The organism is Vibrio pomeroyi (assembly GCA_041879425.1).
Classification (GTDB): Bacteria; Pseudomonadota; Gammaproteobacteria; order Enterobacterales; family Vibrionaceae; genus Vibrio; species Vibrio pomeroyi_A.
In genome coordinates this window covers 2883574-2941244 of sequence record CP090854.1, presented here as the reverse complement: position 1 = coordinate 2941244, position 57671 = coordinate 2883574, and the positions used below count along the sequence as shown (strand labels likewise).

The 57671-nt window shown below is 44.3% G+C and carries 46 protein-coding genes (1 of these 46 running past the window's edge); 29 read left to right on the top strand and 17 right to left on the bottom strand.

The features are described from left to right. Positions 1-183, bottom strand: the 5' portion of a protein-coding gene (locus tag L0992_12835) for a VF530 family protein (protein ID XGB66600.1). It extends 30 nt beyond the left edge of the window; the window shows 183 of its 213 coding nt (coding positions 1-183); its start codon is at positions 181-183; its stop codon lies off the left edge, out of view. Between the two features lie 45 nt (positions 184-228). After that, on the bottom strand, positions 229-1179 hold the full coding sequence (locus L0992_12830; GenBank protein ID XGB66599.1) for a LysR substrate-binding domain-containing protein: 951 nt from the start codon (positions 1177-1179) through the stop codon (positions 229-231). 103 nt (positions 1180-1282) lie between these two features. Between L0992_12830 and L0992_12825 the strand changes: the two genes are divergently transcribed. Beyond that, positions 1283-1489 carry a DUF1127 domain-containing protein gene (locus L0992_12825; protein ID XGB66598.1) on the top strand — a complete coding sequence of 69 codons (207 nt, stop codon included), beginning with the start codon at positions 1283-1285 and terminating at the stop codon, positions 1487-1489. Positions 1490-1608: 119 nt separating this feature from the next. Here L0992_12825 and L0992_12820 read toward each other — a convergent pair whose 3' ends face one another. From L0992_12820 to L0992_12810, 3 genes are all read right to left on the bottom strand, one after another. Continuing rightward, positions 1609-2514, bottom strand: a complete 906-nt coding sequence (locus tag L0992_12820) for a LysR substrate-binding domain-containing protein (protein XGB66597.1) — start codon at positions 2512-2514, stop codon at positions 1609-1611. Positions 2515-2852: 338 nt separating this feature from the next. Continuing rightward, positions 2853-4541, bottom strand: a complete 1689-nt coding sequence (locus L0992_12815) for an AMP-binding protein (GenBank protein ID XGB66596.1) — start codon at positions 4539-4541, stop codon at positions 2853-2855. An 83-nt stretch (positions 4542-4624) separates the two neighbouring features. Beyond that, positions 4625-5368, bottom strand: coding sequence for an AraC family transcriptional regulator (locus L0992_12810; protein ID XGB66595.1), 744 nt, complete (start codon positions 5366-5368; stop codon positions 4625-4627). A 194-nt stretch (positions 5369-5562) separates the two neighbouring features. Between L0992_12810 and L0992_12805 the strand changes: the two genes are divergently transcribed. The 17 genes from L0992_12805 to L0992_12725 all read left to right on the top strand — a co-directional run bounded on the left by L0992_12805 (position 5563) and on the right by L0992_12725 (position 21618). Continuing rightward, on the top strand, positions 5563-5736 hold the full coding sequence (locus L0992_12805; protein ID XGB66594.1) for a Flp family type IVb pilin: 174 nt from the start codon (positions 5563-5565) through the stop codon (positions 5734-5736). Positions 5737-5909: 173 nt separating this feature from the next. Beyond that, a complete protein-coding gene (locus L0992_12800) occupies positions 5910-6440 on the top strand; it encodes an A24 family peptidase (protein XGB66593.1) in 531 nt (176 codons plus the stop codon). A 37-nt stretch (positions 6441-6477) separates the two neighbouring features. Then, positions 6478-7827 (top strand): AAA family ATPase, encoded by a 1350-nt coding sequence (locus L0992_12795; protein ID XGB66592.1) that lies wholly within the window; start codon positions 6478-6480, stop codon positions 7825-7827. Beyond that, the gene (cpaB, locus tag L0992_12790) at positions 7820-8569 is read left to right on the top strand and encodes a Flp pilus assembly protein CpaB (GenBank protein ID XGB66591.1); all 750 of its coding nucleotides are present in this window, start codon (positions 7820-7822) and stop codon (positions 8567-8569) included. The genes L0992_12795 and cpaB overlap by 8 nt, the downstream gene beginning before the upstream one ends. 8 nt (positions 8570-8577) lie before the next feature. Next, complete coding sequence (locus L0992_12785; protein ID XGB66590.1) at positions 8578-10032, top strand: type II and III secretion system protein family protein; 1455 nt, start codon at positions 8578-8580, stop codon at positions 10030-10032. Then, on the top strand, positions 10022-10294 hold the full coding sequence (locus L0992_12780) for a hypothetical protein (protein XGB66589.1): 273 nt from the start codon (positions 10022-10024) through the stop codon (positions 10292-10294). The genes L0992_12785 and L0992_12780 overlap by 11 nt, the downstream gene beginning before the upstream one ends. A 16-nt stretch (positions 10295-10310) precedes the next feature. Then, complete coding sequence (locus L0992_12775) at positions 10311-11579, top strand: Tad domain-containing protein (GenBank protein ID XGB66588.1); 1269 nt, start codon at positions 10311-10313, stop codon at positions 11577-11579. Positions 11580-11581: 2 nt separating this feature from the next. Beyond that, on the top strand, positions 11582-12010 hold the full coding sequence (locus tag L0992_12770) for a pilus assembly protein (GenBank protein ID XGB66587.1): 429 nt from the start codon (positions 11582-11584) through the stop codon (positions 12008-12010). After that, a complete protein-coding gene (locus tag L0992_12765; GenBank protein XGB66586.1) occupies positions 12010-12504 on the top strand; it encodes a pilus assembly protein in 495 nt (164 codons plus the stop codon). Before L0992_12770 ends, L0992_12765 begins: the two co-directional genes overlap by 1 nt. Positions 12505-12520: 16 nt before the next feature. Further along, entirely contained in the window at positions 12521-13735 is a 1215-nt protein-coding gene (locus L0992_12760) for an AAA family ATPase (protein ID XGB66585.1), read from the top strand. 33 nt (positions 13736-13768) lie between these two features. Continuing rightward, positions 13769-15220 carry a CpaF family protein gene (locus L0992_12755; GenBank protein XGB66584.1) on the top strand — a complete coding sequence of 484 codons (1452 nt, stop codon included), beginning with the start codon at positions 13769-13771 and terminating at the stop codon, positions 15218-15220. A gap of 9 nt (positions 15221-15229) precedes the next feature. Then, complete coding sequence (locus L0992_12750; protein ID XGB66583.1) at positions 15230-16195, top strand: type II secretion system F family protein; 966 nt, start codon at positions 15230-15232, stop codon at positions 16193-16195. Between the two features lie 3 nt (positions 16196-16198). Continuing rightward, on the top strand, positions 16199-17170 hold the full coding sequence (locus L0992_12745; GenBank protein ID XGB66582.1) for a type II secretion system F family protein: 972 nt from the start codon (positions 16199-16201) through the stop codon (positions 17168-17170). After that, positions 17167-18171: a tetratricopeptide repeat protein gene (locus L0992_12740; GenBank protein ID XGB66581.1), complete on the top strand. Its 1005-nt coding sequence runs from the start codon at positions 17167-17169 to the stop codon at positions 18169-18171. The genes L0992_12745 and L0992_12740 overlap by 4 nt, the downstream gene beginning before the upstream one ends. Positions 18172-18205: 34 nt before the next feature. Beyond that, positions 18206-19969, top strand: a complete 1764-nt coding sequence (locus tag L0992_12735; protein XGB66580.1) for a hypothetical protein — start codon at positions 18206-18208, stop codon at positions 19967-19969. Continuing rightward, complete coding sequence (locus L0992_12730) at positions 19966-20895, top strand: glycosyltransferase family 2 protein (GenBank protein XGB66579.1); 930 nt, start codon at positions 19966-19968, stop codon at positions 20893-20895. Before L0992_12735 ends, L0992_12730 begins: the two co-directional genes overlap by 4 nt. A 9-nt stretch (positions 20896-20904) precedes the next feature. After that, positions 20905-21618 (top strand): class I SAM-dependent methyltransferase, encoded by a 714-nt coding sequence (locus L0992_12725; GenBank protein XGB66578.1) that lies wholly within the window; start codon positions 20905-20907, stop codon positions 21616-21618. Positions 21619-21693: 75 nt separating this feature from the next. Here L0992_12725 and chrA read toward each other — a convergent pair whose 3' ends face one another. After that, positions 21694-22842, bottom strand: coding sequence for a chromate efflux transporter (gene chrA, locus L0992_12720; protein XGB66577.1), 1149 nt, complete (start codon positions 22840-22842; stop codon positions 21694-21696). Positions 22843-22943: 101 nt separating this feature from the next. On the opposite strand from chrA, the gene L0992_12715 reads away from it, so the two are divergent. Further along, positions 22944-23870 (top strand): LysR family transcriptional regulator, encoded by a 927-nt coding sequence (locus L0992_12715; GenBank protein ID XGB66576.1) that lies wholly within the window; start codon positions 22944-22946, stop codon positions 23868-23870. A 234-nt stretch (positions 23871-24104) separates the two neighbouring features. Here the strand turns inward: L0992_12715 and L0992_12710 are convergent, their stop codons facing one another. Continuing rightward, positions 24105-25178, bottom strand: a complete 1074-nt coding sequence (locus tag L0992_12710) for a substrate-binding domain-containing protein (GenBank protein ID XGB66575.1) — start codon at positions 25176-25178, stop codon at positions 24105-24107. Positions 25179-25426: 248 nt separating this feature from the next. On the opposite strand from L0992_12710, the gene L0992_12705 reads away from it, so the two are divergent. Both L0992_12705 and L0992_12700 read left to right on the top strand, forming a co-directional pair. Further along, on the top strand, positions 25427-27550 hold the full coding sequence (locus L0992_12705) for an alpha-galactosidase (GenBank protein ID XGB66574.1): 2124 nt from the start codon (positions 25427-25429) through the stop codon (positions 27548-27550). Between the two features lie 102 nt (positions 27551-27652). Continuing rightward, positions 27653-29350 (top strand): solute:sodium symporter family transporter, encoded by a 1698-nt coding sequence (locus L0992_12700; protein ID XGB66573.1) that lies wholly within the window; start codon positions 27653-27655, stop codon positions 29348-29350. A gap of 191 nt (positions 29351-29541) precedes the next feature. On the opposite strand, the gene L0992_12695 is transcribed toward L0992_12700, so the two are convergent. From L0992_12695 to ugpC, 3 genes are all read right to left on the bottom strand, one after another. Continuing rightward, positions 29542-29844 (bottom strand): DUF1330 domain-containing protein, encoded by a 303-nt coding sequence (locus tag L0992_12695; protein XGB66572.1) that lies wholly within the window; start codon positions 29842-29844, stop codon positions 29542-29544. A gap of 382 nt (positions 29845-30226) precedes the next feature. Next, a complete protein-coding gene (locus tag L0992_12690; GenBank protein XGB66571.1) occupies positions 30227-31567 on the bottom strand; it encodes an MATE family efflux transporter in 1341 nt (446 codons plus the stop codon). 277 nt (positions 31568-31844) lie between these two features. Next, entirely contained in the window at positions 31845-32927 is a 1083-nt protein-coding gene (gene ugpC / locus L0992_12685; GenBank protein XGB66570.1) for a sn-glycerol-3-phosphate ABC transporter ATP-binding protein UgpC, read from the bottom strand. 296 nt (positions 32928-33223) lie between these two features. Between ugpC and L0992_12680 the strand changes: the two genes are divergently transcribed. The 4 genes from L0992_12680 (at position 33224) to L0992_12665 (ending at position 39700) form a co-directional block, all read left to right on the top strand. Continuing rightward, complete coding sequence (locus tag L0992_12680; GenBank protein XGB66569.1) at positions 33224-34144, top strand: sugar ABC transporter permease; 921 nt, start codon at positions 33224-33226, stop codon at positions 34142-34144. Continuing rightward, positions 34144-34995, top strand: a complete 852-nt coding sequence (locus L0992_12675) for a carbohydrate ABC transporter permease (protein XGB66568.1) — start codon at positions 34144-34146, stop codon at positions 34993-34995. Before L0992_12680 ends, L0992_12675 begins: the two co-directional genes overlap by 1 nt. 176 nt (positions 34996-35171) lie before the next feature. Next, positions 35172-36398, top strand: coding sequence for an extracellular solute-binding protein (locus tag L0992_12670; protein XGB66567.1), 1227 nt, complete (start codon positions 35172-35174; stop codon positions 36396-36398). Positions 36399-36559: 161 nt separating this feature from the next. Continuing rightward, the gene (locus L0992_12665; GenBank protein ID XGB66566.1) at positions 36560-39700 is read left to right on the top strand and encodes a beta-galactosidase; all 3141 of its coding nucleotides are present in this window, start codon (positions 36560-36562) and stop codon (positions 39698-39700) included. A 203-nt stretch (positions 39701-39903) separates the two neighbouring features. Here the strand turns inward: L0992_12665 and ygjK are convergent, their stop codons facing one another. The 7 genes from ygjK to ebgR form a co-directional block, all read right to left on the bottom strand. Beyond that, positions 39904-42285, bottom strand: a complete 2382-nt coding sequence (gene ygjK / locus L0992_12660; protein XGB66565.1) for an alpha-glucosidase — start codon at positions 42283-42285, stop codon at positions 39904-39906. A 15-nt stretch (positions 42286-42300) separates the two neighbouring features. Then, positions 42301-43365, bottom strand: coding sequence for a hypothetical protein (locus L0992_12655; protein XGB66564.1), 1065 nt, complete (start codon positions 43363-43365; stop codon positions 42301-42303). A gap of 407 nt (positions 43366-43772) precedes the next feature. Continuing rightward, the gene (locus L0992_12650; GenBank protein XGB66563.1) at positions 43773-45206 is read right to left on the bottom strand and encodes an amino acid permease; all 1434 of its coding nucleotides are present in this window, start codon (positions 45204-45206) and stop codon (positions 43773-43775) included. Between the two features lie 575 nt (positions 45207-45781). Continuing rightward, a complete protein-coding gene (locus L0992_12645; GenBank protein ID XGB66562.1) occupies positions 45782-47206 on the bottom strand; it encodes an amino acid permease in 1425 nt (474 codons plus the stop codon). Between the two features lie 140 nt (positions 47207-47346). Further along, positions 47347-47799 (bottom strand): beta-galactosidase subunit beta, encoded by a 453-nt coding sequence (locus L0992_12640; GenBank protein ID XGB66561.1) that lies wholly within the window; start codon positions 47797-47799, stop codon positions 47347-47349. Positions 47800-47802: 3 nt separating this feature from the next. Beyond that, positions 47803-50919: a beta-galactosidase subunit alpha gene (gene ebgA / locus L0992_12635; protein XGB66560.1), complete on the bottom strand. Its 3117-nt coding sequence runs from the start codon at positions 50917-50919 to the stop codon at positions 47803-47805. A 321-nt stretch (positions 50920-51240) separates the two neighbouring features. Further along, positions 51241-52224, bottom strand: a complete 984-nt coding sequence (gene ebgR, locus L0992_12630) for a transcriptional regulator EbgR (protein ID XGB66559.1) — start codon at positions 52222-52224, stop codon at positions 51241-51243. 393 nt (positions 52225-52617) lie between these two features. Here ebgR and galE point away from each other — a divergent pair, with 393 nt between their 5' ends. The 4 genes from galE (at position 52618) to galM (ending at position 57450) form a co-directional block, all read left to right on the top strand. Next, complete coding sequence (galE, locus tag L0992_12625) at positions 52618-53628, top strand: UDP-glucose 4-epimerase GalE (GenBank protein ID XGB68732.1); 1011 nt, start codon at positions 52618-52620, stop codon at positions 53626-53628. Between the two features lie 228 nt (positions 53629-53856). Beyond that, positions 53857-54909, top strand: coding sequence for a UDP-glucose--hexose-1-phosphate uridylyltransferase (locus L0992_12620; protein ID XGB66558.1), 1053 nt, complete (start codon positions 53857-53859; stop codon positions 54907-54909). Positions 54910-55097: 188 nt separating this feature from the next. Next, on the top strand, positions 55098-56258 hold the full coding sequence (gene galK / locus L0992_12615; GenBank protein XGB66557.1) for a galactokinase: 1161 nt from the start codon (positions 55098-55100) through the stop codon (positions 56256-56258). Between the two features lie 112 nt (positions 56259-56370). Further along, the gene (gene galM, locus L0992_12610) at positions 56371-57450 is read left to right on the top strand and encodes a galactose-1-epimerase (GenBank protein ID XGB66556.1); all 1080 of its coding nucleotides are present in this window, start codon (positions 56371-56373) and stop codon (positions 57448-57450) included. The last annotated feature ends 221 nt before the right edge of the window (positions 57451-57671 follow it).

The following is a 57671-nucleotide window of genomic DNA, read 5'->3' as shown; positions in this document are numbered from 1 at the left end:
TACTTTAGTACGAGCCCAGTCTGTTTTACGCAAAAACTTTAAGCTAGATTTAATGCTCGGGTCTTTTTTGAAACAGTTGATGTTCACCATGTAACTCAACTCTTCCCAACCGTAATGCTCAACCAATTCAGTCAGTAGCTTCTGCAATGTGATACCGTGAAGTGGGTTATTTTCTTGTGTCATGAGATGTTCTCGCCATTTATTTGAGCCCAGTATATCAGTTTCGCTTTATGAATTATCAGACCATTTAAGCTCGTAATCTGTCTCGATAATAGAAAGCTCTTCTCGACCTTTATTTCCAAATAACTGAACCTGACTTTGCATCCAAGCTTCAAAGCGTTTGATTTTCTCGCGATGAAAGTATCCAGCAGGCGCACATAGGAAGTAATTGTATTTGGGCTTAAGTGCGATGTTACCTATCCGTACCAGCTTCTTTTCCTGCAAATACCGATAAACCAAGCTGTGCTTAACCAGTGCGACACCTTGAACGGATAGCGCACCTTCCAAAACAAAATGCGAACCATCAAATTGCAGTGATGAGCGTCCTGCTTTCGCTCCCACAACATCTAACCATAGATTCCAATCCATATCAGGCCAGCGGTCTTCTATTAGCTCTGCTTTGTGTAGATCGTCGATGTCATAAATACCATGCTTCTCTTGGTAGATGGGGTGGCAGACAGGGTAAACCACTTCGTCCATTAACCAACGCGATTCAATGTTTGGATAATTACCATGACCATATCGAACGCAGACATCGACATTAGAATCTTCAAACGTCACGAGCTTGTTGGTCGGTTCAATCAACATGGATAGATCTGGGTGACGATCGCGAAAGTCACCAATTCTAGGCACCAACCAGTGTTGGGCAAATGATGGCACGGTTGAAATAGACAGTTGAGTAGGGTTTGGATCTTGGTTAATTCGTCTCACACCATCTTGAATGTGGGCAAAGCCTTTCTTAGCTTGCAGGTAAAGCACCTCACCTTCGTGAGTGAGTACTATTTTTCGGTGCTGGCGAATAAACAGGTCTGCGCCTAACCATTCTTCAAGTTGGCGAATTTGTTGGCTGACTGCTGCAGCCGTAACAAATAGCTTTTCTGCTGCGAGCTTAAAACTGCCAGTTTCAGCCGCGGTATAAAAATAATAGATCCCTTGGAATGGTGGGGTTCGTTCTCTCACATTAGTTTTCCTTAACTGAATGCCAGTATCTATCGTTTGTCGCTAATGTGTTGTTGGTCGATTATTGACCATAAGAAAGCAGAGCGTCAATAGGAGAACGATTATGAACACGATAACCGCGACATCAAATACTCATCATTCATTCTTATCACTGTTATCAGGTAAGAAATTCTATTCTAAATTTAGGACTTATCTTCAGAATCGTAGAACGAGAAAACACCTAGCTGAGCTATCGGATCATTTACTTGAAGATGTTGGTATTACCCGAGGCCAGGCTAATGAAGAGATGAGAAAATATTTTTGGGAATAACTAAACTTCACGCACGTAACTCTTTCAATATAAAAGGAGTTACGTGAACGCGGAGTGTGATAAGTAATGCTGAGTTATCTTTGCAAAGCCAAAGCCAAAGCCAAAGCCAAATCTAAAGTTTAGCTCTTAGGTATTTCAGACACTTCTTCATGCAACCACTCAGTAAATGCCTCTATACGCTCTTTTCTCGGCGAACTAGGGTCAAAACATAAGTTCACCTGAACACCAGGTGTCATGCCAATATCAAAGGGCTTCACTAGCAAGCCGCGTTCAATGAAGTCACCAGCTAAGCTGTCTGTTGCCAAGCAAACCCCATGTCCCGCCATGACCGTGGTTAACCCCATATCAAAGGTGCCTACTTCCATCCACTGAATGGTGCTGCTTTGAGTCGATATGTTTGCTTGCTTAAACCATTCCTCCCAAGGGAAACAACCGCTATCAAACTGAATCAGCCAACATTTGAGGAGTTGTTCAGGTGATGTGAAGTTCAAAGAGTTTGCGAGTTCAGGAGAACAAAAAGGGTAAACCGGTTCGTTGATTAGCATCTCAAGAGTCAAGCCTTCTTCAACGCATAGATCTTCGCCTTGCCGAATAGCGACATCAATTTCACCATGCTTTAGGTTAGGAGTGTCACATCCTGTCAGGATCTTGATTGGTATCTCGGGATGTTTGACTGAGAACTTCCAAAGCCTCGGCAACAACCAACGTGAAGCAAAAGAAGGGGGACTTCTAACAACAAGCAGCCCTTGAATAGGTTCTGATTGGATCTTGTTTAACCCCAGCAGAACCTCTTGAAATCCATCAGAGACATGTTTAAAAAGTGTGTGCCCTTCATGCGTCAAAGTCATTGCTCGCCCCTTACGAATAAAGAGCTTACATCCAACCTGTTCTTCTAACTGTCGAATCTTCTGGCTGACGGCTGCCTGAGTGACGAACAGCTCTTCAGCAGCTTTGCTGTAATTACTCAAGCGAGCCGCAACTTCAAAGTAACGGAGACCTGAAAGGTGACGCAGTCTATTGTCCATAATCTCAGCTTATAGTTCTTGTTAATAATGGTTGTTCGATTATCGAACAGGTTGTTTTCATAATAGCGATAAATAAACAGGGAATACAGGAGAGAGAACATGAAAGCAATAACCTGTTGGGTCGGAAGGTTTGTTACTCAGGTACTTAAAATCAATGATAATACTAAGGTGAGGAAGGCGACTAAATCTAGAAAAGTTATCTGCTCGAAATCGTTAAGTCATCGAATGAGAAAGGATATCGGCTTAGATTTCGAGAGTAGTGATGCTGCGGATTATACTAAATACTTATAATTTGAGCTTACAAAAAAGGAGCCATAATGGCTCCCTCTCAATTTTGATTATTCTTCCCAAACCACTAGTTTGTCTTTCGGCCAGTTATGACCAACTTCGTGGTATTTTTGCTCAAGGATATGTCGTTTGATCTTAAGAGTCGGAGTTAACACGCCATTCTCAATACTCCACGGTTCCTTAATCATCAATACGCCTTTGATCTTCTCGTGTGAAGCGAGTTGTTCGTTCATTTTTTCGATAACACGCTTGGTCGTTTTCTCATAACGAGCTCGGTCAAAATTAGGGAAGTCGTGTGGAACGACAAGCAGAATAGGGCCTGGTAAGCCTAAGCCTATCAAACACATCATTTCTACGCGGCTGTATTCAAAGAGTTTGTTCTCGATCGGAACGGGAGCAACAAACTTACCTTTCGCGGTTTTAAAGGTATCCTTTTTACGTCCACGAATTGTTAGGTAGCCTTCGCTGTCGATATCCCCGATATCTCCTGTATGGAGCCAACCTTCAGAGTTAAAAGACTCTTGGGTCGCAATATCATTCTTGTAGTAACCAGAGAATAAGCCTTTGCCTCGAACTAGAATCTCTTCGTCTTCAGCTATCTTGAGTTCAATCCCTGGGCCAGCATTACCGACCGTACCAATTTTATCGGCTCTGAATGGGTAATTGAGCGTGCTGTAGGCGAAAGACTCTGTCATGCCCCAAGCCTCGGTAATGTGTAAACCAACGCTTTCGTACCATGCGAGCAGAGCGGGTGATACTGGCGCTGAGCCACAGCCGAGAACACGCGCTTGGTCTAACCCTAAACCATCAGCAAGCTTCTTCTTAATGATGTTGTTGATAAACGGAATCTTAAGTAAGAAGTTCAGTTTTTTCTGTGGCAACTTGTCTTGGATTCGCTGCTGGAACAGAGTCCATAAACGAGGTACTGAAATAAACAAGGTTGGACGATGCATTTTTACATCATCAATAAAGGTGTCTAAAGACTCAGGGAAAGCAGTAACCACACCTCCCATCACTGAAGAACCGAAGATGTAAACTCGCTCTGTAATGTGGGCAAGTGGGAGGTAAGAAAATAGACGATCATCTTTTTGGATACCGATATGATCGATTAGCCTCTGAACTGACCACGTAAAGGCGCCATAGGTCAGCATTGCGCCTTTCGGCAACCCAGAGGTACCAGATGTATACACAAGCGACATCAGCTTATCGTCGTGGTGCTGAGGTCGTTTAGTGGATGGTTCATGTGTATCGATGAGCTGCTCGAATGTGTGTTGGCACTTCGCCGCACTATCGTAAGGTAGTGAGATACTGACCAAGGTCGGATTGTCATCAAGTACTTGTTGAGTCGCCTTAGGATCGTCAAGCTTACCAGCGATCACAATCTTACTTTCACTGTGTTCAATACAGTACTGAATGGTGTCTGCACCCGCTGTTGGAAAGATTGGGACGCTGACAAAATCTCCTAACATCATGGCAAGATCACAGATAAACCACTCTGCACAGTTTTTTGAAACGAGAGCAACTCGATCGCCTGGTTGGGCTCCGAGTCCTTCTAATGCTGACGCCAGTTTGAGCGCTTTGTCTGCCACTTCTTTATAAGTGAATTCAACAAATTGGCGGTTAATTATTTGTTTTAGATAGACTTCATCTGGGCGTTCTTCTGCCCATTTTAAAATCATGTCATTGGGTGTAGGGAGAGCTGTTGCTTGTTCTTGGCTAAACTCGTTAGGCTGAATCATTGTCTAACTCCATGTTTTTCGCTAAGTTATTTTTGTTAAAATCATGTTAAATGTACCATGATTTTTTCTTTTAGGGAGTAAAATTAGCGTTTTCTGTTATCCGTGCAGGCTCGTCTGTAACTTGCGGGCGTTACTCCGGTCCTTTTCTTAAAGATTCTTGAAAAATACGACACATCCTTGTATCCACATTGATAAGAAATGACAGCGATTTTTGATTCGGTATCGGCTTCGATTAACTTCTTGGCTAATAAGATTCGTTTATCGCACACAAAGTCTCTAAAGCTTACTCCAAAGTGTAGATGAAACTTCTTAGAAAAGTAGGTGGTTGAACAATGGCATTTTTCAGCGATCTCTGTTTCTCTTATCTCTTTGTTGATGTTGTCCATAACAAAGTTAACGACTTCAGAGGTAAACAACTTTGCAGGTAGTTGATTATTGTTGTTGGTATCTCGGTCGAGATCGAAGTGAGGATCGAAGATATGTTGCGTTTTGGTCTTGAGTTCTTCGAATGTACTGGTCAGATGTTTACTGTTTGTTTCGATAATAAAGAATATATTCTTATGATTTCGAACGATATTAGGTAACGGTTTTGAGCAAATAATAACTATTCTTTTATTTAGGTTCTCACAAATAGCCAAAGCCATTGTAAGTAGTTGAAGTTTATCTGGCTTATTCAATATAAAAAACACTAACCTTACATCTAAGTTACTGATTATAGAAATATCTTGTCCAAAATTTTCAATAGGAAAGTAGTGGCTTATTTTATTGATAATAACAGCGTTAAAATCACTATTATTATCTGACAATAAAGGTGTTACTACTTTCATATAAATACCAACTCTATTTCATATTCAATTGTAAGTTTAAAAATAGATAAATTACCATGTGTAATAATTAGATTAGAAGCACCACAAAAAAGTGCAAGTGAATGGCAAAAAAATCCTAACCGAATGTGTGACTCACCTCTAGATTTACTTTACAGGTATACAAAGCCTGATACGTAAATCAAGGAGAGGTTATCATGGATAAGTTTTTGAATAATTGTAAAGAATTCATGAAAGATGAAGAAGGGTTGACTGTTATCGAGTACGTAATCGGTGCAGCATTATTGGTATTAGGCTTAACAACTGTATTTTCTGGCCTTGGTAATACTCTGGCAAATAAATTGAATGCTATTGTTGCCAACGTAGGTTAGTGGTTGAAGCTATGAGCAATAATAAACTGAGACGGCAATCGGGGTTAACTACGGTCGAATATGTGATTGGCGCTGCCTCGCTTGTCCTTGCTGTTGGGTTAGTTTTCTCTGGGATGGCAACAGCCTTACTTAGTAAATTCCAGAGCATTATATCGAGTGTATAAATAGAACATATGATTAATGAGCCTTCTGCTTTTTGGGCGCTACTAATTGCAATCTCGGTATACGATGTTGAAAAGCATCGTATACCCAATAAAATATTGATACTTCTTTTGTTTGTGTATTTTTTGTCAATGTTTGATAGCAATTATACGTTGGACTTTTTCTTGTCTTCATTAGCAGGGGTTGTCGTACTTTTTGGGTTTGCTTTGCTTTTGTATTTTATGAGAGCGATGTCTGCAGGTGATGTGAAGTTATTGGGTGTTGTGGGATTGTATCTTGGGTGGGGACAAATACTTGATGCATCGTACTTTATTTTACTTGCTTCCGGGATGATCGGAACTTTTTATTTGCTGTATAACTATGCAAACTCGAGTAGTGTCAGTGTTAAAGGTTACTTTCAAAATAAACTTATTTTATTGGGTGGTGTTTCACCAGTAAAAAATAAAGATGATAGTTTTCATAATCGATACTTAAATAAAGTGACAATGCCTTTTGCCCCCTCTGTTGTCATAGGGTTAGCGATGTATAGCTATTTTAATTAAAGCTGTTGTTGGTAAGCTTTGTGGAGAGGAATAATATATGGATATTATAGGGCGTACTGCTCCAACAACTTTGAATCCTCAAATTTCAGCGCCAAGTGTACCTACATCTATTGAGATGCTGGGAGTTCCTGAAGTTGTTGTCGAAAACCTTGTTCTTAAGCACTTGTCAGCTTATCCAAAGTCGGATGTTTTAGAGCTTTCTAACTATTTGTGTGTCGTGACACATATTGTTGAAAGTGCTTTGGCCGTTTTAAGAAAAAAATCACTCATCGAAGTTTTCCAACCCGCAACAGTTCTTACTCTTTCATCTGCGTCTCACAGTCATGTCCGTTATTCCCTTTCTGAGAAAGGACTTGAAGAAGCTGATCTTGCCTTTAAACGTGATGCTTATTTAGGTCCTGCACCTGTTTCACTCACTCAATATAGTGACGTGGTAAAACAACAAGATCTGAGAGCAGAGCTAGTGACTCGGCCGCATGTCGAGGCTGCACTGGATGATGTATATGGTGTCGACAAAATGATTTCGGTATTGGGGCCTGCAATCAATTCTGGACGTGCGTTGTTGCTGTATGGGCATGCAGGGACGGGTAAAACATTTGTCGCAAGCCGTATTGTGAATGCTTTGCACACATCTGTATTTATTCCCTATGCAGTCTATGCATTAGGTAACATTATCAAGGTGTTCTCGGCGCAACATCACAAACCGTTGGATAACAACGGCAGCGATCAAAGTATCTCCCTCAAAGATCAATACGACAAGCGTTGGCTTAATTGTGAAAGACCAAATATCCAAGTTGGGGGTGAACTGACAATGGATATGCTTGAAGTGAATCATTCAGAAAATAGTCGAGTCTGGTTAGCACCAGTTCAAATGATGGCAAACAATGGGATCTTTATCATTGATGACCTTGGTCGTCAGCCCATGCCGGTAGATGCGCTTCTTAACCGTTGGATTGTACCGATGGAGTACTCATTCGACTATTTGTCGCTGCCTAATGGCCAGCAGATAACGATGCCATTTGTATTAACTCTTGCCTTTTCTACCAATCTGAACCCAAAGAAAATAAGCGATCCTGCCTTTTTACGTCGTTTAGGTTACAAGATTGAATTCAAGCCACTTAATCAGCGAGATTATGAAGCTTTATGGATGAGCGTCGTTGCTGATAAAGAGGTAGAGCTTCAAGATGGTTTTTTTGAGCGTTTGTCTCAAATGCACACGCTTCTGAAAGTGCCACTTTTCCCATGTTTACCGAAAGATCTCGTTGGTATAAGCAAAGACATTCTTTCGTTTGAGCAACTCCCACCTGTTATCACATTCGATATTCTTTCCATGGCATGGGAAGTTTATTTTACCTCTGATGGACACGAGGAAGAGAATAATGAATAAGAGTCAAGTTTTCCTACTGTTTTTACTGTCCGTAGTATTCGGCTTAGCGGCTGTATTTTTTGCTAAGCAATGGATGGATGATCAAGTTCAGCCAACCGTTGAAGTTGAAACGATAGAGCGTCACCCTGTTGTTGTGGCGTCTCAAGAAATAGAAGCCGGAACTATTATCGAGGATCAGTTTTTAACCACCAGATTGATGGAAGTTGATTGGATTAATGAAAATAACTATTCGGATAAAGCAGAGCTGATTGGCAAGGTTGTTGCGAATACTATCTATGCCGGAGAGGTGCTTCACAAGTTACGATTTACTGTACCAGGAGAAGGGTCAACGCTTGCAGCTCTTATCCCTGAAAATAAACGTGCGGTAACGATACGTGTTGATGATGTTATTGGTGTGGCGGGGTTCTTATTACCGGGTAACAAGGTTGATATTCTCAACACCGTTTCTTACGGAAAAAATTCTGCAGCGACTCAAACAGTATTAAAAGACATCAAGGTTTTGGCTGTCGACCAAACGGCTAAAACGAAAGAAAACAGTCCGATTATCGTACGAGCGGTAACACTTGAGATGACGCCGAAAGAGGCAGAGAAACTTCTCACGGCTAAAAGCAAAGGCGATATTCAGCTGACTTTGAGAAACCCACACGAAGTCGAGAAAAAAGTGGTTCGTCGATATGTACCTAGACCAAGTGTCACCATTATCAAAGGTACAGAAACATCTAATGTGCGCGTCAAGGATTGAGGTGAAATATGAAAATAATAATTGCGTGTGTTTTGAGCCTGATTTGTTTTTCGACGGCCAGTATTGCGGCATTGCAGACAGGAAAAACAGTCACGGTTCCACATCATAAATCTACGCATGTCGTGCTGTCGGGAAAAGCGGCGAAAGTTTCTCTTGGTGATCCTGAAGTTTTAGATATTGTAATTTTAAAATCAAATGAAGTGTTTTTAATCGGTAAAAAATTAGGTGCGACAAACCTCATGGCTTGGGACTCTCGAGGTCAGTTGATAGAGTCTGTGAATATTGAGGTTACTCATGATCTTAATAGCCTCAAAGCTAAATTATATGAGTTCCTTCCTGATGAAACTATCGAGGTGCACAGTGCGCAGAATCGTTTGCTGCTGAGCGGTCAGGTCAGTAACCAACAACAAATGAACGTGGCGATGCGAATCGCAGAAACCTATTCGTCAGGGCAGGCTGCTGACGAATCAAAAGAAAGCGGAAGTGAACAAGCAGCTGCTACAGGTGTTATTAACCTAATGTCTATTGGCGGTGCCCAACAAGTCATGTTGGAGGTGACCGTAGCCGAGGTTCAACGAAGCTTAGTGAGAAAGTTTGATGCGAATTTTCATTTCTTCCAAACCAGTGGTTCTGATTTTTCATGGGGAGCGTCTTCTGTGCCAGCTGGTGTATTGGGTGCAACGCCGATTTTTGATATTCCCACCTCAACAGATTATGGGATTTTAGGTTCTTTTATCGATAGCAATACATTGTTTACCTTTGCTCTGGATGTTGCAAAGCAGAATGGTGTAGCCAAAGTTTTGGCTGAGCCGAATCTAACCGCGTTAAGTGGTTCAAAAGCTGAATTTTTAGCGGGCGGTGAGTTCCCAATCCCTGTGCCTGATGAAGACGGCATCACCATTGAATACAAAGAATATGGTGTAGGGCTGAAATTCATCCCAACGGTGCTTAGTGATAAAAAAATCAACCTGAACTTGGCTGTTGATGTGAGTGAAATTGCGAATAGTAGCTCGCTAACGATTGATCCTGGTACTACCAACGCGACTTACTTCATTCCACCTATTACGCGTCGTAGTGCATCTTCAACACTTGAGTTAGCAGATGGCCAGACTATCGGTATTGCAGGTTTACTGAGTGAGAATGTGAGAGATATCAGCAACAAGATGCCAGGCTTTGGTGATGTGCCGATTTTAGGGCAGCTTTTCAACAGCCAAGAGTATGTATCTGGCGAAACCGAACTGGTTATTCTTGTGACTCCAAGGCTTGCCAAGCCAATCGACCGCACGAAAGTGACATTACCAACAGACGCTTTCGTCGACCCTAATGACTTGGAATATTATTTGTTAGGCCGAAGCGCTTACATTGCTGAACCGTCTGAATCCACTTCAGAGCAATCTCAATCAGCACAGGCCGTATCGCCAACCGACGGCGGTAGTGAAGGCTCATTTGGTCATGATTTATAAGGAGATAGATATGATTAGAATAATGATGGTCTTTCTCGTGATGGTGCTAGTTGGCTGTGCTAATGATGCCCGTTTGGGGCATTCAGTAGCACTAGTGAAAACAGAACAAACATATAACCCTAATGCGACCCAAGAGAATCTACTCGAAGTACCGGACGGTACAGGGGAGCGGATGCAGGCTGGTTACGACCGATATGTTGGCAGAGGTGAAAATGATCTGTCCGGAAGCAGTAGTAGCCAGATCCTAGAAGAGTTTAACTAAATCTGGAGGTACTCACATGTTGTATCGAGTATCACAAAGCCCCAAAAAGCAACAAGGCTTAGTCGTAGTCATGATTACAGCCGCTTTGTTGGTTTTTTTAGCTGTCTCAGCGTTAGCTGTCGATATCAACCATATGGTTGTGAATAAAACGCGGTTACAAAATGCAGTCGATTCTGCTGCGCTAGCTGCCGCAACTATTTTAGACAATAGTAAGGATAAAGATGCCGTAGATGCAGAGGTTGGCACAGCATTAAATGCTATGGCAGCCGCCACAGGTAATCATGAATTTGATTTTAGTACGGCTTCTGTAAACATTGATTATTCAAATGATCCTAAGGATTTTACAGGAACAGCAACGTTCGGTGCAGATGATGATGTCTATGTGCGTGTTCGTGTCGATTCCTTGGATATGGATGAGTTTTTCATTCAAATGTTTGGACTAGAAAAAACCGTTTCGGCGAGTGCGGTTGCTGGCCCTAGTTCTGGTCAGGTCGTTGTTAATAATGTTGTGCCAATTGGTGTGTGTATTGGTGATGGCACGTCGGATAATGATGTCTCACCAGAAGATGGATACCATGATGTTACTGGTGAGGAAATAACCAGTGTTTTTGGTTATGAAGTTGGCACTGTTCATGCGTTAAAGGTAGGCGACAGTAGCTTATCTGAAATGGGGAACGGTAATTACCACCTTCTTGATTTTGGATCAGGCGGTAAAACGGTAAAAGAAGGTTTAGGTGGTAGTTATGATCAGCCGGTTAAAATTGGTGAAGACATTACAACGAAGCCGGGTGGCACGGTAGGTCCGACTGGTGATGGTCTAAATACTCGTTTTGGTGATTATGGCGGCGGTTTATCAGCCTCTGATTACCCTTCAGATTATGTAACAACGGAGCCTACAGACGAAATAACAATTGATGCGAGTACTGGTGAAATCGATTTTGATGGCACTTACAGTTATGCACAATATGAGGCTGACACCAATGCATGTATTGCTAGTGGTGGTAGCGGTTGTGCGTCTAATGGTGTCGCATGGCGTCGGATTTTAGCCATACCTATGGTGGATTGTTCAGGTAAAAGTGGTGGTGCCACTGACTTTACAGTGAACAAAGTTGGTTGCTTCTTTTTGTTACAAAAAGCGCCGACAAATAATTCAGGAACACCTGCCGTATTTGGTGAATTCATTCACTCCTGCAGTGTGACAGGTGGGGCTGGTAGTTCGACCTCTACAACAGAAGGGACTTATAGGATTGTTTTGTATAAGGACCCTGATAGTGGGGAGTCTTGATTATGAAACGGTTGAGAAAACTACAAAGCGGTTTTGCTGCCATCGAGGTGGTACTGGCCACACCCGTATTATTGTTCTTTATGGTATTGGTACTTGAGTTCGGAAATATATTGATTCATTACAATGTCATTTCAAAGTCAGTGCAAAATGGAGCGCGTTATGCGGTTAGTGAAGTCTATGGGACTGTTGGCGGCACAATAGCCCCTACGTCAGAAATTCAGAATGTAGTGGTCTATGGTCAAAATAGTGTGGGCACGGCGGTACTCTCTTCATTGACGACTGCAGATGTCACTGTCACTCAGCCATCAGGTGATAGCTATGTGCGAGTAAGTGTTACCTATGATTATGTTCCACATTTCTTGTCTATTCCCTTTTCGACGGAGAGCTTTGCCATTCCATTAAGTGTGACTTCGGTTATGAGGGTGCTGTGATGAAAAGGCTAAAAGGGTGTATTAAAGGACTTGCCATCGTTGAATTTACATTAGTGTCATGGCTGATTTTTCTTTTGATTTTTTTAATCTTGGCATTTGGTGCTTATATATTTTCACTACAAATGGTCAGTGAAGCGACAAGGAAGGCGGCTAGACTGGCGACAGTATGCTATGTCTTAGATAGAGATAATATTGGTGCAATGGTGGTGGATGAGATCCCACTGGTTGGGTTTTCTGGTGCTAATTTAGAGGTGGCTTACCTCGATGCGAGTGGAGGGGAGATAGCATCAGATTTCGAAGATAACTTCGATGATATTAAGTTTGTACGTGCCAGAGCGACCGGCTACGGCATTCAGTTGATTAGTAACCTAAGTTTCTTAGGTAACAATGGGTTTCTTGCTGCCCCTGCATTCGAAACAATTTTACCGGCTGAAAGTTTAGGGGTTGTGAGGGCAGATTCTGACATTAAGAATCGATGTCCCGAAGTCATCTAGTACAGGAGTTTGATGTATGGGGGAAGCAATTCAAATGACGCCTAATGAGGGTGACATTACGCGTTTGAGAACTAATTTAAAGGTCTGGTTAATATACAATACTGAGGCTTTTCACTCGCATATGAGTCACGAATTGAAGAAATGCCGAAACGTACATGTGACGGCTTTTTCACTCGCGGCAATGAGCGAGGAATACCTAAAAAGTGCTGATGTTCCAGAGCTTATTTTCGTTGAAGCTAATGGGAACTGGGCTCAAAAAATGGTTGAGTTGCAAGGGTATGATTTATCTTTAGAAGACAAGGACTTGTCTTTGGTTGTGCTCGGTGATGAAAGTGATAATGGGTCACTAAAAATCGCACTGCGTTTAGGCGCTTCAGATTTCTTGTCTCACAATGTGACCCTCACCGATTTACTTCCACTTTTAAAGAAAACTGCGTCTGAGAAGCTTGAGAACTCGAGTTACGGTGAGTTTATTTTATTCTTGAACACTAAAGGAGGGATGGGAGCAACCACCTTAGCGTTAAATACTGCCATTGAGATGGCCACGCAGCACCCTAACGAAGTGCTTTTACTCGATATCGATCTTCAATTTGGCGTGATACCTGATTATTTGAATATAACGCCCACTTATAGTGTTTCGGATGCGATCAACAGTTCTAATGATTTGGATGAAATGTCTCTGGGTTCTTTGGTAAATAAACATGAATCGGGTCTCCATGTTCTAAGCTTCAAACATGAAAATAATGCTGATGATTTCGAGCAGGCACAGAAAATAGGTCGACTACTTCCTATATTACGTCGCTTTTATCCTTACGTAGTTATTGACCTGTCTAGAGGGTTAGATCATGTATTTGCATCTGCTATATCACCAGCAACGAAAGTGCTTCTGGTTTTACAGCAGAGTTTAGTGTCAGTAAAAAACACAAGTAGATTAATTAAGTCTCTGAAGTTTGAGTACGGCTTACAAAGCGACGCAATAGAGGTGATCCTTAACCGTTACGAAAAACGACATTCTATTAAGTTAAAGGACATTGAGCAGGCGGTGGGTAACCACGATATCCACTTGATGCCTAATGACTTTAAAGTGGCACTAGAGAGCGCCAACTTGGGGCAGCCGTTAGTTCAGTCGAGAAAGAAAAGCTCAATTACTCGTTCTATCATCGATTTGTCTCACGTTCTTTCACCACCAGAGCAAGAAGAAAAAGGGTGGTTGAAAAAGTGGTTTTCATAACGGGTAGATGAATAGTGAACACGAGGGATTGTGATGTTCTTTAAACGAAAAAATGTAAATCCAGAGTTTGAAAAAAGAGTAGAACAGATTTCGCATGACTCAGAAGATACCAACCCTGTTGAGCGTTTATCCAGTGTTGATACCTCTAGTCAATCTCGCAGTTCTGAAGCGAATGTAGAAAAGGAAAAGGCGATTGATGAAGCTCGAAAAGTGTTGGAGCAAGAGTTATCAATCAAACACTTTTTTCACAAGCAGTTGCTTGAAACATTGGACTTAGGATTACTTTCGAGCTTGGAGAAAGAGCGCGCTAAGCTAGATTTGCACGAAGCGATCGTACAGCTAATGGCTGAAGATGGTAGCCATGCTCTGAGCGCAGAAGGTCGTAAACGAGTTATCAAGCAGATAGAAGATGAGGTTTTTGGTCTTGGTCCGTTAGAGCCTCTATTAGCCGATCAAACTGTGTCGGATATATTGGTTAACGGACCTAAAAGTGTTTACGTTGAGCGAAGAGGTAAACTCGAAAAAACGCCCTATACTTTTATCGATGATCGCCATCTAAGAAACATTATCGACCGTATCGTCAGTCAGGTTGGCCGTCGCATAGATGAAGCGTCACCTATGGTAGATGCCCGTCTAGTTGATGGGTCTCGTGTGAACGCTATCATCCCTCCTCTTGCGCTTGATGGTCCTTCTGTTTCTATCCGTCGTTTTGCTGTCGATCGTTTAACGATGGATAACCTGATTGACTACAATTCAGTTTCGCCTCAAATGGCTAAATTTGTTGAAGCTGCTGTTAAAGGCGAACTCAACATATTGATTTCAGGTGGTACCGGTTCAGGAAAAACCACTACATTAAACATCTTCTCTGGCTTTATTCCTCGAGATCAGCGAATTATTACCATAGAAGACTCGGCGGAATTACAACTTCAACAACCTCATGTAATTCGGTTAGAAACCCGGCCTGCCAACCTGGAAGGGAAGGGAGAAATCAGTCAGCGAGAATTGGTTAAAAACACCTTGCGTATGCGACCTGACCGAATTGTGGTTGGGGAGGTGCGTGGTAGCGAAGCTGTTGACATGTTAGCGGCGATGAATACTGGTCATGATGGCTCTCTTGCTACTATTCACGCGAATACCCCTCGTGATGCCTTGAGTCGTGTCGAAAACATGTTCTCGATGGCAGGGTGGAACATATCGACCAAAAACTTACGTGCTCAAATCGCTTCGGCCATCCACCTTGTTGTTCAAATGGAACGCCAAGAAGATGGTAAGCGTCGTATGGTGAGTATCCAAGAGATCAACGGCATGGAAGGTGAAGTGATTACGATGTCTGAAATATTCCGTTTTCAGCGTAAAGGTATTGATGAAAACGGCAATATTATCGGTTATTTCACGGCAACGGGGGTTGTGCCTCAATACCATGACCAGTTAGTCAAACGTGGACTCGATCTGCCTTTCGAGCTCTTTAGTGAGACCAAAGGTTAAGGAGAGATTATGGACAATGTAAGTGTTTCATTAGGTCTATTGTTTATCGCAGTACTTTTTATTTCCCAAGCGTTGTTGTTACCTGCTGCGGGTAAGAAAGCGAAGCATAAAGAGTTGTCTCGTCGCTTGAAAGAGACGCAACGTAATATCGATGCAGAGAGTTTGTCACTACTCAAAGAACACTATAACAAAGAACTTTCCCCGTTGGATCGTAAGCTCATCGTTATCTCTTTCTTCGCGGGTTTGAAAAAAATGTTGGAACTCGCAGGTATGAAAGTGGCGTTAAGCCGGTTCTTACTGATTGTTTCTCTTTGCGCTGTATTGCTCTCATTGATATCCATAATGACCAACCAAGTGTGGTTCATAAGTGTTGCGGCATTCATCTTTGTTTGGGTTATTGCTTACCTATTTGTGCAAAATCGAGTGACTTACCGAATGGCTCGATTCGAAGAACAACTTCCTGAAGCGTTGGATATTATTCGACGTGCCTTACAAGCAGGGCAACCGCTTGTTCAATCATTTAATGAGGTAGGCGAAGAGCTTCCGGACCCAATCGGTACCGAATTTAAGAACACCTATAACTTACTTAATTATGGCTATGATTTACGTCTAGCGATTTTACAGATGACAGAACGAGTTCCAACTGTATCAATGCTCGCTTTTTCTAGTGCCGTAATGTTGCAAAAAGAGACTGGGGGTAACTTATCTGAGAACTTACAAAAGGTATCTGAAGTACTTAGAGCACGTTTTAAATTGGAAAGGAAGATAAAAACACTCTCTGCTGAAAGTCGTTTATCAGCATGGATCTTAACGTTATCCCCTTTTGGTTTGTTTTTCGCATTGCGGGTGGCTAGTCCCGAGTATATCGAACCACTTTATAAAGATCCGCGCGGTTTATCGATGGTCAGTGTCGGTATTGTTCTTTTGGCCATCGGGGCCTTGTGGATTAAAAAGATCATCAGCATAGAGATTTAACTTATGGAACTACTCAATATTGAAGTCTGGAAGCAGATGCTAGAAGAATTTGGGATCAGCTCTCAGGTGGTTATTTACGCGATGATTTTGCTCACTACTGTCTTGTTAACATTGACGGTTGGGTTTCTATTTTTAGGTGCACGATCTCCTTTAGACAGGAAGCTAAGACAAATATCTGAAGAGGGAAGTACAGATGGAAGAAAGCCCTATGATTTCTCAAATACGCTTGAATCATTAAGCCCTTTTATAAGTAAAGGGAACAAAAAAGATAATGAAACTTACTCAGAAAAACTGATGCATGCTGGGTTCCATGAGAAGAGCTCATTATCAGTTTTTTATGCGTTGAAGGTTTTATCTAGCTTAATAGGCATCATTGCTGCTTTCATGGTTTATTACATAGCGTTGGGCGGAGATTACAATAACTTACTCATCATGACCTGTGTTTTTCTCGGAACATTCACGCCAAATATTGTTCTGAGTAAGTTACAAAAAGAACGTCAGAAAAAAATAAGAAATGGTGTCCCTGATGCGCTTGATCTTCTTGTTGTGTGTACCGAATCTGGGCTTGGTTTTAATGCTGCACTTGGTCGTGTTGCATCAGAGCTCTATGTCTCTCAGCCGGAGCTTGCGGATGAACTTGAGACTGTGTTTGCTAAAATTCAAGCGGGTGTCACCATGCCTGATGCACTTAGGCAACTTATCGAACGAACGGGTTTAGTCGAACTAGAAGGCTTGGTTTCTTTGCTTTCTCATGCATCGAGAATGGGGGGAAGCTTAGCGCAAACGCTACGTGATTATACGGAAGATTTTCGAGATAAACGCCAGCAAGCGGCAGAAGAGGTGGCAGCTAAAATACCGACTAAAATGTTATTTCCTATGCTGATATTTATTTGGCCTTGTTTTTTCATTGTCGCACTTGGGCCAGGACTACTTATCGTAATGGACGCATTGAGTGCGCCGGGAGCAAGTTTATGATGTTATACCATAAGTTCCTTTTACTTTTTCTACCAATACTACTACTTGGTTGTGCCTCATCTGATGAACCAACGAATCAATTTGATGCGGAATTGTACTCAGGTAAACCGATAGATACGTTAACGAATGATGACCCTCCTTTGAGTGAGAAAGAGGCGATCATGCGTGGTGATGTAGCATTAAGGGATAACAATGTCGATCTTGCCCTGTATGAATACATTCGCTCACTGTCTTTTCCTGAGCAAGAGTTTCACGACAAAACGCTGTTTACTATAGGTAAAATCCATTCATCTCGTGGCAACGCAGCGCTTGCCGAGAAAGCGTATTTGGCTGCCTTAGATTTCAATCCAGCACATACCGAGGTATTGGAAGAGTTGGGCGTTTTGTATACGAAGCAGCGACGAACAGATGAAGGTCGAAGTTATTTCTTTAAAGCGATTAATGCCGACCAAGTTCGTTTGAAAAGTAGTGAAACGATTAAAAACCACCAAGCGTTAAGCCAAAGTGAAGTCGCTAGCTTGAAGGTCGACAGTATGTCTCCTGCGTCAGCATATATGGGAATTGGTGTGTTGGAAGATGTCGACGGAAAGCATCAGATAGCTCAAGAGTACTTCAAAAAGTCACTGCAGATAGACAAAAACTCATTCAAAGCTCTGTTGAATATGGGCTACTCCCATTACATGTACGGCAATTACAAAGAAGCGTATCAGTACACGCGTTCAGCTCTAGAGTTAGAGCCAAATAGTGAGAAGGCCCAAAACAATCTAGCCCTCATTTATCTGGCTTCCGGTGATGTTAAGAAAGCCACTAATATGTTTATGCGACATATGGATACGCCTGAAGCATTGAATAATGTAGGTTATTTCCTAATATTACAAGGTAAGCCGGATGAAGCCGTTCCTTACCTTCAGCAAGCAATAGACAAGAAACCATCGTATTACAGAGTTGCGAACGAAAACTTAAACAGAGCACTAGCGGAAGTGAGAGAGATGGAGCAATAGTCGTTTAAATTTTGGCTCAGTGAAAAGGATATTCATGTCGCCTAAAAGTGAGAGTTTTAATAAAGATATCATTGTTATCTCTGTCATCTGGCTAGTTTGTGCCACAGTGATCTTTATTTACAAGTGGGAGAGTGTTTCAGCTCTTAACCTGAATGACAATGACGACTATATGCGTTTCGTTCAATTTCAGGATTGGATGACAACTGGACATTGGTACCTAGAGCCAATGAATAATTTTAATGCCGCTGACGGCATTGTTATTCATTGGTCTCGCTTTCCTGATTTAATCTTATCGCTCGTAGCTTTTCCATTGTTGTTTATCGTCGATGATAATCTTGCTTATACAATATCAATTTCTCTTGTCCCTCTGCTTTACTTGCTACTTTTTTCGCTGTCATGCTTTTACCTAGCTGACCACCTCTTCGGTGCCAAGTATCGCTTTATTAGCATGATGTTTGCGATTTCTTCGCCTTCAATTATCCATTTTTTACCCGGTTCTATTGATCATCATAATATTCAGCTGGTCTTTGCGGCCCTATTTCTAGCTTTAACGCCATTGAATCGTGACCAGTTGCGCCATGCGTGGCGTGTTTATGCGCAATCTATCTTGCTGTCTCTATCTTTATGGACGGGGCTTGATAATGTTTTGCTATTCATGTTTTTTTTTGCGATTTACACCGTGTATTACGGCCTTGTTCGCCATGAGTGGTTTGGCTATATCTCTAAGTTGTATGCGAGTTCCGCTCTGTTTGGGATTTGTGCGGTTTTATTAAATCGCCCTTACGATGAGTTTTTTGTTTTTAAGTACGACGAAATATCATTTGTTCTCATCATCCTTTTCTTTTGTGGTTGGCTTTTCGTTAATGTTTATCATCGATTAATGAGTGAAGATAAAAGCCTACTGCAAAAGGTTTTACTGTTCGTATCGCTTGCTGTTTTATTTTTAATACCAGTGGCAGTGCTTTATCCATCACTTAGCAGTGCGTTGTTAATTGATTACCCTCCGATACTTAAAGTGTATTGGTTAGACCAAGTGACAGAAGCGAAATCGATCGTTAGATACGTCACAAGTCATGGTTTTTTCTCGATAGAGAATTACGCTTTGCTGGTGATTCCTGCCACGTTATATCCGCTGTTTAAGAACAAAAACGACCACTGCACAATTTTGTATCTCATCTTTATGTTCAATTTAGCTCTTGCGATCTTTTGGCAGATTAGAGTAATGAGGTTGTGTTTTGTGCTAGCGGCTCCCCTGCAAGCATATGTGATTCTTCAGTTAGCAGATTACATCCGTTCCTCCATCATAAAAGCGACCGTTATTATTTCTGGAGCACCACTAGCGGTCGCCTTTGTCATTCTCGCGTTGTCGCCAACCGAAGAAATTAAAACTACTCTTGATCAAAAGGAGCAATCGCTGAAGATTCATAAGGTTTTAAAAGATAACGATATAAATTCGCACACCATACTTTCAGGGATTGAAACGGGGGCTCCAGTGTTGGCAAAAACGGATAATCGAATTATTGCTGCTCCTTACCATCGAAATATTGTTGGGAACCAATTTCTTATTGAAGTGATGCTAGAGGAAGATCTGAGCTTAGCCGAAAGGAAAATCATAGAGAAAAGCATCGATATCATTGTTATTGGCAATGACCCGCATTTGTTGATTTTAAAGGACTCAGCGAGCGAGGAGGCATTTATCAATAAGCTGTACAGCTCAGGTACGCCAACTTGGTTAGATGTTGTGTACGACAATATTGAAAATGGGTACCGAGTGTTTCGAGTCAGGGAGAGTTCATGAAGAATCAAACCATAGCGGTGTTACTCCCGTGCTATAACGAAGCCGGAGCGGTTGGAAAAACGGTGGCTGACTTTCAACGTGCACTACCAAGTGCGACGATTTATGTGTACGACAATAACTCCACTGATGGCACGGTCGAAGAGGCGCTGCAAGCTGGTGCTGTTGTCCGCCATGAGTATCGTCAAGGCAAAGGCGAAGTCGTGCGACGGATGTTCTCAGATATTGATGCTGACATTTATATCATGGCAGATGGTGATGATACCTACGACGCCTCCATTAGCCCTACACTGATTGAACAACTGGTTACTGAACAGCTCGATATGATCATTGGCAGTCGAGAGCGCTCTTCCGAGGCTTATCCTGCAGGACATATTTTGGGTAATAAGATGTTTTCGACTCTGATAAATAAAGGGTTCAATGCTCAATTGAATGACGTTTTCTCTGGCTATCGAGTGATGAGTCGCCGGTTTGTAAAAACGGTTCCTATTTTCAGTGATGGCTTTCAAATTGAGACGGAACTAACCGTGCATGCATTGCACCATAATATGTCGATCAAAGAAGTACCCACTCATTATCACTCAAGGCCTGAAGGCACGGCGAGTAAGCTGAATACTTTGAGTGATGGGATCAAAATCCTCAACTTTATTTTGTTCCTGCTAAGAGACGTAAAGCCGATGTTTTTTTTCGGTGCTTTGTCGGTGTTGCTTTGCTTTATCTCACTGGGGTTAGGGATTCCCGTTATTATCGATTTTATTGATACCGGGCTCGTTGAAAGGGTCCCAACAGCTATTCTGTCTAGTTCAATTGCACTTATCGCGGTGATGTCTTTCTTTTGCGGCTTGATACTCGACAACGTGTCGCGCGGCAGACGAGAGATGAGGATCCTTTCAATATTAACAAGTCACGATCACAAGCCATCTCAATAGGATTCAGGAATGAGAATAAATAAGGATGAAGACAAGGAGTGGCTCGATTATTTGTCCCGTTTCAGTGATGAATATGACGAGCGAGTCTACGAAAGCAGTACAACAGGCTATGTGATGAGGGCGGGGCATATAGCGTGTGAGAAGCCTTTCAGTAACAGAGAGCATTTCTCGAAGGTGCTAGAAGTGGGCTCAGGAACGGGTGAACACTTGAGACATGTTCAGCATAGTTTTGACGAGTATACGGTCAGTGATGGTGATTCAGCCGCACTTGAAGTGGCAAAAAAGCAACTCAGTAACACGAGCACTTATGACAAGCTCGTTTTTAATGTAACGAATGCACGAGCGTTAGACTTTGAAAGTAACAGTTTTGATCGTGTTATTGCGACACATATATTGGAACACCTTTATGAGCCTCATCTTGTGATTAAAGAATGGCTTAGGGTATTAAAGCCGGGCGGCACTTTGTCCATTTTGATTCCTACAGACCCAGGTATTGCATGGAAAGTTGGCCGTTATATGACGACAAGAAAACTTGGTGTGAAAAAGGGGTGGAACTACGATTACATTATGGCGAGAGAGCATGTTAACCCCTGCAATAATTTGATCGCCTTTTTAAAGTATTACCTCCCTGATAATAAACACGCTTTTTGGCCATTAAGCCCAATCCCGCTCATTGATTGCAATTTGTTTTTTAACTTCCATGGAATCAAACCTGCTAGTTAAAGGTTCGGCGGCTCCTGTCGTTCAATCGTAAGCAAGAAGTTAGGTGTTCACTAACTTCTTGCTTCGGTTAGGTTGTTAGTTAGCAAAGCCAGTAAGAGCGCCGAATAGCATAAACGTGCCGACAAGCCCTACGATTGGCATCTTGACCGTTTTCAATAGCCACACACCTACGATGATCAGAGCGAAGTCTAAACCGCTACTAACCGCACTTGTGAAGATTGGCTGATACAGAGCCGCAAGTAGTAACCCGACTACAGCTGCATTGACACCTGTTAGTGCACCACCAACTAATGGTTTACTTGCAATTGCTTGCCAGTTTTTCAGTACACCCAATAGCAATAAGAAGCCCGGTAAGAACACAGCAATCGTTGCGAGTAGTGCGCCTGTGATCGGTGCTGACGGCATCAATACATAACCTAAATAAGTCGCGAGTGTAAACATAGGTCCAGGTACTGCTTGTGCTGCTGCATAACCTGTTAGGAAGGCATCTTGAGACAGTTGGTCGCCAATACCATTTTGTAGCAACGGAAGTACTACGTGGCCGCCACCGAATACTAAGCTGCCTGCTTGGTAGAATAGGCCAAACACTTCAATACCTTGAGAGTAAGCACTGAATAGAGGTAGACCAACCAATAACGCAACAAAAATCACGAGAGGCGTTACCGATATTTTTTGTGTTGAAGGTGTCGTTTTTAGCTCTTGAGACGTCAAGAACTTACTACCAACCATCGCTGCAAATAGAAGCACTAAAACTTGAGGCCAGATGCCTGGAATCAGTAGCAGAACAATCGCGGTGATCACACATAAGGCGGTCGCTATCTTCGACTGGCAAAAGTTCTTGTACATACCAAAGGTTGCATCAGCTACAACCACTACCGCTAATAACTTAAGCCCGTGAATGATTGAATTGAAAAGTGGTGCTTCCAATAGTTGGTTGCTCACTAACGCCAATATCAGCATCAGAATCACAGATGGGGAAGTGAAGCCGACAAATGCAGCAATAGCACCTGTTAATCCACCTTTCTTGTAGCCAACCGCAAAGCCAACCTGACTTGAACCTGGGCCCGGTAGAAATTGACTAAGAGCGACAATCTGCCCGTATTCTTCGTCGGACAACCAATTCAGTTTCTCAACAAAGGTTTTACGGAAGTAGCCAATGTGTGCTGCTGGTCCACCAAAGCTAATCCAGCCAAGCCAAAAAAAGGTTTTAAAAATTGAAAGCATGATCGATTCCAGATAAATGTTTAGCGTAATTTAGGTGGAGTTAGACTATGATTCAAATTAATTATTTTAATTATAAATATGAATGAAATAGGTTGCTTGGTATGGCTGATTTTAATTGGAAAGGGATCGACCTTAACTTGTTGATTGCACTGCAGGCTTTGTATAAAACGAATAGTGTGAGTAAGGCTGCCGAGCGTTGTTATGTCAGCCAATCTGCGATGAGCCATAGCTTACAAAGGCTACGAAAGTTGTTTGATGACCCTTTGTTTGAGCGTGTAGGTAGCAAGATGGAAGCAACTGACAGAGCGATTGAATTATCCAGTACAGTTGATGCCTTGCTCAGTACTATTCAATCTGAAGTGCTGCTGTCTAAATCGTTTGATGCAACAACGTACAAAGGTAGTTGGAAGATTGGCCTTACAGACTATGCCGAGCAGATGTTTGCTCCAGTGTTGTTTGATCTCATTAAACAGTCCTCTCCTGATTCTCAAATTGCGTTGTTCAACGTAAATCGAGGTAACTATCAGCGAGTATTTGAAGATTCTAAGCTGGATATAGCGATTGGTAGCTTTGGTGAGGTGTCTAAGCTATACAGAACTAAGCATTTGTACACAGAAGAACACGTCTGCCTGCTCGACAATTCGGTTTTGTCTATCGAAGAGCCTATGTCTTTAGAGCAATTTGCATCTGTTGAACATGCTTTGGTCTCGCCTGCGGGTGTGATAAAAACCGGAGTCGACAATCGTTTAGCTGAACTTGGCTTAAGTCGAAAAGTGGCTATTGCTTCGAGCAACTTTTTAACGGTAAAGCGCTTAATTCGTGGTAGGGAATTGCTATGTATTGTCCCTAAGCTCGTCGCACGCAAGGATATGGATAGCGAAGAAACTTTGTTGGCTGTCAAGCCACCGATAGATGTACCGGATTTTGATATACAGCTTGTTTATAGAAAGGCAAAGCATTTAGATGATAAAAATAAACTACTTAGAAGGTTTATTATTGACGCGGTGTCATCTGTAATTTCTGAATGATCTTTCGTATCGGGAGATAACCACATTTTTTCTAATTATTTAAGGAAAAATCAGGTTAATAATACGAATCCGACTATACTTAATTTACGGCTCAAAGTAGTCGTAAAGAATAGGCTTTTTGATTTACCTAAGTAAAAAAATTGGTTATATCCCCATGATATAGCTCAAAAACCTACCAGGCTAAACGGACTTAGTTGGTCTTAAAGCGCTAGCTCCCTCTAGCGCTTTTTCTTTTCATCTCGATTCAGGCAGAAGGGTTTGAATCCGTTGCAGCAGTCGCTCTATCTCTTGTTTCTCATAATGAGCAGTCACTTTAGGTTGGCTGCTTTCTCTTGTGAGTAATGAAGTTTCGATATGGTGCTGTAGCAAAGTATCTTGTGAATTAGCGTTGAGTTTCTCTGCAAGTTTCACGGCTTGTCGACCGATGGTAGTGAAGTCTTGCTTGATGGTGGTCAATGGTGGGTTAAAGAAAGCGCTGTCTTCGATGCCATCAAAACCGACGACTGCGACCTTGTCAGGCACTGGAATTTGCAGTTCTTGCAGGGCGCGTAATACTCCTAATGCCATTTGATCGCTTGCCACCAACACAGCATCAAATACGGCTTGTTTGGCGACAGCTTCGCGAACACCAAGGTAACCACTTTCTGCTTGCCAGTTTCCTTGATGTTGATACTGCACTTTGCAATCGGCATCTGATAACGCTGCTAACCAACTCTGGTGGCGAATCTGTGATGCACTGGATTCATCCGGGCCTGTGATCAATAGGTAGTGAGTTCGCCCACTCTCTATAAGATGTTGAGCCGCAAGTTTTGCTCCTTCAGCGTGATCACCGCAAACATAGTTCACTTGGCTGTTAGAAGGGACATCAATGAAGATAAGATTTAAGTGTTGGTACTGTTCGACTAATAGTTCTGCATCGGCACTTTTTAAAGGCACGTTCAGAATGATGCTGTCGACCTGTTGAGCCATCAATTCACGGATAGCTTCACGCGTGTTAGCGAGGTTGGGCTCTGATACAACAGAAAAAGCGATACCATAATTCATATCATGTGCTTGCATTCGCACGCCATTGGCGATCATCGCTGCGCCATGCAATGCCATATCGAGAGTCACCAACCCAACGCTGGTGGACTTCGCTCGACTGAGCATTTGCGCGCCCTTGTTTGGTACATACCCCAATTGCTTAATGGCCGCATTAACCTTGTTACGTGTTAATTCGGCGACGCTCTCTGAACCATTTGTCACACGAGAAACGGTTTGGGTAGAGACACCCGCTAGCTTTGCGACATCTTTAAAGGTGACACTCATTATTCTGCTCATCAGACTTTTACAATGAGATAAGCCTAACCAATCTTGATGAAATAAACCTTGTACACCTTCAAATAAATGTCATTTGAAACACTATTTATGTTTCCGAAAACAGTCGATCTTGTGCAAATTTTGATAAGGATTAACTGCTTTTAGATCACGTTATTTGTTCTATTTGGTACTAATTATAATCTCTAGGTTCACTATTAATCTCAAGTTATGTTTACGAAAACAATATGAGATTGGCTATGAGCGAGTTTATTCATCTAACAAGTAAAAATCACAGTTTGATCATCAAATCAGGGCGTGTTCCAGAGATCCTGCACTGGGGAGCGAAGATCGCCAGTATTGATGAAGATCTGCTGCTATCAACCGAGAGACCGATTTCTCAAGCGCGCCTTGATGTCGATGTGCCACTTTCTCTATGTCCTGAACTGGGTAGCGGCCACTTTAACGCACCGGGAGTTGAAGGGCATCGTGATGGCTTAGATTGGGTGCCAGTATTCAATACCACACGTGTTGAAGCCAATACTACAGACGGTGAAGCTAACGTGCAGCAAGCGACATTTGTTCTTGAAGACACGGTAGCCAAGCTTGAACTGACCATCGAAATTAAGCTTGATTACCAATCTGATGTGGTTCAAAAACGTGTCACGATTACCAATAAAGGCGACAGTAAATACTACCTCAATAAATTGTCCTCAACACTGCCACTGCCGAATCATGCTAATGAGCTGATGACGTTCCATGGTCGTTGGTGTCATGAGTTCCAAACACAGCGTCAGCGATTTGAGCACGGTGGTTTCATGCAAGAGAACCGCCGCGGTCGCACCTCTCATGAAAACTTTCCGGGTATGTTTGCGGGTACTCAGGGATTCTCAGAGCAACAAGGTTTGGTGTGGGGCTTTCACTTAGGTTGGAGTGGCAACCACCAAATGCGTGCTGACGTTCGTAGTGACGGTCGTCGTTTTGTGCAGGCTGGCGAGTTATTGTTAGCGGGCGAATCCATTCTTGAGCCTCAAGCAAGCTATCAAACACCTTGGCTATTTGGCTGTTACAGTAATTCAGGGCTGAATGGTATCGCTCAGCGTTTTCAGCAATTTGTTCGCGATAACATCATCAACTTTCCAACCGATAAGCCACGCCCTGTTCACTTAAACACTTGGGAAGGGATCTACTTCGATCATAAACCTGAGTACATCATGCAGATGGCGACTGAAGCCGGTGTGATGGGCGTTGAGCGTTTCATTATTGATGATGGTTGGTTCGTTGGGCGTGACGGCGAACGTGCAGCGTTAGGCGACTGGTATCTCGATGAAGCGAAATACCCAAATGGTTTAGAGCCTGTTATTGAGCATGTGAGCCAGCAAGGTATGGAGTTTGGTCTTTGGGTTGAACCTGAAATGGTGAGCCAAGATTCGAATCTATATCGTAACCACCCTGATTGGGTGCTTGGTTTGCAAGGTTATCATCAGCCTTCAGGTCGTTGGCAGTATGTTTTAGATCTGCAAAATTCAGAGTGCTTTGATTACCTATTCTCACGTTTAGATGATCTGCTCACTCGCTACAACATTACCTACCTCAAGTGGGACATGAACCGCGAATTGGTTCAACCTGGCCATAACGGTAAAGCGGCAGTGCACGGTCAAACTCAGGCTTTGTATCGCTTAGTTGACCAACTTAACGAAGCACACCCCGAGGTTGAGATTGAATCTTGTTCGTCTGGTGGTGGTCGTATCGATTTTGAAATCCTTAAGCGTACACATCGTTTTTGGGCATCGGACTGTAATGATGCGCTTGAGCGTCAGGCGATTCAAAAGGGCATGAGTTACTTCTTCCCACCAGAAGTGATGGGCGCACACATTGGTCCAGCTGAATGCCACTCAACGAATCGTCGTCATAGTATCAATATGCGCGGTGTAACGGCATTAATGGGACACATGGGCGTTGAGCTCGACCCAGTAAAAGAGTCCCAAGAAGAGAAGAAAGCCTTCTCTCACTACATCGCTCTACATAAACAGTTCCGCCATATTCTGCACTCTGGTCGTAGCTTCCGTATGGATCCTGCGGATAAGAATCAGAACATTTATGGTGTGCAAAATGATGACGAGATGTTGATTACGGTGTGCCAATTAGCCATGCCAGATCATGCTCTGCCGTCACCCCTTCGAATCAGTTGTGTCGAGGACAGCGCTCAATACAAAGTTAAGCTGGTGGAGATGCCGCAGACCAGCTTCCAACTGATGAAGCAACGCCCTCAATGGTTGGATAAAACACTGACGTTAAGCGGTGACAACCTCAAAGAAATTGGATTGACCTTACCTATTTTAGACCCTGAGTCAGCCTTAATTGTGCATCTAAAAAAGATGTGAATTGCTAACTCTGAGTACCCCTACAAATAAAAATCTAAATATAAAAATTATAATCGGCAGCGAGGTAGTGCTGCCGCAATAACTAAATGAAAGGAAAACAAAATGTCTATTACAGTTCTACTGTCATTTTTGTTGTTTACTGGTTTTGTTGTCGCGTACACCTACAACAAAGTTAAGAACGACAAAAACACCTCACAAGATGGATTCTTTCTTGGCGGAAGAAGCCTGACTGGTGGCCTGATCGCCAGTTCACTGATCTTAACTAACCTAAGCGCAACCAGCTTTGTGGGCATGAGTGCCCAATCTTACACGCATAATATGAGTGTGATGGGATGGGAGGTCGCATCGGGTGTCACACTGGTCATCATCGCATTGATGCTTGTTCCTCGTTATTTGAAGCAAGGCATTACCACCATTCCAGATTTCTTGGAAAGCCGTTACGACATGTCTGTGAAGAAGTTCGTAACACTGCTTTTCTTGTGCCAGTACGTTATCAATATTTTGCCAACCACACTTTACGCTGGCGCCGTTGTTCTAGGCGAAATCTTCGATGTTCAAGCCTTACTGAATATCTCTGAATTTAGCTCGATAGCGTTAATTTCGGCGACAATTGGACTACTTGGCTTCTTTTACGCAATTTATGGCGGCCTTAAAGCTGTAGTAATCGCAGATACCATCAACGGTATCGGTCTGATTGTCGGTGGCATGATGATTCCAGTATTTGGTTTGATGGTACTGGGTGAGGGCAGCTTTGGTGCGGGTCTAGATATTTTGCTGTATGCGGCGCCAGAGAAGCTTCAATCTGTCGGTACAGAAAGCGATCCACTGCCGTTCTCGACATTGTTCACAGGTCTACTGTTGGTGAACTTGTATTACTGGGGTACTGACCAATCGATCATCCAACGTGCATTGGGTGCTAAGAACCTAAAAGAAGGCCAGAAAGGTGTAATCCTTGCGGGTGCGATTAAGGTTATCTCTCCACTGTTCTTGATCATTCCAGGCATTATTGCGTTCCACATGTTTGGTGCTGATGCGGGCAACCCAGATACCATGTATACCCGTTTGGTTAACGAAGTATTACCTAAGCCTTTGGTTGGCTTCTTCGTTGCCGTGATGTTTGGTGCGATTCTGAGTACCTTCAATGGCGTGTTGAACAGCTCAACTACCTTGTTTGCATTGAACGTGTATAAGCCGCTGTTTGGTCAAGGTAAAACGGATGAAGAACTGGTCGGTAAAGGACGTATCTTTGGTGTCGTGATTGCGATTATCTCGGTATGTATCGCTCCTTTCATCATGTACGCCCCTGAAGGTCTGTTCCAATATCTGCAAATGGTAGCTGGCTTCTTTAGTGTGCCAATCTTTACCATCGTATTCGTTGGTTACATTTCTAAACGTGTACCTGCTCTAGCAGCAAAAGTGGCGCTGGTGGTGTTCGTAAGCTCTTATGCGGCAATGCAGCTAGTCTTCAAAACACCGATTCACTTCCTACACCAATTGGCGATTCTGTTCGTGGTATGTACCACGCTGATGTTCATCATTGGTCACTTTATGCCTCGCGAATCTGAGTACGAGATGCCAGTAAATGAAAATATCGATGTGACGCCGTGGGAGTTCCGCTTCGAGGCTTCAGCGATTATTCTTTACATGGTGCTTGGCGCTTACGTTATGTTCTCTGATGTTGGTTTTGTATCGGACGATCCAACCATCATGCAAGTTTATGGCGTGTGTGGCATTGTTATGTTGCTCGGTATTTTTGGACGACTAGCAAAGCGAAAGAAGGGCGTTGAAGCGACAGCTTGATGCTTTAAGATAACTTATTAACTATCTGATTATTTGGTAATTAATAGTTAGATAAGTAAAAAGAACATAATAGGCCAAATGCTTTAGAGCGAACAATAAAAAGCCGCACCATGAACTGATGGTGCGGCTTTTCTAGTTTTGGAAATGGTCATGTTTAACCATTAACCATTAACCAAGAATTGGACTCTTGATTACGCTAGGTCGTCTTTACCTTCGATAAGCGCATGGTGGCTAACTGAGCCTGCGGTACGTGCTGCTAGGTGTGGAACGTAACCAGGATCGTTCATGAAATCTACCGCAGCTTGCTTTGATGGCCACTCGATGATGATGCGAAGTGCAGGCTGTTCTGCGTCGCCTTCAAGGCGTTCGTGGCTAGAAGTACGCGCTAGGTATTTACCACCGTATTGAGCAACCAGTTTGTTTGCAGGGCCAATGTAATCGGCAACCCATGCGTCTGTTGTTGGTGTTACTTCTAGTACTGAATAGTAAGACATAATGATGTTCTCCACGTTGTACGCTCCGAATGAGCCTATGCACTTTAGTTATTGGTCGTTATTAGTAGCTGTCTTGCTAACGTCTTGGCTAGCGGACGAAATAATAGTAGTTCGAGTGATCCTGTTTGATAATCCCTACGGTTGAATAATCTTTATATAGAAAATGTTGATAATGCTTTCCCCTGATACATTTTTTATATTGGATTGAAGGTAATAAAGAGTAGAGGTGTGATTAGAAATAGAAGGGATTGAACGAATAGGGTATGGAGGCCGTACAGCTAATAAACGGGAAGGATCATCATAGGCCAAGTGCTATGAAAGGCAGCCCATTTGCGATAACTGAGATGCCTAACGTGTTGTATAGAGGATTGTTTTTATTGGATTATAAAGAGAAGCGAGTCCATTTTTTTGCTCGCCAGCGACGAACCATGACTAACCCACGGAACCATTCATCCATCGCGATCGCCATCCAAGCACCAAATACGCCATAACCCCAATGCACGCCAAGTAGGTAACTCATCGCGACGCCAATTCCCCACATGCTGAAAATGCCCATTTTTACTGGGAACTTGATGTCGCCAGCGGCTTTCAAGCAAGAGATGAAGATCAGGTTAAACACGCGGCCTGCTTCTAAAATAATAGAGCCAGCAATCAGAGAGGCCGTCAGCGCGAGAATTTCAGGGTCTTGTGTGAACACGTCCAGAATCTCGAAACGGAACAGATAGATCACGCAGGTAATGGTGGTCGAGGCAATAAATCCAACCACGAAATAACGTTGTACTCGGTTGGCTATTTCATCAATCCAACCTTTGCCGATGTAGTAACCTGTTTGAATTTGGCTGCCCTGACCAATCGCCAGTGCAAACGCAAAAGAGAGGCGAGCGATGTTTTGTGCATAGGTGAATGCTGCCAACGAAGCCGTGCCCATTTGCACGACAAAGAACATGATGGTGATCTGCGCCATGTTGTAAGACAACACTTCTCCGGCGTTCATCGAGCCAATCTTAATGATCTTTTGGTAGATGGCTTTAGGTACCGATTTAAACTGTTTCAGTGGTAGGTCAATGCCCTTACTTCTCACAACACCAATCAAGATAAACATCCCGATAACTTGGCTAATGACGGTCGCAATTGCTACGCCTTGCACGCCGTAAACCGGCAGGCTAAAAGGTTGGTAGAGTGCGCAGTAGTTGCCGAACACGTTAATTACACCCGCAATCATATTGATGACCATGGGTGATTTTGAATAACCATGACTGCGTAGGATCGTGGTGAGCACCACACCTATCGTGACGTTAAAGGTCAGCGCACCACTGATGAACAGATACTCTTGAGCGTACTGCTCGACTTGAGGTTCAAGTTGGTAGAGTGGGATAAAGTACTCAGCGCCTAGCACGGCGAAAATACTCAGCAATACACCCGTAACAATCGCCAATATGATGCTGGCAACGCCGACCTGTGCGCTTTCTTGGTCGCGAGAGGCGCCGTTATATTGGGCGATTAGAATGCCAGTACCACTGCTGACCATGGTCGATACGATGATTAGGAAAAAGGATATCTGAGAGATAACACCAACGGCAGACACGGCTTTGTCTGAGTATCCCGATAACATGAATACATCACTGGTGTTGAGTGCCGTTCTTAGTAGAACTTCGATAAAAATTGGCCAGGTGAGCGCAACGATTCCCATACGTTTGTTTAGGGTGGAATCAGCATTAGGCATTTGGGTTTTCTCAAAAAAGGGGTAGGCGACACTATAGTTTAGCGATTATTTAGTAAACGACTATCAAATTAATGTCCGGATAGCTGTTAAGGGTAAAGAAAATACCAATAAGGTCGTTAGAGCCAAAAACTAAGCAGGGTACATGAAACTTTTTGAATCGTTTCATAGATAGATAAGCAGTAAAGAAGAGAGGTAAGCACTAAAGAATAAGGTGATAAAGGTGAATGAATTATGAGGTAAAGCTAGCCTTTCGAGCCAGCTCTACCATTTGAAAGAGCTAGTTAATACGTTGACCTTCAGCATCAAATAGGTGGCAGTTAATGGATGCGAAATTTAAATTGAGAGACTGATAACGTGTGACCTCTTGATCTCCGGGGAGGTGAACTTTAAAGCTATCAACGCCACATGATTGGCCAAACATATAAGTACTGTTGCCCAATCGTTCTACTACCTCACTCTGGAACTCAATCGTGATGTCCGACTCGCCATTGATCTCTAGATGTTCTGGTCGAATACCAAGAGTCAGCTTTTGTCCTTCAGCAAGGCCATCACTTGGTAGGGGTAGAGTGATTTTACTAAGGCCATTAACGGTCAGTTGGGCATGAGTCTCAGAGGTGCTATTGACCAAACAAGGTAAGAAGTTCATTTTCGGAGAACCGATAAAGCCTGCCACAAATTCATTTTGAGGAGAATGGTACAGTTCGAGAGGTGAGCCGACTTGCTCTACTCGACCGTCTCTCAGCACGACGATTTTGTCCGCAAGTGTCATTGCTTCGACTTGATCGTGAGTAACGTAAATCATGGTGTTTTGCAGATCTTGATGCAATTTAGCGATTTGTAAGCGCATATCGACACGAAGTTCGGCATCTAGGTTAGACAAGGGTTCGTCGAATAAAAACACTCTTGGGTTACGAACTATTGCTCGACCGATAGCGACACGTTGACGTTGTCCACCCGATAACTCTTTAGGTTTACGTTTCAATAGAGGTTCTAGCTGAAGCGTCTTCGCAGCACTGGTGACCTGTTTCTCGACGATTTCTTTGGCGACGCCATTCATCTTCAGGCCAAAGCCCATGTTCTCTTCAACAGTCATGTGAGGGTAGAGTGCATAAGACTGGAACACCATCGCGACACCACGTTCAGCGGGATCAACATCATTGACTAGGTCGTTGCCAATATGGATCTCACCTTCCGTGATCTCTTCTAGGCCTGCCACTAAGCGTAGGAGGGTTGATTTACCACAACCAGACGGGCCAACAAATACGACAAACTCGCCATTATTTATCTCTAAATCAACACCATGGATGGTTTGTATATCACCGTAACGCTTGATGACCTGTTTTAAGCTGATATCAGCCATGCTTTCTCCTTGCCTCGTTGGACTACATCACTTTGCCTTTAAAACATACGCTTTCATCAGAAATTTGTTAGATGCCTCGCATGAATTATTGATCCTCGTCATACAAATTTTACAAATCATATTGTTTTTTGTGGAAACGTTTACAGAAATGAAACATAACTGTGCGTAATGTTATCAATAAGCCTAATATTTGAACGTAATTACTATAAACGCTGAGCTGCTTGATTGAATTTACGAAAATGACTGGTAATTCATCAAATGAAAAATAAAGCTTTGAAGACAAGGAATTTCGGGAAATGGAGCAATCTGTGAAAACGATATACCTAGAAAATCGTACCCCATCAGCCAATAAAAAGCGGCGTATCAGCTCCAAGGTATCCCCTTGGTTATTCTTAGCGCCCGCTATCGCAATCTTTTCGCTCTATGTCATCTACCCCATCTTAGACAGCATCTGGTTGAGCTTCTTTGAATGGGATGGCTTAGGTGAAAAAGAGTGGGTAGGGCTTGAGAACTATCGTGAGCTTTTTGATTCAGATGCTTTTTATACTTCATTAACGAATAACTTCCTTTGGTTGATCTTCTTTATGCTCGCGCCACCGTGTGGCTTGGCGATTGCCCTTTTTCTCAACCAACAAGTGAAGGGCATTCGTGTCGTAAAATCTCTGTTTTTCTTCCCGTTTGTTATCTCTCAAGTGGTGGTCGGTCTCGTATTCGCTTGGTTCTACGATCCCTCTTTTGGTCTTTTCAATATTGCACTTGGATCACTTGGCTTCGAACCCATTTCGATACTTGCCGATGAGGACTATGTGACCTACGGAATCATCGCGGCGGGCTTATGGCCGCAGATCTCTTATTGCATGATCTTATATTTAACGGGGCTGAATAACCTCGACCCTGAACAGTTAGAAGCGGCTCGCCTTGATGGAGCTAAGAAGTGGCGCATGTTGTGGTATGTGGTGTTGCCTCAGCTAAGGCCAGCCACCTTTATCGCGGTCGTTGTTACCGTGATCGGTGCACTGCGTTCATTCGATCTAGTGGCGACCATGACTGCTGGTGGCCCTTGGGGTAGCTCAACCGTTCTGGCGTATCAAATGTATGAAGAGTCTATCTTTAACTACCGCATGGGTTACGGTGCCGCGGTGTCGGTAGTGCTATTCCTGATCATGGATATCTATATCGCTTACTTCTTGTGGCGTATGTTAAGGAGTGAAAAATAATGTATCCGCAACCAATTCAAAAAGCTGGCCGCTTTACCAATATCAGTTATCGCGTTGCTCTACCGCTCTCGATCGTGATGTGGTTATTGCCATTGATCGCGGTGATGATGACGTCGATCCGTTCAATGGAAGACATCAATAAAGGTAACTACTGGGGCTGGCCGAGCGAGATTCAGTTCATTGAAAACTATACTCAAGTTTTTACCTCGACCTCGATGGGGCAGTACTTAATCAACAGTTTGATCATCACTTTACCTGCCGTCGCAGGGGCTGTGGCGTTGTCGACACTGGCGGGCTACGCGTTGGCTAAGTACAACTTCAAAGCCAATGTGTGGATCTTTGCGATGTTCATCGCGGGTAACTTTGTACCATTCCAAATTCTGATGATCCCAGTACGTGACCTAACGATTGGCCTTGGTCTCTACGATACGCACTGGGCGTTGATTTTCTTCCATATCGCTTTTCAAGCTGGGTTCTGTACCTTGTTTATGCGTAACTTCATTGTCGGAATTCCGGATGCATTGATTGAAGCGGCACGTGTTGAAGGGGTGAGTGAATGGAGAATATTTTGGCATGTGGTGTTGCCACTGGTTCGCCCTGCGCTAGCGGCATTGTCGGTATTGGTGTTTACCTTTATTTGGAATGACTTCTTCTGGGCTCTAGTACTGGTTCAGAGTGATGACGTTCGCCCTGTGACTGCGGGTTTGAGCTCACTGCAAGGCCAATGGCTGGCGTCTTGGCAGTTTATGTCGGCGGGTGCCGTGGTTGCGGCTATCCCACCGGTAGTGCTGTTCTTTACCATGCAAAAGCACTTTATCGCAGGCCTGACATTAGGTGCGACCAAAGGGTAAATAACGAGATAAGAATCGATACACGAATCTAGCAATAGCGACGGCTTTAGTCGTTATTGCTACCGACATCCCGAATGGATGAATCATTGAAGAGAAACTAAAACACGAACAACCCTACGAGAGAAAACAATAAGAATTGGACTTAGAGAGCTTAGCTCCATAACAAGGACCTCAATATGAAATACGTGAAACATATCGCTGCCTCTGCAGTGCTCGCTGCCTCCATGTCTGCAACATCGTTTGCAGGCACCTTAGTCATCAACTCTGATGCTTCTGATCCAGCGCCAAAAGAGGCGTGGGGTGAGATCATTAACCGCTTTGAAAAAGAAAACCCAGATATTACGGTTAAGTACAATTTGTACGATCACGAGTCGTACAAAACAACGATTCGTAATTGGTTGGTCACTTCGCCGCCGGACGTGGTTTTTTGGTATGCGGGTAACCGAATGAAAGCCTTTGTTGACCGCGGCCTGTTTGAAGATGTGAGTGATATTTGGACTGACAACAACATGAAGCAAGACTTTGCTGCCGCCGCTCCAGCGATGACAGTGCAAGGCAAGCAATATGGTGTGCCATACACGTATTACCAGTGGGGTATCTATTACCGCAAAGACATTTTTGAACAGTACGGCATTGGTGAGCCGAAAACGTGGGAAGACCTGAAATCTGCGTCTGCAACGTTGAAAGAGAATGGTGTTGCGCCATTCGCGATAGGCACTAAATACCTATGGACTGCGGCAGGGTGGTTTGACTACATCAACATGCGTACCAATGGCCTTGATTTCCATATCCAGTTGATGGATGGCAAGGTGCCTTACTCAGATGAGCGTGTGAAGAAAACCTTCGCAAACTGGGCAGAATTAGTTGAACCAGGCTATTTCCTTGAGAATCACGCGTCTTACTCTTGGCAAGAAGCTCAACCTTTCTTGTACAACGGTAAAGCGGCGATGTACCTGATGGGTAACTTCATCACGCCTAACTTTCCTGCTGAGTTGGATGGCAAGATGGATTTCTTCCAATTCCCTGTCATCGACCCAAGTATTCCGATGTCAGAAGACGCGCCAATGGATACGTTACACATTCCTTCTAAAGCAAAAAATAAGGAAGATGCTCGTAAGTTCTTAGAGTTTGTTGCTCGCGCTGAAAACCAACAGCTGATCAATGAGATGCTGTTACAAATTCCGACCAACAATAAAGCCAAAGCGAAGTCTGATCCGTTCTTAGATAAAGGTGTAGCAATGCTCGCTTCTACCGATGGTACGGCTCAGTTCTATGACCGTGATACCGATCCTGCGATGGCCAAAGAGGGCATGAAAGGTTTCCAAGAGTTTATGGTTCACCCTGACCGAATTGAAAAAATCTTAAAGAAACTCGATAAGGTGAGCAAGCGTACCTTTAAGTAATATCTCAATAGCCGCAGCGGTTCAGGCTGCGGCTTTCTTTTGTCTCTCTAGGGATTATTGCCAGTGCTGATTCGTTGGTGTTCGTCATGTTTGAATGTTATGGAGCACTGAGTATCACTTGCAATGATTCACTTTGAACGGTTTATCGTAAGGAACACTCAATGAGAACTTTCTCTCAAATCATCTCTGCCCGCGAATGGGAAAACCAACACATCACTCATCATAACCTTGTTGAGGCTCATGCTCCTTTGAATGGTTACACCTCGTTGGCTGAGGCTGTGGGGAAGAACTCGTCACGCGCCTTGTCTCTCAATGGGGTTTGGAAGTTTCAGTTGTTCGATTCGCCTGAGTTGGTCAGCGAAGAGTTTGTCTCTGAATATTTTGATGATTCCTCATGGAAGTCGATCGCAGTGCCAAGCAACTGGCAGATGCAAGGCTTTGATAAACCGATCTATACCAATGTGAAATATCCATTCGCTGATAACCCTCCCTTCGTCCCTAGCGATAATCCGACAGGGCTCTACCGAACGCATTTTAACTGCACGGAACCGGAGCTATTAGATACCCATAGGCTGACCTTTGATGGCGTTAACTCAGCGTTCCATCTGTGGTGCAACGGCAAGTGGGTTGGCTATTCGCAAGACAGTCGATTACCGGCGGAATTTGACGTATCTGAATACTTACAAGCAGGCGAGAACACGCTAGCAGTCATGGTGCTGCGTTGGTCCGATGGTTCTTATCTAGAAGATCAGGATATGTGGTGGCTGAGTGGTATCTTCCGCGACGTCACCTTATTGAGAAAACCAAAAGTCGCCATTGAGGATGTGCGGGTTGAAACTCAACTGGACGCTTGTTATCGAGATGCGTGTTTGAAGGTGTCGACACAAATATCGAAACCAAACCCATCAGCTCAAGATAATCACGCTAACCAAGCTAACCAAGATCAACAAATAAACCGAGTGAAAGTCGAACTGTTTGATGCGCAGGGGCAACTCATCTCTGAGTCTCAAATCGTTGGCTTGGGTGAGCGAGTTGTGGATGAGAAAGGGCCTTGGTCTGAAGTCGCTGAACACCACATTTCAGTGGTGAATCCGAACAAGTGGAGTGCCGAATCACCTTATCTGTATCGTTGTGTGGTGTCATTGCTCAATGAACATGATGAGCTTGTCGATTGTGAGGCTTACGATGTCGGTTTTAGAACCGTCGAGATAAGTAGTGGCTTACTGCAAGTTAACGGCAAACCTCTGTTGATCCGCGGTGTCAATCGACATGAACATCATCCTGAGTTGGGTCATACCATGACGCGTGAAGGTATGATTCAAGACATCAAATTACTGAAACAGAACAACTTCAATGCAGTAAGAACGGCTCACTATCCCAATCACCCATTGTGGTATGAGCTGTGTGATGAATACGGTTTGTATTTGGTTGACGAGGCCAATGTTGAAACTCATGGCCAGTTTCCGATGTGTCGACTGTCTAATGATTCGTCGTGGTTGAATGCTTACATGCGCCGTATGACAAGGTTAGTGGAGCGCGATAAAAACCACGCCAGCGTGATCATTTGGTCGTTGGGTAATGAGTCGGGGATTGGTCGTAATCACCATGCGATGTATCAATGGGTGAAACAAACTGATCCAACACGCCCGGTTCAGTATGAAGGTGGCGGGGCAGATACAGCAGCGACCGATATTTTATGTCCTATGTATGCGCGTGTTGATTGGGATTTACCTGTTGTTGAGAGTCAACCTGAAGTGACACCTCGCGTGGGTATTCGCAAAGCGATCGCTCTGCCAAACGAGCAACGTCCTCTGATTCTCTGTGAGTACGCCCATGCAATGGGGAACAGTCTAGGTAGCTTTGATAAATACTGGCAGGCGTTTAGAGACAACCCAAGATTACAGGGCGGATTTATCTGGGATTGGGTCGATCAAGGGATCACCAAAACCGATTCGAGCGGCAAACAATATTGGGGCTATGGTGGTGATTTCGGCGACGAGATTAATGATCGCCAGTTCTGCATTAATGGTTTGGTATTCCCAGACAGAACGGTACATCCAACGCTGCATGAAGTGAAAAAGGCGCAACAGTTTTATCAGTTCAAGCTGGTGTCTGCATCACCACTGGTGATTGAAGTACACAGCGAACACCTATTTGTGACCAGCAGGGTTGAAACGTTGAATTGGACGGTTACCCAGAATGGTGTGGTGACGAGCGATGGTTGTATCGAATTGATGGTTGATGTGGGGGAGAGCGTCCAGATAGAGCTTAATGGTGTGACTATTCCTCATACGGCCAATGCGCTTAATTACCTCAATCTCGAAGTGGTATTAAATGCCAATACTGCGTGGGCGAATAAAGGCCATGTGACGGCGATTGAACAGCTTACCTTACCCACTCAGCCGCAATTGATATTGGATGCCAACCTCTCTCAATTCCCACCGAAAGTGACTGAAACCGACTCGCTGCTGACGGTGAGTGGTGATGCTTATCAAGTAGAGTTCGACAGATTATCTGGGACATTAGAGAGCTGGAAAATCAAAGGGGTGGAACAGCTTGCTAGTGGTCTTCGAGATAACTTTTATCGTGCTCCATTGGACAACGATATCGGTGTCAGTGAAGCAAACCGCGTCGACCCTAATTCATGGATAGCACGTTGGCAGGCGATGAGGTTGGATAGGCTCACTCCAGAGTGTATCGAATTTTCATCCATCACTCAGAAAAACGGGGTGTCGGTGACGGCAATCATTGCTCACACAGTGGAAGGGCAGGTTCGTTTGTTGTCTACCTGGCGGTACCAATTATTTACCGATGGTGAGGTTAAGTTAGATGTGGATGTGCAAGCGGCGAAAGGTTTGCCTTCTCTGCCACGTGTTGGTTTAACTTTCGCGTTAAGTAATGTTCCAAATAGTGTGGAGTGGTTTGGTCGCGGACCTCACGAAAACTACCCAGATCGAAAGATGTCTGCGCAGATGGGGCGATATCAGCAGAGCATTGAACAAATGCATACCCCGTATATTTTCCCTTCTGATTGCGGCTTGCGTTGTGATGTTCGTGAAGCAAAAATTGGTCACTTTGAGCTGCAAGGAGACTTCCATTTCTCAGTCAGTCGTTTTGGGTTACAGCAGTTACAGAAGGCAAAACACACTTGTGACTTAACCGAACAAGAACAGCTGTTTGTTTATGTGGATGGTTTCCATATGGGGGTTGGCGGTGATGACTCATGGACGCCAAGTGTCCATGATGAATACAAATTATTGAAAGAGCATTACCATTATCAGGTGCGCTTCTATTGTGGTTAGAACGGTTAAAGTGCTGCGAATAGAGTAAAAGGATCATAGTAGGCCAAATAGTCTAAATGTTTGTTTGTTCGATTATTTGGCTTCAGATATAAAAAAGGCACTCAACGTAATGCTGAGTGCCAAAGTCTGAAATTTATTGATCCGTTGTATCTTGTTAATCCGTTGTATCAATGAATCTCAGAGGACAGGTAAAAAGGTTCGATTTACTCTGCGTCAGTAAAGAAATCGTTGTAAAGCATGTACAGGTGAGCTGCACTCCAAGAGAAGTTTGGCGCGCCTTGTTGTTCACCGGTTAGTGGGTTGTAGTTTTCACGGATCGGACCGTCTTGTACCAAACCATCAGCGTGATCGAAGAATGAGCCTGCCATTTCAATCGCATCATCACGGTAGCCGTAGCTATCCATACCTTTTAGGCCGAAGTAGAATTGGTCGACCCATACACGTCCACGCCAGTAAATATCTGGGCCAAATGCAGGGCTAGAAAGCGCCGCTGTGCCTAGTGGAACGTATGTGTTGAACTCTTCCGTATCTTTCATCACCGTGACAACTGCATCAGCGTTAGCTTGAGTGGCAGCAGCATTGAACAATGGTGACCAACCTTCAGGGCCTTTGCCACGTTCTACAATCGGCTTACCCGCACAGCCATTCGCTAGTGGCTTGTCTTCGATACGAATGTCGTAGAAGAAGTTAGTGCCTTCGTCGAACATACAGGTGTTGATGTAGTTCGATAGGTGTTCAGCCTTTTCACGGAACTCTTTCGCTTCTGCATCTTTACCAAGAATGTCAGCCATTTCTGCTAGGTACTTGTTATCGCTGTACATGTAGCTTGCTTGGTCAACAGATTCTTGCAGTAGTGAGTAGCCCAGTAGCGTGCCATCTTCAGCGCGGTTTTGAGCGAACTCAACATCCCAATCGCTGCGCTTGCCGCCATTCGCGACATACGCGTCTAACTGATCTTTATCGATGAAACCAAATGCAGCTGCATCGTCACGACCCGATTCCCAAGACGCTGCCGTTTGAGCAGGGCTTTCGATGTAATCGTAGTTACCTTCAGCGACGACTTTATCCAGTGCTGCTTGGCCTACGACGGTTTCATGTTTGTCGCCACGAACCACGGTGAAGTACATTTCGCCTTCAGGTGTGTTGTGTGCTTTGTCTCGTGCTGCGCCGTACTCTGGAACGCCGTTGCCGTTGTTATCACGGTTGCGTAACCACCAATCATGGTATGCCACGAGCTTTGGATACATCTCTTCTAACCAAGCTTCGTCGCTGGTGGTCTTGTAGACTTCCATTACCGCCCATGCCGCTAGGCTTGGTTTGGTATTACGTTCGTTCCAGTTACCACCGTCGCCGCCACGTTCTGGGCTTAGGTTGTAAGCCAATAGATCGGGCACGTAGCCTTCATCCCAAGGGCGAACGGCGTCGTCAGCCTGAATTTGGTAAGCGAACATCGCGCGGATGTTGTCTTTCGCTACGTCTGGGTTGAAGTGAGCCATTGCGTAAGCTTGCTTCCATGTGTCCCACGGCCAAGTTTGGTTGCCTGAGAACCAACGCGCGGTTACTGATGGTGTCACAGAGTCAAACTCCATTGCACCTGCTGCGCCACGCCAGTTACCGTTTAGGGTTTCCATTGCTTTAACAGCAACACGTTCTTGTTCTGGTGTCGCGTTCGGGTTGGTTAAACCCATCTCAAGATAGCCTTCCCAACGCTCTGCAGATGCTGCTAGGTAATCGGTCGGGTTTGCCATGATCTTTTTGATTTCAGGCTGTTCAGCTTGTGCTTCTTCTGCCGTAAGAACATGCGAGTAAGTGGTGTAGATGGTGGTTGATTCTTCAATGTTTGCCGTTGAAGTAAACGCTAGGCCATCAACCGTGGTTTGTGTTGGAATCGATTTGTGAACTTGGTACTCAGACTCACCTGAAGTCAACAGATCCCAAGTTGAACGCACCTTACCAAAGGTGACCTTCAGGCCATCGTCGGTTGCGACGATTTGACGGTCATACTCAGGGTAAGTTTCAGCGATTGTTTTGTCGGTTTGTGCCACGCCTTCTTTCGCATGGGTCTTTTCTAGTAGTTCACCATCCCATACCAATTCTACTGGGGAGTCGGTAGTGATTTTAGTTTCTAGCAGAGAGGTGCGGTTTGAAGCAAAACGCATCGTCATTTCTACCGTGACATCGTCAGATTTTAGTGTCTGAACTAATGCACCTGGCAGGCTGTAAGCTTCCATGGTGAATGCGACTTTTTTGCCATCTTTGAACACGCTTAGGCGGTCGAAGTTATCAGCCATGAAGTTGATGTATTCTTCAGTAAGCAGTGCCGTTCCTGGGAAGCCGCCCATGCCTTCAGCTGTGTCTGGCAGCAAGTGACCATGCCATGCACCTAAGTCAAAGAATGGGTTGAAGCGCTGGTGGTCATCGAAGTCGTAGTCACGCATGTATTCTGGTGAGCCAGTGCGGTTGATAACGTTCTTAAATTCGTTTGCTTGCAGTTGCTCTGTGTCAGAACTTGAGTTTGATGTACAGCCAGTAACAACAAGTGCTGCGCCGATAGCGAGAGCTGCGAATGATTTATTCAGTTTCATGATGAGTTCCTGTTATTACCAGTAGAAGTATTGCATTGCGAACACTTGCGCGTCGCCAATTTCAGTGTCGCTACCTACGCCAAAGCGGCTGTCGAACGCAGTAGCAAATGCGCCGTTTCCGTATTCGTACCAAACGCCGGCATTGATGTAAGAGGTGATCTCTTTGTCGCCATTATCACCGTCAAAGTTTGCGTAGTTGTAGGCTGCTGATAGGTAAACGCCTTGTGCGGCTTCGTACCATGCACTGGTTTGAATACCTGATTCACTACCGAAAGACTCTTGGTTGCCTTTGTCGGTATCGTGCCAAACACGAGTGGCAAAGTTTTTGTACTCAGCACCTAATAGTAGAAGCTCACCGCCATCGTTATTACGTACTTCACCACCACCCATTAGGGTTAGGTCGTCAGTGAGGTCGTATTGAAGGTAACCATTGACCATGGCATTCTTGTCTTTCCATTGGTCTGCAAAGTTATCGTACTTGCCGAAGTGAAGTAGGGCATCGTCTTCAGAGAAGTCAGATTCTGGAGCGAATGAAACGCTGTAGCGAAGTTTGCCTTCTAGGTTCTGAATTTTCACACCGACGTGGACGTCACGCGTGTTTGAGATTGCGTAGCCGTACTCGACTGTTGGGTCACCCCACCATTGAACGTCATCCAGTGACGAGTCCATACGACCGACAATAAATTCTGTTTTTGCGTCGGTGCGGTAGCCAGCGTAAAAGCGGTTAAAACCACCTTCGAAGCCGCCCCAGCCGTGGCCTGTCGCCCAAGCATTGCCTTCGTCGTCGGCTTGTACTGTCCAGCCTTCCATGTAAGCAAGACCAAACCAATTACCGTGCTCGATAGCCAAGCCTGCTTCAATGTAAGTACCGTCTGCGTAGCGGCCTTTATCATCACCTTCTAGTGCCACGTGACCACCAAGGCCAAGCTCACCATAAAAGTTAAATAGGGTTTCAGTTTCTGTCTGAGGAGGCTGAGTATCACTGTGGTTTGCTGCGGACTCTTCCGCGTGGGCTGTGGTACTTAAGGCAGCAATAATACAGCTTGTAATAAGAGTGTTTTTAGTAAAACTACTTTTCATTTTAATCACTTCTGTGTCGGGGTTGTAAATGAAGGTTCGCAAGCAGTTCTGACTTCTAATATGGGGTGCTCTTCAAGGCGTATTGGTCAGGTTACTTACGATCGCAAAACCAATATTAATGATAATTTTGATGTTTAAAATTAATTAGGCTTAAAAGTGTGATCTGTTTTTAGTAAATATTTACTTTGTTTTTATTTTGACTTTCAGTTGAATTTGCAGAGGTATGGCTAGGGTTGTAAGTATTCGGGAGGTGAATTATTTGATGGGTGGTTAGATTGTTGGTTCGAATGCTTTGTTTCTTGAATGGCTTTGATTTAATCGAGATGGTTAGTGGAAATGTACCGACAAATAAAAAGGCACTCACCAAATGCGAGTGCCTGAAGTTTAAATCATAGTATAGGGGAAAACTAAGCGTTCGCCGGTTCAGGTTTTGCCTCTAGTTTTTTCTCTTCTGGAGATAAGCTTTTTTCATATTTGCCGTACTTCCACCACGCGTAGCCAAGGAAGATAACAATCCCGCCCACGTTGTAGAAGATGATGGTCATGATGTCAGCACCTGTTGGGAAAGTAGACGCAAAGAAACCAACAGTGAAAATGCCGATCAGAATAGAGACCACGGTAATGCCTGTCATACGTGAGCCCATTCTGAAATCACGAGGTAAGTGATCCAACTTCAAACGTAAATTAAGGTACGCGACCATGATGAATAGTGGTGGCAACATCGATGCTGCTGCTGTCATGTTGATAATGGTACTCATCAGATCTTGTACTGTGTCGGACGCTAGCGTCGGAATGAACATCAGTGGAATCACAATCAAGAACTGAATCCAAGCCGCACGTTCTGGAACGCCTTGTTTGTTTAGAGCGACCGTTTTCTCACCGAAGATACCTTTAGGGATTTCAGAGAAGAAAATCTTAACGGGTGTCGCTGTCCACATCAGTAGAGAGCCCAGCATCGCCGTGAATGAAACCACGCCCACAAAGCGATTCATTAGGATTTCAGACAACCCAAAGTGTCGTGCTAGCCCTTCGAATACCTGCACTGAGCCGCCAGTAAATTTAAGCTCTTCTCGCGACACAAATACGTTTGCTAGTACTGAACCCACCGAGTAAAGCGCACCAATGAAGATACCCGCGATGATGATTACTTTAACGAAAGACTTGTGACCGCCTTTGATGTCGTTAACGTAAACCGCTACCGATTCTGCACCGCCAGCCGCCATGAAGATCCAAGTGATTACGCCAAGGAATGCCCAGTTAAAGCTTGGTGTCATCGCTTCAATGGTGATTGGGTCTGCTGGCTCGATACCACCGATCAAAGCACCGCCAGACAACAAGATGTAAGACATTGTTAGCAACAACATAAGCGACGATGTTAGTGAGGTGATGGGGCCTAGTAGTTTCGCGCCATTGTTTGAAATGTGCGTAGCAATCGCAAATAAAATGGTGCTGAGGATCGCCGTGGTGATTGGCGTGAATATGTACTCAAATCCTAAGAACGCATACGACGCATAAGCGATGATTCTAGGCAGCAGAGAGGTGAAGAAGAACAGGTTAACAAACCAGTAGGTATAAGCCGAAATAAACGCCCAGCGGCCTCCTAGAGAGCTTTTAACCCAAGAATAAACGCCCGCTTCAGAGTTTTTATTTAGTGACACAAACTCTGCGACGATCAAACAAAAAGGCACAAAGTAAAAGATGGTGGCTAGAAAGAACATCGGCGCCGAGGAAAGGCCGATCTCGATGTTGTTGTTAATGATGTTGTTGAAGCTGTATACCGCCGCGAAGGTCATAGACAGTAGGGCAAACTTGCCTATCGTACTGCGTTTATTTTCGGACATGATGTTCTCCGGTGAATCACGTTGATGATCGTTATAACTTGGTCCTAGAGAGGGAGGCTCTAGGCCGCACTTTTATTGTTATGTTGGTTTGGCAAACACCCGCTTTGTTTTGTCAGGGTTGGCTCATTGTTGTTTTTATAGATTTACGATCGGACTTCTTAGCGCTTTTCTTTTTTGATTTTCAGTAAAGTTATTACCAAAACAAAGAGTTAAAGGTTAAGAGGTTCATCAAAGAGGTTGTTTGTTTCATGAACGACGATTTGTAAGGCTTGTAGGGGCTTTTTGTCGTTTTTAAATATGAACTCGTTCGTCTCTTCAGCAAGAAGATTAAAGATTAAGCGGCGGGAAGTTAATCAAAATTGATCAAATATGTGACCTTGAGTAAATAAATTTAGTTAACATTTTACCTTTGTTTTTGTTCGGGTTTTATTACGATTTAATTAACGTTTTTCGTGAAGTGAACCCTTGACGGAATGGCGTTTTTATTTTCGGGTGTTGGTTTTTAATTATCTGATTTAAAACAAAAAAAGCGCCATGGTAGGCGCTTTTGAAATTGGTTCTAATGCTGCTAAGTATTACGATTGCTTAGCCGCTTCTAGCTTTGCATCTTTACCTGCTTGCTTCTTTTCAAAGCGAGAGATCCACCACCAAGCGATAGCTGAGAATACAGCCGTCATAAATACATTGACGAAGAACGCTTGCATTAGGTCTACACCTGTTGGGAATGCTGACGCCGTCATGCTGACAACAAAGATACCGATAAGTACTGACACAACAGACATACCTTGAACTCGAGTACCCATGCGGAAGTCACGTGGTGTATCGTCATGCTTCAAGCGGAATACAAAGTACGCCACCATGATGAAGATAGGCGGTAACATTGCGGTACCTGCTGTTAGGTTGATTGCTGTGTTCATCATGTCTTGTACAGATTCAGAGCCGAAGCCGTTAACCACAAGCATTACGAATACGAACGCAAACTGCCACCATGCTGCACGAACAGGAACACCGTGCTCGTTCAGTTCTGTTGTCTTCTCGCCGTAAACACCTTTAGGGATTTCAGAGAAGTGAATTTTTACAGGTGCCGCAGTCCACATCATCATCGAGCCGAACATTGCAACGAACAGTACGATACCAACGAAGCGACCCGTTAGAGATTGTGAAATGTCGAAGTAGTTCGCCATGCCTGTGAAGATTTCAACCATACCGCCAGCGTAAGTTAATTCATCACGTGCAACGAATACGTTTACTAGTAGAGAGCCGACTGCGTACATCGCACCAATCGCGATACCTGCACCAATGATGACTTTGATGAAAGACTTATGACCACCTTTCACATCGTTTAGGTATGCCGCTGCGGTTTCTGCACCGCCAGCTGCTTGGAAGATCCAACACATAATACCCAGCGTTGCCCAGTTGATGGTTGGTGTCATCGCTTCTAGCGTGATTGGTTCAACCGGTTCGTGGTTACCGCCTAACGCCATAAGTGCACCGATAACGTAAATCGCGAACAGAGCAAATACGCCGTATGCCACGATCTCTGCAATCTTACCTAACCAGCTCGCTCCCTTGGTTGAGATGTGCGTTGCTGCAGCAAATAGACCAATCGAGATGGCCGATGTCACGACAGGAGAGAAGGCGTATTCGTAGCCAAGCATTGCGTAAGATGCGTAGGCGATGACGTTTGGTAGAAGCGATACAAACCAGAAAAGGTTCACGAACCAGTACAGGAACGAACCTAGGTAGGCCGCTTTAGTACCCAGCGGTTTTTTAAGCCAGTCGTACATGCCTGACTCAGAATTTTTGTTTGCTGATACGAATTCAGCAATGATGAACACGAATGGAATGAAGTAAATAAGGGTCGCAAGCAAAAAGATAGGAGCAGAACTCAATCCTAATTCGATGTTGTTATTTACGATGTTGCGAACGTTAAATACCGCTGCAAATGTCATGGAGAGCAAGGCAAATTTGCCCAACTTACCGCGTACAGATTCAGACATAGTGTCCTCCGGGGAATCACATAATTATAGTCGTTATTTCTCTATGCTTCTTTGTAGGGAAGAAGCACAGAGGCTTTGTTCAGTCTATTTGAGCCTTGAACGGCAAGGCTCAAATGCGCTGTGAATTATTAGGGTTTTACTTACTTATTAAGGAAGTAACCGTCTTCAATGGTCACTTTCAGAACCACCTTGCGAACTCGGTTATCACCGTGAAAGCGGTAAGCTTTGCTGTTATCAAAAATCGCTACTTGGCCTTCAGCTAACTCACGAGTTTCACCGTTACCCAATAGGTGTTCACGGTCGGTTTCATCGCTGTAAGCTTGGATTTGTTCTAGCTCTGATTTCGCTGCGAACTCGACAGTTTCACGACCTTCTAAGTAGTAGTGCACATCGAAATAACGACGGTTACCGGTGAAGTTTTCAGTGTTACGAGCCACGCCGTCTTCAATCATGTAAGCCAGTGAGTCACCAATCGAATACATCACGCCATCTTTGATGTTGCCGATGTTTTCAATCGCTTCTACACAGCGTTGCCATTTACGACCGTCGCGGTAAACGACTTTAAATTGTTCTAAGTTCTCTAAAACGATCATCGCTTATGCCTCGTTCTTTTGTGGTTGAGTTTTCGGTGTGTTCGCCGTAAAAAACTCATCGCCAAAGTTGTGACTGATTAGGTGTAGCGCATCGCAATCGCCGGCTTGGAATGGAATCAGAGTTAAGCCGTAGCGGAACTCGTCCATGTAAACTCGGTAAGAGTCGAGCACTTCGCTGCCCCAAGAGTTCGAGCCTAAGCCCATCACTTGGTGGTCTAGGTTTAGGGTGATGTAACCGCTCTTCTCTAGCTCAATGGTGTGTTGTGCTTGGTGCAGGTTTTGGTTGGTGTAGAACCATGCGCTGAAGTTGATTTCTTGTTGTGGTTTCACTGCAATACCATTACCCGCGCGGCTTGAAAGCGCAGCCCAACGAACGTGTTGGCGGTTGCCGTTGTTTTGTGGGAACGGGTAGTTCTCGAACATGTCTGCAACTGTTGATTGGTAGACATCAATCATGTTGGCTTGCTTGCTGTCTTGGTAGTTCTCTTCAGGGCCACGGCCGTAGTATTGAACTTGGTCGAAGTCGCTGTTGATGCCCATATCGAAACCAACCACTGGAATCACGTGTGGGTAATCACCATAGCGTTCGCCGCTTAGCTCAACGTTCAGCTGACCTTCAGCACTGATTTGGTAGCGATATTCGCAACGCATGCCGAAATCAAATACTGGTGGAGCAATAATGCTGGTGGTCGTGATCTCGACCTTGCCGTTGTTCTGTTCAACGTTAAGTGAGCGGAAATGTTCCTGCATGATCTGTAGGTGTGCCGGCTCCCAATAGCCATCGTGCTCTTGTTTATGGTTATCGATCATTGGCTTGAAGAAGTTGATTCGTGGTTCTGACTTAATCATCTCTTCGCCATTGACTAGCCATGAGGTCAGCTTGCCGTTCACTTTTGAGAAGTTCAGCGCGAAGTTGTGGCCTTTGATTAGGTAAGCGAGACGAGACTCTTCAACATTCAGTGCCGTTGCATTGTTGTTGGTGAAGGCTTCTAGCTGTGCCGTGTTCTCTTTCACTTGGAATTGGTAAACCGCGATGTCGTGGTTCGCTTCGCTGTAAGGCGTGCGGGAATCTTTGCGAACAGTAAAGTTCACAAATACTTCGCGCTCATCAAGTTGTGGCAAGTTAAGCGTCAGTTCACGGCTAGAGTTTTCTGCCAGCTCTTCAACCTTGATGTGTTGCACAGCAATGGTTTCACCTTCAGCGCGAATTTCTGCAGTGATGGTGTAGTCATCGATGTTTGAGAACCACAGTTTGTTATCAACAGTGAAGGTGCCAGTTTGCGCATCGAAATCGTGAAGCTTCACAGGGGCAATCACTTGCTTGTACTCTTTCAAACCTGGACCTGGTGTTTGGTCTGGGTAGATCAAACCGTCCATGCAGAAGTTGTAGTTGTTCGGGTAGTCTCCGTAGTCGCCACCGTACTTGTAGAACTCAGTTCCCGCTTCATCACGCGCTAAAATGCCATGATCACACCATTCCCAAACATAGTGACCTTGAATCGAGTCGTGCTTGTAGAACACGTTTTGGTACTCGGTTAAACCGCCCGGGCCGTTACCCATTGCGTGTGCGTATTCACAGATGATGCGTGGTTTTTCGTGTGGGAATTCACCGAAGGCATTCATCAATTGAGCGCGTGAGTACATGGTTGAAATGATGTCGACCACTTCAGCATCACGGTCTTCTTCGTAGTGAACCAAGCGAGTGTCATCAATCGCTTTTGCTGCATCGTACATAGCACGGATGTTGCAGCCGTAGCCTGATTCGTTACCTAAAGACCACATGATGATAGAAGGGTGGTTCTTTTGAGCGTGAATGTGACGTTCGATACGCTCAACAAACACCGCTTCCCATGCTGCATCATTAGTGATGCGGCTTAGGTCACCAACGTTAGCAAAGCCGTGTGTTTCAACGTCGGTTTCACCCATCACGAACAGACCGTAGATATCACACAGTTCGTAGAAACGTGGGTCGTTCGGGTAGTGTGCTGTACGTACTGAGTTGATATTGTGTTGCTTCATCAACACTAAGTCTTTCTCTACGCGATCCATGCCAACAGCACGACCTTTTAGGTGGTCGTTGTCGTGGCGGTTCACACCGTGCAGCATCACGTATTTGTTGTTGATGTAGAACAGACCATCACGAACCTTAATGTCACGGAAACCAACGCGATGTGGGATCACTTCTAACACTTTGCCGTCTGCGTCTTTTAGCGTCAGTAGCAATTGGTAAAGGTATGGATTTTCAGCGTTCCATTGAACTGGGTCCACTACATCAATAGAGAATTGAGTGTTCGCATTGCCGCCAGTCTGTTGGTTAGGAACAGCTAAGTTATCTACAGAGCCTTGCGAGATAACTTGGCTGCCATCAAATAATGCGTACTCAAGGGTTGCGTTTGTCGCTGCTGCTAGGTTTTCTAGAACAACATTGCACGAGAGGGTTGCGCTTTGGTAAGCATCGTCAAAATCGGTGCGAACCGTTAGATCTTGAACGTGCAGTTGCTCTTTACCAACAAGGTAAACATCACGGAAGATACCGCCCGTCCACCACATGTCTTGGTCTTCAATGTAGGTGGAATCTGCCCACTGCATCACGCGAATAGAAAGTAGGTTGTTGCCCGCTTTTACGTGGCTAGAGATATCGAACTCAGCGGTTAGGCGACTGCCCTTGCTGAAACCAACGTACTCACCGTTTACGTAAACTTCGAAGTAGGTCTCTACGCCATCAAACTTGATGATGGTTTGCTTCTCGTCCCAGCTTTCGCCAAGGAAGAAAGAGCGTTGATATGCGCCTGTTGGGTTGTCTGATGGTACGAAAGGCACATCAATTGGGAATGGGAAACCTTCATCTGTGTATTGAAGATCGCCGTGGCCTTCCATTTGCCACATGTTTGGAACCGTAATGTGGCCCCAATCGCTCATCTCTTGAGAGTAAAACTCTTCAGGAACCAGTAACGGGTTAGTGAAGTAGCTGAAATTCCATTGACCACTTAATAGTTGGAAGTGGCTGCTTAATTCACGTTGAAATGTCTTAGCTGTTTTTTCTGATGCGTATGAGAAGAAGTAAGCACGTGGTGCCATACGGTTCTCATGTAAGTTCAGGAAGTTTTCCCAGTTGTTCACGTTGCCTCTCTCTCGGCCTGTTTGAATGCTGGCCGACGTTCTTATGCGTAATTGGGTCGTAGTGAATACGAGTATTTTTGGACTGAGGTAATTATTAGTAAAAGTTTTACTAAATGAAATTGGTGAAAACGTTTTACTTTAACTCCATCACGTTTTTTGTGGGCTTTTTACGGTGCTGTGTGATCCACTTAAAAGAATACTATTTGGTGTTTTATACAGCAGATTGGAAGAGACGATATGTGATTGGATAGGGGGATTACAGGTACAAAAAAGGCCACCTATAATAGAGGTGACCTTTCATTATCTATTTGAAATATATTGTTATTTTGTTGTATCGCGCAGCTTGAGTTTACTTGGTACGTAAACTCTTAGTGGGATAGTACGGCCATCGCGTACTTTCTCAATCAGAAGGTTAACACCTTGAATTCCCATCAGTTCAGAGTGAATACGAACGGTTGATAAACTTGGGAAGGTAAATTTAGCTGTTGGGATGTCATTGACACTGATCAGCGCAATGTCTTCTGGAATGCTTAATCCGTGTTCATGAACGGCGCGTAAAACACCAATTGCAATCGAATCTGATGCAATAAACATCGCTTTCGGGTAATCGCCGCTCTCTAGCATCTTCTTCGCCAGCTTGTAGCCAGATGAACTAGAGAAGTCACCGCGGTAGATGTCTTGCTCGCTGACTACGTTCTTCAAACCACCGTATTCCGCAAAGGCGACTTCGCGAATATCAGAGGTGTTAATGTCGTCTTGGCCACCGATGAAACCAATGCGTTCGTAGCCTTGGTTAATGAAGAAGTTGGTGATCTCTTTGCTGATGCGAGCAAGGTCAATATCAACGGAGTCATAAGGTTCAGAGTGATCGGTAAAGTCTACGTAACAGATATTATCGGTGAGCTTTTTCGCTTGTGCGATAACTTCTTGCGTCATTCTACCAACCAGTAAAATACCAGTTATCTGGCTAGAGTTGATCTGTATTTTACTTTCGTAACAGTTGGTTAGGTTAACTTCCATCTTTTCGCACTGTGTCTCAATACCGTGGCGAATTGATAGATAATAAGGGTCGTTAACTTCCGCTTCTTGCTTGTAATTGTACAGAGCAAGGAAGTGGTGGTTCTGCTTTTTACCGCTAACCGATTTACGTGAGCTGCTGGTTTTGTATTCCAACTTCTCGGCAATTTCAAAGATACGCCTTTTGGTCTCTTCCTTGACGCTTAATGTAGGATCTTCATTGAGAACCCGAGAAACGGTAGCTAATGAAACATTTGCTTCCGTCGCGATATCTTTTAACGTTGCCATACTCACTTCCTGTTCTTGGAACATTGCACTGCTTTGAAATTCGTCTTTAGTAAAAAAGCAATGCACCTCTTTATTCTACTGACCTATTGTAATCAAACTGAAAGTCAATGCATTAACTTTTAGTAAAATAAATGCTCAACTCCTCTGTGATGTCGCAAATCTAACTATCTATAAAGATCTCATTTAATTTCAATGAATTAGCACTGTCTATCGATTCATCAATTCTATGTTGATATGAATATGTCTCGTGGAACTTTGTGTAAACGTTTACACTTCGTGGCTCTGATCACAGAATTATAGTCAGATTGGCTGCTACTATTTCTGTAACAACGAACTAATACACAGAGTATCGGTTCAGATTTCATCATGAATGACAGTGAAGAGAGGTTGATTGTGAAAGTACTGGTAACGGGCGGCATGGGTTACATCGGAAGTCACACATGTATTCAAATGATGCAGGCGGGGATGGAGCCAATCATTGTAGACAACCTTTGCAACAGCAAAGAGCTAGTACTGGAGCGAATCAATGCGCTAACCGGTCAAACACCAACATTTTACCTTGGCGATATTCGTGATGAATCCTTCTTAGATGGTGTTTTTGCCAAGCATGACATTCAAGCCGTAATTCATTTCGCTGGCCTAAAAGCGGTCGGCGAATCAGTCGCTAAGCCTTTGGAATACTACGATAACAACGTCAATGGTTCTCTGGTTCTAGCGCGCAGCATGAAGAAAGCAGGCGTGAAAAGCATCGTATTTAGCTCTTCAGCGACGGTTTACGGCGATCCTGAGATTGTGCCGATCACCGAAAGCTCACCAACGGGCGATACCACGAACCCTTATGGTCGTAGTAAATACATGGTCGAAGAGTGTTTGAGTGATTTGTTCAACGCTGAAAACGACTGGAGCGTCACTTTACTGCGCTACTTTAACCCTGTCGGCGCACATCCATCGGGCACCATGGGCGAAGACCCGCAAGGCATTCCAAACAACCTAATGCCATTTATCGCACAAGTTGCCGTTGGTCGTAGAGAGAAGCTTTCTATCTTTGGAAACGATTACCCAACCGTTGATGGAACTGGCGTTAGAGATTACATCCACGTGATGGATTTGGCTGATGGCCACGTAGCAGCATTAAAAGCCGTGGGCGAGAAAGCGGGTCTACACATTTACAACCTAGGTACAGGTAAAGGCTCAAGTGTACTTGAGATGGTTGAAGCCTTCGCACAAGCATCGGGCAAGCCAGTGCCTTACGAATTATGTCCGCGTCGTGCTGGTGATATTGCCGAATGTTGGGCAAGCACAGAAAAAGCAGAACGCGAACTGGGCTGGAAGGCGACTCGCAGCGTGATGGAAATGACGGCGGATACGTGGAATTGGCAGTCGAATAATCCCCAGGGTTACTAAGAAACTTTTAGGTTATTGAGAAAAGAGAGATTCCAGATATCTCGTGCCTCGATTCTGGAATGACGAATGAGCATAAGGCCATGAAGCGGTGGCCTTTGCACAAATAGCACAACGAGATCACACGTCATTCCCTACAGCGAGGAACGAGCGTGATAGGGAATCTCCTTGTAGAAGAATGATTCGTCTTGGTGAATTGACCAAGACACAAAAATTAAGAGCAATGTAAGTATGTCAAAAGTTGAATTTAACCCAGTAGACCACCCGCATCGTCGTTATAACCCACTAACGGGTCAGTGGATCTTAGTATCACCGCACCGTGCTAAACGCCCGTGGAGCGGTCAAGACGAGAAGCCATCAACTGAACAACTTCCTGAGTATGAGAATGAGTGTTTCTTGTGCCCGACCAACACACGTATCTCGGGTGATGAAAACCCAGATTACGACGGTACTTATGTGTTCAGTAATGATTTCGCGGCGTTGATGCCTGATTCGCCTGACGCTCCAGAGTCTGACAACCCTCTATTTAAGACTCAAGGTGTTCGTGGGTTGAGCCGCGTTATCTGTTTCTCTCCAGACCACAGCAAAACGCTGCCAGAGTTGCCGGTGAATAAAATCCGCGGCGTGATCGATACCTGGAATGAACAGATTGAAGAGCTAAGTAAAGATTACCTATGGGTTCAAGCGTTTGAGAACAAAGGCGAGACTATGGGCTGTTCTCAGCCTCACCCACACGGTCAAATTTGGGCGAACAGCTTTCTGCCAAACGAGATTGAACGTAAAGAAAAGCTGCTAAAAGAATACTTCGAGCAACAAGGTTCAAACCTATTAGTGGATTACGTTGAAGCTGAAATGAAAGACGGCTCACGCACTGTGGTTGAAACGGAACATTGGATTGCTGTAGTGCCTTACTGGGCAGCATGGCCATTCGAAACCATGTTGCTGCCAAAAACGCACATTCGCCGTATGAGTGAACTGACTGACGAACAACGTGATGATTTGGCACTTGCGATCAAGAAGCTGACCTGCCGCTACGATAACTTGTTCCAATGTTCATTCCCATACTCAATGGGTTGGCACTATGCGCCGTTCTTTGAAGAAGGCACCGACATCGACCATTGGCAACTGCACGCGCTTTTCTACCCGCCACTACTGCGCAGCGCATCGGTTCGTAAGTTCATGGTGGGCTACGAAATGTTGGCAGAATCGCAACGTGATTTGACCGCAGAACAAGCAGCGCAACGTCTTCGTGATTTGAGTGACGTTCACTACAAAGAGCAGTAATACGCAGCTTCTAGGTAACAAACGAGATTCCTGATATCTCGTCCCTCGATTCTGGAATGACAGCTTCATTGAAACGTTTAGCGTCAATCCCGAGAGTGAGGAACAAAGGAGTCGGGAATCTCAAAGAATTAAAGTGGTGCCATGAAGGGGCCACAATTGAACAAAGAGTTTAAGCAGAGAGTTTACTTATGTCTGATCTAATCCAAAACGTGAAAGCATCTTTTGAGCAAGTCCTTGGTTACCAAGCGACTCACATCGTTCAAGCGCCAGGTCGTGTGAACCTGATTGGTGAGCACACTGACTACAATGACGGTTTTGTTCTACCGTGTGCCATTAACTACCAAACCGTTGTTGCGGCAGCAAAGCGTGATGACAACATGGTGCGTGTTGTGTCTGTTGACTACGATGATGCGGTAGACGAATTCGATATCACGCAAGAGATTACCTTCCAACAAGACAAGATGTGGGCGAACTACATTCGTGGTGTGGTGAAGTGCTTAATTGGTCGTGGCTACCAGTTTAAAGGTGCGGATATTTCTGTATCAGGCAATGTACCTCAAGGTGCGGGTTTGAGTTCATCAGCCGCGCTAGAAGTGGTAATTGGTCAGACATTCAAGGTGCTTTACAACCTAGAGATCACTCAAGCTGAAGTCGCATTGAATGGCCAGCAAGCAGAGAACGAATTCGTTGGTTGTAACTGCGGCATCATGGACCAAATGATCTCGGCTGAAGGCCTAGCGAACCACGCGATGCTTTTGGATTGCCGTAGCCTAGAAACTCAGGCGGTTTCGATGCCAGAAGACATGGCGGTGGTGATTATCAATTCAAACAAGAAACGTGGCTTGGTCGACAGTGAATACAACACACGCCGTGAGCAGTGTGAAGAAGCGGCTCGCTTGTTTGGTGTCCCAGCACTACGTGATGTAACGATTGAGCAATTCAAAGCGAAAGAGTCTGAATTGGATGGGATGGTTGCTAAGCGCGCTCGCCACGTGATTACTGAAAATGACCGCACAGTAGAAGCGGCTCAAGCTCTGCGTACTCATGACATGAAGCGCATGGGCGAGTTGATGGCAGAATCACATGCATCAATGCGTGATGATTTTGAAATCACAGTTAAAGAGATCGATACGCTAGTGGATATGGTTAAAGAAGTGATTGGCGATCAAGGCGGCGTGCGTATGACGGGCGGTGGCTTTGGTGGTTGTATCGTGGCGTTGGTTCCGCCAGCTTTAGTTGATGAAATTAAAACAACCGTTGAGCAGAAATATCAAGCAGCGACGGGTCTAAAAGAATCAATTTATGTGTGCCAAGCGAAAGACGGCGCCGGCCTAATTGAAGTAATCTAACTGCTTCGAGACTTAAGATAGTGCTTACCAAGTAAAAAGATCATGGTAGGCCAAATACTAAAGCCTTTACCTCAACGTAGAGGCTTTTTACTGGCAGTAGAAGGAATTTAGAATGACACAAGCGCAGAACCTGCATCAATCCATGACAGAAACTGCAGCCTATGATGGCCAACCTGCTCAGCTTGTCACGCTGTCGAATGCACACGGCATGGAAGTGACATTCATGGATATTGGCGCAACGTGGTTGAGCTGTATCTTGCCAGTAAAAGGAAACAGACGAGAAGTGCTATTGGGTGTGAATTCAATGGAGAACTTCGAGAAGCAAGCCAGTTATATGGGGGCGACAGTCGGTCGTTATGCTAACCGCATTGCCAATGGTCGTTTCAAGATTGACGGCAAGAATTACAAACTGGAAACTAACCAAGCGGGAAATACCTTACACGGTGGGCCGAATGGTTTTGATAAACGCCGTTGGAGTATTACTGAGCAAACTGAAACATCGGTTGTGTTTAGCTTAGTATCAGCGGATGGCGACCAAGGTTTTCCGGGTAATTTGAACGTGTCGGTTCGTTATGAAATCACCGAAGATAATCGAGTCTCTATCGATTATACAGCCAACACCGATAAACCAACGGTAGTTAACCTGACTAATCACGCCTACTTCAACCTGCTCGGTGCAGAAGCAGGGCACGATTGCTTGTCTCACATTGTGAGTATCAATGCGTCTCAGTTCTTACCAACCAACTCTGTCGGCATTCCATTAGGCAACTTGAAATCGGTGAAATCGACCAGCTTCGACTTCACTCAGCCTATGATGATCTCAGAGCGTTTATTAGGTGATGAACAACAGAAAGCCGCCAAGGGTTACGATCACTCTTTCTTATTGGCTGACGGCTGTAAACGCACTCAATGTGCCGCGACTGTGACCTCGCCAGATGCGCTGGTCACCTTAAAAGTATTTTCAACCAAACCTGCTATGCAGCTGTACACCGGAAACTGGCTTGGTGGCACACCAAACCGAAGTGGTGGCAGCTATGAAGATTACGCAGGTTTGGCATTAGAAACCCAGTTCTTACCTGACTCTCCTAACCACCCAGAGTGGAAGCAGGACAGTTGTATTCTCCAGCCTGAACAAGAATACAACTACCGTACCTGCTACCAGTTTGAATTTTCGGGGGATTCTTCAAACTAGTACACTCTAGCTCAAAGCGGTGATGCCAAGTTCTTTTGTTGATTTATGAATGGAGCGGTGTGATTTATTACGCTGCTCTTGGGGGGATGAACAAAAGTGGCACCTAGCAATCGGCGACCTAATAAGGGAGTGATTGTTGGGTACGAGAGTAAGGTAGGAAAGCCCTAACAGAAGCGATTCTGTTAGGGCTTTTTTTCGTTTGCTGTTTGGTCAGTGACCGA

Bases quoted from the DNA above. Each gene is read 5' to 3' on its own strand.
- L0992_12755 (XGB66584.1), top strand. From the start codon at position 13,769: ATGTTCTTTAAACGAAAAAATGTAAATCCAGAGTTTGAAAAAAGAGTA.
- L0992_12825 (XGB66598.1), top strand. From the start codon at position 1,283: ATGAACACGATAACCGCGACATCAAATACTCATCATTCATTCTTATCA.
- L0992_12805 (XGB66594.1), top strand. From the start codon at position 5,563: ATGGATAAGTTTTTGAATAATTGTAAAGAATTCATGAAAGATGAAGAA.
- L0992_12705 (XGB66574.1), top strand. From the start codon at position 25,427: ATGAGCGAGTTTATTCATCTAACAAGTAAAAATCACAGTTTGATCATC.
- L0992_12775 (XGB66588.1), top strand. From the start codon at position 10,311: ATGTTGTATCGAGTATCACAAAGCCCCAAAAAGCAACAAGGCTTAGTC.
- L0992_12715 (XGB66576.1), top strand. From the start codon at position 22,944: ATGGCTGATTTTAATTGGAAAGGGATCGACCTTAACTTGTTGATTGCA.
- L0992_12680 (XGB66569.1), top strand. From the start codon at position 33,224: ATGGAGCAATCTGTGAAAACGATATACCTAGAAAATCGTACCCCATCA.
- L0992_12730 (XGB66579.1), top strand. From the start codon at position 19,966: ATGAAGAATCAAACCATAGCGGTGTTACTCCCGTGCTATAACGAAGCC.
- L0992_12780 (XGB66589.1), top strand. From the start codon at position 10,022: ATGATTTATAAGGAGATAGATATGATTAGAATAATGATGGTCTTTCTC.
- L0992_12665 (XGB66566.1), top strand. From the start codon at position 36,560: ATGAGAACTTTCTCTCAAATCATCTCTGCCCGCGAATGGGAAAACCAA.
- L0992_12795 (XGB66592.1), top strand. From the start codon at position 6,478: ATGGATATTATAGGGCGTACTGCTCCAACAACTTTGAATCCTCAAATT.
- L0992_12785 (XGB66590.1), top strand. From the start codon at position 8,578: ATGAAAATAATAATTGCGTGTGTTTTGAGCCTGATTTGTTTTTCGACG.
- galK (XGB66557.1), top strand. From the start codon at position 55,098: ATGTCTGATCTAATCCAAAACGTGAAAGCATCTTTTGAGCAAGTCCTT.
- chrA (XGB66577.1), bottom strand. From the start codon at position 22,842: ATGCTTTCAATTTTTAAAACCTTTTTTTGGCTTGGCTGGATTAGCTTT.
- ugpC (XGB66570.1), bottom strand. From the start codon at position 32,927: ATGGCTGATATCAGCTTAAAACAGGTCATCAAGCGTTACGGTGATATA.
- L0992_12675 (XGB66568.1), top strand. From the start codon at position 34,144: ATGTATCCGCAACCAATTCAAAAAGCTGGCCGCTTTACCAATATCAGT.
- L0992_12815 (XGB66596.1), bottom strand. From the start codon at position 4,541: ATGATTCAGCCTAACGAGTTTAGCCAAGAACAAGCAACAGCTCTCCCT.
- L0992_12735 (XGB66580.1), top strand. From the start codon at position 18,206: ATGTCGCCTAAAAGTGAGAGTTTTAATAAAGATATCATTGTTATCTCT.
- L0992_12820 (XGB66597.1), bottom strand. From the start codon at position 2,514: ATGGACAATAGACTGCGTCACCTTTCAGGTCTCCGTTACTTTGAAGTT.
- L0992_12810 (XGB66595.1), bottom strand. From the start codon at position 5,368: ATGAAAGTAGTAACACCTTTATTGTCAGATAATAATAGTGATTTTAAC.
- galM (XGB66556.1), top strand. From the start codon at position 56,371: ATGACACAAGCGCAGAACCTGCATCAATCCATGACAGAAACTGCAGCC.
- L0992_12800 (XGB66593.1), top strand. From the start codon at position 5,910: ATGATTAATGAGCCTTCTGCTTTTTGGGCGCTACTAATTGCAATCTCG.
- L0992_12740 (XGB66581.1), top strand. From the start codon at position 17,167: ATGATGTTATACCATAAGTTCCTTTTACTTTTTCTACCAATACTACTA.
- L0992_12670 (XGB66567.1), top strand. From the start codon at position 35,172: ATGAAATACGTGAAACATATCGCTGCCTCTGCAGTGCTCGCTGCCTCC.
- L0992_12760 (XGB66585.1), top strand. From the start codon at position 12,521: ATGGGGGAAGCAATTCAAATGACGCCTAATGAGGGTGACATTACGCGT.
- L0992_12620 (XGB66558.1), top strand. From the start codon at position 53,857: ATGTCAAAAGTTGAATTTAACCCAGTAGACCACCCGCATCGTCGTTAT.
- L0992_12695 (XGB66572.1), bottom strand. From the start codon at position 29,844: ATGTCTTACTATTCAGTACTAGAAGTAACACCAACAACAGACGCATGG.
- ebgR (XGB66559.1), bottom strand. From the start codon at position 52,224: ATGGCAACGTTAAAAGATATCGCGACGGAAGCAAATGTTTCATTAGCT.
- L0992_12645 (XGB66562.1), bottom strand. From the start codon at position 47,206: ATGTCTGAATCTGTACGCGGTAAGTTGGGCAAATTTGCCTTGCTCTCC.
- L0992_12770 (XGB66587.1), top strand. From the start codon at position 11,582: ATGAAACGGTTGAGAAAACTACAAAGCGGTTTTGCTGCCATCGAGGTG.
- L0992_12725 (XGB66578.1), top strand. From the start codon at position 20,905: ATGAGAATAAATAAGGATGAAGACAAGGAGTGGCTCGATTATTTGTCC.
- L0992_12690 (XGB66571.1), bottom strand. From the start codon at position 31,567: ATGCCTAATGCTGATTCCACCCTAAACAAACGTATGGGAATCGTTGCG.
- L0992_12700 (XGB66573.1), top strand. From the start codon at position 27,653: ATGTCTATTACAGTTCTACTGTCATTTTTGTTGTTTACTGGTTTTGTT.
- L0992_12655 (XGB66564.1), bottom strand. From the start codon at position 43,365: ATGAAAAGTAGTTTTACTAAAAACACTCTTATTACAAGCTGTATTATT.
- L0992_12745 (XGB66582.1), top strand. From the start codon at position 16,199: ATGGAACTACTCAATATTGAAGTCTGGAAGCAGATGCTAGAAGAATTT.
- ygjK (XGB66565.1), bottom strand. From the start codon at position 42,285: ATGAAACTGAATAAATCATTCGCAGCTCTCGCTATCGGCGCAGCACTT.
- L0992_12640 (XGB66561.1), bottom strand. From the start codon at position 47,799: ATGATCGTTTTAGAGAACTTAGAACAATTTAAAGTCGTTTACCGCGAC.
- L0992_12710 (XGB66575.1), bottom strand. From the start codon at position 25,178: ATGAGTGTCACCTTTAAAGATGTCGCAAAGCTAGCGGGTGTCTCTACC.
- L0992_12750 (XGB66583.1), top strand. From the start codon at position 15,230: ATGGACAATGTAAGTGTTTCATTAGGTCTATTGTTTATCGCAGTACTT.
- L0992_12650 (XGB66563.1), bottom strand. From the start codon at position 45,206: ATGTCCGAAAATAAACGCAGTACGATAGGCAAGTTTGCCCTACTGTCT.
- cpaB (XGB66591.1), top strand. From the start codon at position 7,820: ATGAATAAGAGTCAAGTTTTCCTACTGTTTTTACTGTCCGTAGTATTC.
- L0992_12765 (XGB66586.1), top strand. From the start codon at position 12,010: ATGAAAAGGCTAAAAGGGTGTATTAAAGGACTTGCCATCGTTGAATTT.